The sequence below is a fragment of the Maribacter stanieri genome, assembly GCF_900112245.1.
Lineage (GTDB): Bacteria > Bacteroidota > Bacteroidia > Flavobacteriales > Flavobacteriaceae > Maribacter > Maribacter stanieri.
Genome location: NZ_FOYX01000001.1, coordinates 1570957 through 1628627 on the forward strand (window position 1 = coordinate 1570957; position 57671 = coordinate 1628627).

The 57671-nt window shown below is 34.1% G+C and carries 50 protein-coding genes and 2 tRNA genes (2 of these 52 only partly in view); 26 read left to right on the forward strand and 26 right to left on the reverse strand.

Annotated features, from left to right (window positions below; all coding sequences use genetic code 11):
• From BM296_RS06700 to tsaB, 3 genes are all read left to right on the forward strand, one after another.
• Positions 1–391 carry the 3' end of an efflux RND transporter periplasmic adaptor subunit gene (locus tag BM296_RS06700; RefSeq protein ID WP_027064943.1) on the forward strand. Its footprint begins 734 nt before the window's first position, so only the last 391 of its 1125 coding nucleotides appear in the window; the start codon falls outside the window, past its left edge; the stop codon is at positions 389–391.
• Between the two features lie 66 nt (positions 392–457).
• Positions 458–1798 carry a TolC family protein gene (locus BM296_RS06705; RefSeq protein WP_091902331.1) on the forward strand — a complete coding sequence of 447 codons (1341 nt, stop codon included), beginning with the start codon at positions 458–460 and terminating at the stop codon, positions 1796–1798.
• Positions 1799–1879: 81 nt separating this feature from the next.
• Positions 1880–2557, forward strand: coding sequence for a tRNA (adenosine(37)-N6)-threonylcarbamoyltransferase complex dimerization subunit type 1 TsaB (gene tsaB, locus BM296_RS06710; RefSeq protein WP_091902332.1), 678 nt, complete (start codon positions 1880–1882; stop codon positions 2555–2557).
• 56 nt (positions 2558–2613) lie between these two features.
• Here tsaB and BM296_RS06715 read toward each other — a convergent pair whose 3' ends face one another.
• The 4 genes from BM296_RS06715 to BM296_RS06730 form a co-directional block, all read right to left on the reverse strand.
• Positions 2614–3444, reverse strand: a complete 831-nt coding sequence (locus BM296_RS06715; RefSeq protein ID WP_027064940.1) for a mechanosensitive ion channel family protein — start codon at positions 3442–3444, stop codon at positions 2614–2616.
• Between the two features lie 65 nt (positions 3445–3509).
• Positions 3510–5561, reverse strand: coding sequence for a thioredoxin domain-containing protein (locus BM296_RS06720; RefSeq protein WP_091902334.1), 2052 nt, complete (start codon positions 5559–5561; stop codon positions 3510–3512).
• 67 nt (positions 5562–5628) lie between these two features.
• On the reverse strand, positions 5629–5829 hold the full coding sequence (locus tag BM296_RS06725; protein ID WP_027064938.1) for a dodecin family protein: 201 nt from the start codon (positions 5827–5829) through the stop codon (positions 5629–5631).
• 71 nt (positions 5830–5900) lie between these two features.
• Positions 5901–6812 carry a NifU family protein gene (locus BM296_RS06730; RefSeq protein WP_091902336.1) on the reverse strand — a complete coding sequence of 304 codons (912 nt, stop codon included), beginning with the start codon at positions 6810–6812 and terminating at the stop codon, positions 5901–5903.
• 123 nt (positions 6813–6935) lie between these two features.
• Here BM296_RS06730 and BM296_RS06735 point away from each other — a divergent pair, with 123 nt between their 5' ends.
• On the forward strand, positions 6936–7958 hold the full coding sequence (locus BM296_RS06735) for a PorP/SprF family type IX secretion system membrane protein (protein WP_091902337.1): 1023 nt from the start codon (positions 6936–6938) through the stop codon (positions 7956–7958).
• 40 nt (positions 7959–7998) lie between these two features.
• On the opposite strand, the gene BM296_RS06740 is transcribed toward BM296_RS06735, so the two are convergent.
• The gene (locus tag BM296_RS06740) at positions 7999–9174 is read right to left on the reverse strand and encodes a vWA domain-containing protein (RefSeq protein ID WP_091902339.1); all 1176 of its coding nucleotides are present in this window, start codon (positions 9172–9174) and stop codon (positions 7999–8001) included.
• Positions 9175–9376: 202 nt separating this feature from the next.
• Here BM296_RS06740 and BM296_RS06745 point away from each other — a divergent pair, with 202 nt between their 5' ends.
• From BM296_RS06745 to BM296_RS06775, 7 genes are all read left to right on the forward strand, one after another.
• A complete protein-coding gene (locus BM296_RS06745) occupies positions 9377–11581 on the forward strand; it encodes a histidine kinase (protein WP_091902341.1) in 2205 nt (734 codons plus the stop codon).
• Complete coding sequence (locus BM296_RS06750; RefSeq protein ID WP_091902343.1) at positions 11578–12309, forward strand: LytR/AlgR family response regulator transcription factor; 732 nt, start codon at positions 11578–11580, stop codon at positions 12307–12309. Before BM296_RS06745 ends, BM296_RS06750 begins: the two co-directional genes overlap by 4 nt.
• A 9-nt stretch (positions 12310–12318) precedes the next feature.
• Complete coding sequence (locus BM296_RS06755) at positions 12319–12834, forward strand: gamma carbonic anhydrase family protein (RefSeq protein WP_027064932.1); 516 nt, start codon at positions 12319–12321, stop codon at positions 12832–12834.
• Positions 12835–12904: 70 nt separating this feature from the next.
• The gene (gene fabD, locus BM296_RS06760; RefSeq protein WP_091902345.1) at positions 12905–13792 is read left to right on the forward strand and encodes an ACP S-malonyltransferase; all 888 of its coding nucleotides are present in this window, start codon (positions 12905–12907) and stop codon (positions 13790–13792) included.
• A 157-nt stretch (positions 13793–13949) separates the two neighbouring features.
• Positions 13950–18038 (forward strand): Calx-beta domain-containing protein, encoded by a 4089-nt coding sequence (locus BM296_RS06765; protein WP_177214927.1) that lies wholly within the window; start codon positions 13950–13952, stop codon positions 18036–18038.
• A gap of 8 nt (positions 18039–18046) precedes the next feature.
• Complete coding sequence (locus tag BM296_RS06770; protein ID WP_027064930.1) at positions 18047–19027, forward strand: PorP/SprF family type IX secretion system membrane protein; 981 nt, start codon at positions 18047–18049, stop codon at positions 19025–19027.
• A gap of 11 nt (positions 19028–19038) precedes the next feature.
• On the forward strand, positions 19039–20949 hold the full coding sequence (locus tag BM296_RS06775) for an OmpA family protein (RefSeq protein ID WP_091902349.1): 1911 nt from the start codon (positions 19039–19041) through the stop codon (positions 20947–20949).
• 18 nt (positions 20950–20967) lie between these two features.
• On the opposite strand, the gene BM296_RS06780 is transcribed toward BM296_RS06775, so the two are convergent.
• From BM296_RS06780 to mutS, 5 genes are all read right to left on the reverse strand, one after another.
• Positions 20968–22218: an NRAMP family divalent metal transporter gene (locus tag BM296_RS06780; protein ID WP_091902351.1), complete on the reverse strand. Its 1251-nt coding sequence runs from the start codon at positions 22216–22218 to the stop codon at positions 20968–20970.
• Between the two features lie 48 nt (positions 22219–22266).
• Positions 22267–22902, reverse strand: a complete 636-nt coding sequence (locus tag BM296_RS06785) for a SanA/YdcF family protein (protein WP_091902353.1) — start codon at positions 22900–22902, stop codon at positions 22267–22269.
• A 101-nt stretch (positions 22903–23003) separates the two neighbouring features.
• Positions 23004–23090: transfer RNA gene (locus BM296_RS06790), tRNA-Leu, on the reverse strand.
• Between the two features lie 43 nt (positions 23091–23133).
• Positions 23134–23206: transfer RNA gene (locus BM296_RS06795), tRNA-Gly, on the reverse strand.
• Positions 23207–23301: 95 nt separating this feature from the next.
• Positions 23302–25884, reverse strand: coding sequence for a DNA mismatch repair protein MutS (gene mutS / locus BM296_RS06800; RefSeq protein ID WP_091902966.1), 2583 nt, complete (start codon positions 25882–25884; stop codon positions 23302–23304).
• Between the two features lie 166 nt (positions 25885–26050).
• On the opposite strand from mutS, the gene BM296_RS06805 reads away from it, so the two are divergent.
• Positions 26051–26581, forward strand: a complete 531-nt coding sequence (locus tag BM296_RS06805; RefSeq protein ID WP_091902355.1) for an RNA methyltransferase — start codon at positions 26051–26053, stop codon at positions 26579–26581.
• A gap of 117 nt (positions 26582–26698) precedes the next feature.
• Here the strand turns inward: BM296_RS06805 and folK are convergent, their stop codons facing one another.
• Positions 26699–27841 (reverse strand): 2-amino-4-hydroxy-6-hydroxymethyldihydropteridine diphosphokinase, encoded by a 1143-nt coding sequence (gene folK / locus BM296_RS06810; protein WP_091902357.1) that lies wholly within the window; start codon positions 27839–27841, stop codon positions 26699–26701.
• 73 nt (positions 27842–27914) lie between these two features.
• On the opposite strand from folK, the gene sppA reads away from it, so the two are divergent.
• The 3 genes from sppA to BM296_RS06825 are packed head-to-tail and all read left to right on the forward strand — an operon-like array spanning position 27915 to position 33170.
• Entirely contained in the window at positions 27915–29675 is a 1761-nt protein-coding gene (sppA, locus tag BM296_RS06815) for a signal peptide peptidase SppA (RefSeq protein WP_091902359.1), read from the forward strand.
• 4 nt (positions 29676–29679) lie between these two features.
• Positions 29680–30393 (forward strand): queuosine precursor transporter, encoded by a 714-nt coding sequence (locus BM296_RS06820; protein ID WP_027064922.1) that lies wholly within the window; start codon positions 29680–29682, stop codon positions 30391–30393.
• A gap of 35 nt (positions 30394–30428) precedes the next feature.
• Positions 30429–33170, forward strand: a complete 2742-nt coding sequence (locus BM296_RS06825) for an AsmA family protein (protein WP_091902361.1) — start codon at positions 30429–30431, stop codon at positions 33168–33170.
• On the opposite strand, the gene BM296_RS06830 is transcribed toward BM296_RS06825, so the two are convergent.
• A complete protein-coding gene (locus BM296_RS06830; protein WP_091902363.1) occupies positions 33163–33957 on the reverse strand; it encodes a DUF2797 domain-containing protein in 795 nt (264 codons plus the stop codon). The two genes, BM296_RS06825 and BM296_RS06830, sit on opposite strands and share 8 nt — an antisense overlap.
• Positions 33958–34037: 80 nt before the next feature.
• Between BM296_RS06830 and BM296_RS06835 the strand changes: the two genes are divergently transcribed.
• Both BM296_RS06835 and BM296_RS06840 read left to right on the forward strand, forming a co-directional pair.
• Positions 34038–35552, forward strand: a complete 1515-nt coding sequence (locus tag BM296_RS06835) for a GH3 auxin-responsive promoter family protein (protein WP_091902365.1) — start codon at positions 34038–34040, stop codon at positions 35550–35552.
• A gap of 252 nt (positions 35553–35804) precedes the next feature.
• Positions 35805–36362, forward strand: coding sequence for a dienelactone hydrolase family protein (locus BM296_RS06840; protein ID WP_091902967.1), 558 nt, complete (start codon positions 35805–35807; stop codon positions 36360–36362).
• An 81-nt stretch (positions 36363–36443) separates the two neighbouring features.
• Here BM296_RS06840 and clpX read toward each other — a convergent pair whose 3' ends face one another.
• The 6 genes from clpX to BM296_RS06870 all read right to left on the reverse strand — a co-directional run bounded on the left by clpX (position 36444) and on the right by BM296_RS06870 (position 41821).
• Complete coding sequence (clpX, locus tag BM296_RS06845; RefSeq protein WP_027064917.1) at positions 36444–37679, reverse strand: ATP-dependent Clp protease ATP-binding subunit ClpX; 1236 nt, start codon at positions 37677–37679, stop codon at positions 36444–36446.
• A gap of 87 nt (positions 37680–37766) precedes the next feature.
• On the reverse strand, positions 37767–38447 hold the full coding sequence (gene clpP / locus BM296_RS06850) for an ATP-dependent Clp endopeptidase proteolytic subunit ClpP (RefSeq protein WP_027064916.1): 681 nt from the start codon (positions 38445–38447) through the stop codon (positions 37767–37769).
• A gap of 88 nt (positions 38448–38535) precedes the next feature.
• Entirely contained in the window at positions 38536–39858 is a 1323-nt protein-coding gene (tig, locus tag BM296_RS06855; protein ID WP_027064915.1) for a trigger factor, read from the reverse strand.
• Between the two features lie 100 nt (positions 39859–39958).
• A complete protein-coding gene (locus BM296_RS06860; RefSeq protein WP_091902367.1) occupies positions 39959–40306 on the reverse strand; it encodes a phage holin family protein in 348 nt (115 codons plus the stop codon).
• Between the two features lie 28 nt (positions 40307–40334).
• Positions 40335–41111, reverse strand: a complete 777-nt coding sequence (locus BM296_RS06865) for an alpha/beta fold hydrolase (protein WP_091902369.1) — start codon at positions 41109–41111, stop codon at positions 40335–40337.
• Positions 41108–41821 (reverse strand): pyridoxine 5'-phosphate synthase, encoded by a 714-nt coding sequence (locus tag BM296_RS06870; protein WP_091902371.1) that lies wholly within the window; start codon positions 41819–41821, stop codon positions 41108–41110. Before BM296_RS06870 ends, BM296_RS06865 begins: the two co-directional genes overlap by 4 nt.
• Before the next feature lie 92 nt (positions 41822–41913).
• On the opposite strand from BM296_RS06870, the gene BM296_RS06875 reads away from it, so the two are divergent.
• From BM296_RS06875 to BM296_RS06905, 7 genes are all read left to right on the forward strand, one after another.
• Positions 41914–42570 (forward strand): CBS domain-containing protein, encoded by a 657-nt coding sequence (locus tag BM296_RS06875; protein ID WP_027064911.1) that lies wholly within the window; start codon positions 41914–41916, stop codon positions 42568–42570.
• Position 42571: 1 nt separating this feature from the next.
• Complete coding sequence (locus BM296_RS06880; RefSeq protein WP_091902968.1) at positions 42572–43453, forward strand: NAD kinase; 882 nt, start codon at positions 42572–42574, stop codon at positions 43451–43453.
• 113 nt (positions 43454–43566) lie between these two features.
• Positions 43567–44253, forward strand: a complete 687-nt coding sequence (porG, locus tag BM296_RS06885) for a type IX secretion system protein PorG (RefSeq protein ID WP_091902373.1) — start codon at positions 43567–43569, stop codon at positions 44251–44253.
• An 8-nt stretch (positions 44254–44261) separates the two neighbouring features.
• On the forward strand, positions 44262–45002 hold the full coding sequence (locus BM296_RS06890) for an undecaprenyl pyrophosphate synthase (RefSeq protein WP_091902375.1): 741 nt from the start codon (positions 44262–44264) through the stop codon (positions 45000–45002).
• 4 nt (positions 45003–45006) lie between these two features.
• On the forward strand, positions 45007–47610 hold the full coding sequence (locus BM296_RS06895; protein WP_091902377.1) for a BamA/OMP85 family outer membrane protein: 2604 nt from the start codon (positions 45007–45009) through the stop codon (positions 47608–47610).
• A 103-nt stretch (positions 47611–47713) separates the two neighbouring features.
• Positions 47714–48547: an OmpH/Skp family outer membrane protein gene (locus tag BM296_RS06900; protein WP_091902379.1), complete on the forward strand. Its 834-nt coding sequence runs from the start codon at positions 47714–47716 to the stop codon at positions 48545–48547.
• Between the two features lie 52 nt (positions 48548–48599).
• A complete protein-coding gene (locus tag BM296_RS06905) occupies positions 48600–49109 on the forward strand; it encodes an OmpH/Skp family outer membrane protein (protein WP_027064905.1) in 510 nt (169 codons plus the stop codon).
• Positions 49110–49162: 53 nt separating this feature from the next.
• Here the strand turns inward: BM296_RS06905 and BM296_RS06910 are convergent, their stop codons facing one another.
• The 4 genes from BM296_RS06910 to gcvP form a co-directional block, all read right to left on the reverse strand.
• A complete protein-coding gene (locus BM296_RS06910) occupies positions 49163–50017 on the reverse strand; it encodes a glycosyltransferase family 2 protein (RefSeq protein WP_091902381.1) in 855 nt (284 codons plus the stop codon).
• A 14-nt stretch (positions 50018–50031) separates the two neighbouring features.
• Positions 50032–50553 (reverse strand): class I SAM-dependent methyltransferase, encoded by a 522-nt coding sequence (locus BM296_RS06915; RefSeq protein WP_091902383.1) that lies wholly within the window; start codon positions 50551–50553, stop codon positions 50032–50034.
• A gap of 2 nt (positions 50554–50555) precedes the next feature.
• Entirely contained in the window at positions 50556–51614 is a 1059-nt protein-coding gene (locus BM296_RS06920) for a 3-oxoacyl-ACP synthase III family protein (protein ID WP_091902385.1), read from the reverse strand.
• 163 nt (positions 51615–51777) lie between these two features.
• The gene (gcvP, locus tag BM296_RS06925; protein WP_091902387.1) at positions 51778–54630 is read right to left on the reverse strand and encodes an aminomethyl-transferring glycine dehydrogenase; all 2853 of its coding nucleotides are present in this window, start codon (positions 54628–54630) and stop codon (positions 51778–51780) included.
• 129 nt (positions 54631–54759) lie between these two features.
• On the opposite strand from gcvP, the gene BM296_RS06930 reads away from it, so the two are divergent.
• Positions 54760–55593 carry a UbiA prenyltransferase family protein gene (locus tag BM296_RS06930; protein ID WP_091902389.1) on the forward strand — a complete coding sequence of 278 codons (834 nt, stop codon included), beginning with the start codon at positions 54760–54762 and terminating at the stop codon, positions 55591–55593.
• On the opposite strand, the gene BM296_RS06935 is transcribed toward BM296_RS06930, so the two are convergent.
• Positions 55580–55810 (reverse strand): hypothetical protein, encoded by a 231-nt coding sequence (locus tag BM296_RS06935; RefSeq protein WP_317041481.1) that lies wholly within the window; start codon positions 55808–55810, stop codon positions 55580–55582. The two genes, BM296_RS06930 and BM296_RS06935, sit on opposite strands and share 14 nt — an antisense overlap.
• 2 nt (positions 55811–55812) lie before the next feature.
• Positions 55813–56367: a sigma-70 family RNA polymerase sigma factor gene (locus BM296_RS06940; RefSeq protein ID WP_027064898.1), complete on the reverse strand. Its 555-nt coding sequence runs from the start codon at positions 56365–56367 to the stop codon at positions 55813–55815.
• A gap of 75 nt (positions 56368–56442) precedes the next feature.
• Between BM296_RS06940 and BM296_RS06945 the strand changes: the two genes are divergently transcribed.
• Entirely contained in the window at positions 56443–56796 is a 354-nt protein-coding gene (locus tag BM296_RS06945; protein ID WP_143099054.1) for a rhodanese-like domain-containing protein, read from the forward strand.
• A gap of 28 nt (positions 56797–56824) precedes the next feature.
• Here the strand turns inward: BM296_RS06945 and BM296_RS06950 are convergent, their stop codons facing one another.
• Positions 56825–57229 (reverse strand): response regulator, encoded by a 405-nt coding sequence (locus BM296_RS06950; RefSeq protein WP_091902391.1) that lies wholly within the window; start codon positions 57227–57229, stop codon positions 56825–56827.
• An 8-nt stretch (positions 57230–57237) separates the two neighbouring features.
• On the reverse strand, positions 57238–57671 hold the end of the coding sequence (locus tag BM296_RS06955; RefSeq protein ID WP_177214928.1) for a PAS domain-containing sensor histidine kinase. It continues 2590 nt past the right edge of the window; only the last 434 of its 3024 coding nucleotides appear in the window; its start codon lies beyond the right edge, outside the window; the stop codon is at positions 57238–57240.

Genomic DNA, 57671 nt, shown 5'->3' on the forward strand with positions numbered 1-57671 from the left:
AGATGAAAAATTCAATGCTAAATTAAAATTCATTGCTCCTAAAGGTGTTGAAGAAGAAGGCGCTGTACAATTCAAAATTGAAGGTGATATGGTAGTTTCTGATAGTACTAATATTAGAGCTGGTTATAGTGCGAATGCATCTATTGTATTAGAAGAAAAGAAAGATGTGCTTTCAATTAAAGAAGCCTTATTGCAGTTTGATAAAGAAACCAATAAACCTTACGTTGAAGTAGAAACTGGTGAAAACGAGTTTGAAAAGAGAGAGCTTGTTCTTGGTGTAAGTGATGGTATAGATGTTGAAATTGTTTCAGGAATTGATGAGAATTCCAAAATAAAAATATGGAACAAGTTAGAGGCCAAAAGTGAAGATAACGGTCCAAACGAAGATTAAGAAAATCAATCAAATCAAAAAACGAATCGATCAACCTTTAGTTGGGTTGGTTTAAAAAAGAATAAAATGAAAGTAAAAATCACAGGATTACTACTGATATTTTCTGTTGTAGTAGGTATGGCACAACAAAAGAAATGGACACTAGAAGAGTGTGTATATTATGCTGTAGAGAACAACCTTACCGTTAAGCAGTTTGAGTTGGATTTAGAAAATGCTGCATTAGATAAATCTGATGCAATAGGAGCATTGTTGCCAAGTTTAAATAGTTCATTAAGTGCATCTGCAAATACGGGACTTGCATTGGATCCTACCACCAACAATTTGGTTTCGGCAACTATTTTTTCTGCATCAGGAAGTATGACGTCATCTGTTACTCTTTTTGATGGTCTTCAAAATTATAATAGAATTGAAAGGGCTAAATTAACTGCAATTAGTAGTCAGTATAGATTAGATGATAGTAAAGATGATATTAAGTTAAGTGTAGCAAATGCATACTTAAACGTATTAGCAAATAAAGAATCTTTAAAAGTTTTTAAAGCGCAATTAGCTATTACAGAACAAGATTTAAAGCGTACTCAAGACTTGGTAGATTCTGGTGTTTTACCTAGCGGAGATTTATTACAGATAGAAGCTACAGCTGCAACTCAAGAACAGCAAATGATAAATGCCCAGAATTTAATCTTGATTTCAAAAATTAGTTTAGCACAATTACTGAGTATAACGGACTATGAAAATTTTGATATCGCAGAAGAAGAGTTCGATATTCCTCCATCGGATATATTGAATAATTCTGCCAAGGTTATTTTTGATAAAGCGTTGACTTTTAGAAATGATATACAATTTGCCTTGACAGGGGTAGAATTGGCTCAAAAGGACTTAGAAATTGCAAAAGGTGCCAAGTACCCATCTGTAGGTGCGTTTATTAATTATAATACTCGATATTCTGATCAAAACAATGATCCATTTACAGGAGAAGCAATTCCATTTAAAGATCAATTATATATCAATGATGGTATATCTTACGGGGCACAAATGAGTATTCCGATTTTTAACGGATGGAGTGTTAGAAATAATATAAAACGGTCGCAAATTAGTATTGACATAGCGCAGATCGAGTATGAAAGAACAAAGTTGCAGTTAGAGACGGATGTTAACCAAGCCTATGTGAATGTGACCAATTTTTTCAAGGCATTTCAGGCCGCGGAAAAAACATTGGAAGCCAGAACGCTTGCTTATCAGTATTCAAAAGAACGTTACGATGTAGGATTAATGAATGCATTTGAATTCAGCCAATCACAATCACTTGTAGATAATGCTGAAGCAGATTTAATTCGTGCTAAGTATGATTATATCTTTAGACTAAAAATATTGGAATTTTATTTTGGGATTCCTATTTCATTAGAATAGATTAAATATAGAAATATAAAAGCCTGTAACATTTTATCGTTACAGGCTTTTTCATTTTGTAGTAAGTAATACCTTTGCACTATGGGCTTAATATTGAATTTAGAAACATCATCTACAAATTGTTCGGTTTGCGTCGCTAAGGACGGAGAAATTCTTGCGATTAGGGAATTAAATTCAGCGAACTATTCGCATGCAGAAAAACTTCATATTTTTATAGAAGAAGTAATGCAGGAGGCATCTGTTCAAATGCAAGATTTAGAAGCCGTAGCGGTTAGTAAAGGTCCGGGTTCTTATACTGGGTTAAGAATTGGAGTTTCAGCGGCTAAGGGCTTATGTTACGCTTTAGGCATTCCATTGATTTCTGTTGCTACATTAAAAAGCATGGCATCTCAAATTCAGATTAAAGAAAATGAAGTTTTGATTCCGGTGTTGGATGCTAGACGTATGGAGGTGTATTCTGCAGTGTTCGATGCTGAATTAAGTGAGATTAGAGAAACAAAGGCAGAGATAATAGAAGAGAGCTCTTTTCAAGAATATATAAATGCTAAGCACGTTCATTTTTTAGGAAGTGGAGCGGAGAAGATAAAAGAGCTTTTTCCGGATGATACAATAACATATCATTGCGAGATTGTACCTTCTGCAAAAGAAATGGCTTTCATTTCTTCAAATAAGTATCAACTAAATGATTTTGAAGATGTAGCTTATTTTGAGCCTTATTATTTGAAAGACTTTGTGCTTCAAACTAAGAAATCTAAATAATAAATATTAAAAAAGCCCTTGAGTAATCAAGGGCTTTTTTAATTCAGTAAGATGATTTAATTGACTTTCATTTGTGTAATTACTCGTTGTGGGAATGGTATTTCAATTCCTGCAGCATCAAATCTGTACTTAATTTCTTCCATCACATAGAAATGTGCAGCCCAAAAATCGGGATTGTTCGCCCAAAAACGAAGGGTTAGATTTACTGAACTATCTCCTAATTCACCTACATATACTTCTGGTTCAGGAGCCTTTAAAATTGTTTCGCGTTCAGCGCAAATAGCTAATAATATTTCTTTGGCTTGTTTTATGTTAGAACCGTAACCTATACCAACATCAATTTTATCTCTTCTTGTATCTAATGCGTTATAATTAGTTATAGTGTTATTGGATAGTTGACCATTTGGTATAATAGCTATTTGATTTCCAAAGGTGCTTACTTTAGTAGTGAAAATAGATATTTCCCTTACCGTTCCATCTACACCCTGTGCAGATATAAAATCCCCTATTTTAAAAGGCTTAAATAAAAGGATAAGTACACCACCGGCAAAATTAGCCAATGAACCTTGTAGTGCTAAACCTATAGCTAAACCTGCAGATGCAAGTATAGCGACTAAAGAAGTTGTTTGAACTCCCAATTGGGTAATAACCAATACAAATAATATAATTTTTAAAGCAATACTAATAAAGCTTTGTAAAAATGTCTCTAGTGCTAAATCATAGTCTTTTTTAGCAAAAAACTTGCGAATCATTTTATTGATGAATCGTATTAAATACGTTCCGGCAATTAAAAGAAATATTGCCCATAACACACTGGGTAAAACAGCCCATAACCAGGCAATTGCATTATCTGCATGTTCTTGCAGATTTGTTATTTTATCTAACATATAATTTTTTCTTTCGGCTTAACCTCTAACTACTTACTTGATAATAATAGGATTTTAAACAATGATTAAATCACTGTTTCAACAAGGTTTAATACTTTGCTTGGTTCTTCCACGGGCATTTGACAGCTACCGTGATTACAAACGTAAATTAGTGTCTTGTTCATTACATACCTATTCATTAAAAGAGGTAGGTTGCTGGTTTTAGCATTTGAAGCAGCAAATATAACGTTTGGAAGATAGTTCTTCATAAGGGTTTTGCATATGGGTTCATAATTTTCACCGATAGAGACCACTTCAAAGAATTTTTGATTCATAAGTAACGCAAGGTGAAGCCAATTAGCATGATTTTGAGGATTTTCAATGACTGAAGGTTTCATTGTTTTCATCATTTTGTCCAACCTAATATCAAGATTATCTTCGGGGAAATATTTAGAAAGTTTATGAAGATTGTGAGCCATCATTGAATTGGAAGAAGGAATTACATTATCGGCTACCTCTAAAGTTCTTCTAATAAGATCGTCTTCCTTATTTGACGTGAAATAGAAGAGTCCCGTTGTATCATCAGAAAAATTATCAATAGCATACTTAGTCAATTGTAAACTCTGCTCAAGCCATTGTTCATCGAAAGATATTTCATAGAGCCCTAAAAAAGCATCAATGGTAGAGGAGTAATCTTCTAAGAATCCGTTTATAGTACTTTTTCCATTTTTAAAATTTCTGTAAAGACCACCATCTTCGGTCATCATATTTTTGATAATGAAGTGTGCGTTTTTTAACGCTAATTCTAAATAAGTTTCATTTTCTAAATATTTGTAGGCATCTGTAAGTCCCTTTAATGCTAATCCGTTCCAAGAGGTTAAAATCTTATCATCTAATCTAGGTTTATTTCTTTTCTCTCTTTCACTCTTCAATAAACTTAGACAATTAGCTATAGTTTGCTGTAATTCTATTTTAGTAATAGAGTGGTTCATTGCAATGTCTAAAGCTTCTGAATCTCTAATAAGAACATAGTTTTCTTCTTCCCAATACCCATAAGAATTTATGCTGAAGTATTCACTAAAGACAGGGTAATCTTCTTTTAATAATTCTTTAAGTTCATTTTCTTTCCAAACATAAAAAGCCCCTTCTACTAATTTATTATGCTCGTTAAGACTGTCTGCATCTAAAGAAGAATAGAACCCGTTACTTTTATCTAAAAGTTCCTCTTTTAAGAAATCAATACTTTTTTCTACAACACCTTTATAAAGTTCATTTTTAGTATCGGCAAATGCTTTGGAATACAGACTTATAAGCAATCCGTTGTCATATAACATTTTTTCAAAGTGGGGAACATGCCACTTTGTATCTACGGAATACCTTGAAAAACCCCCACCGACATGATCAAATATACCTCCCCATGCCATTCGTTTTAAAGTTGTATTCACATATTCTGCAACACCTTCATCTTGTTTTGAATGCGAATAGTGTAATAAGAAATTAAGGTTTGTTGGCATCATAAACTTAGGAGCTCGCTTGTAGCCTCCTAAAAAAGTATCAAAATAGTTAGACCAGTCTTTCACCAATTCATCTATTTCCGATGTTATGATTAAATCATGACTATCATCAAAAGTAATTGCGTTTATTTCTTTAAGCCCATTGGCCATATTCTCGGCGTAGCCAATAATTTTGTTTGGGTCTTCTATATAAAGCTGCTGAAGTTGATTTAATACCTGTATCCATTCTTGTTTTTTTACAAATGTGGCACCCCAAAAAGGCCTACCGTCAGGTAGAGCTAATATATTTAATGGCCATCCTCCACTACCAGTCATCATTTGCAAAGCGTCCATGTAGATATGGTCAATATCTGGTCTCTCTTCTCTATCTACCTTAATATTTATGAAATGAGAATTCATAGTCTCTGCAACTTCCTCATCTTCAAAACATTCGTGTTCCATAACATGGCACCAATGGCAGGCAGCATATCCTATACTAATTAATATTAGCTTTTGCTCCTCTTTGGCTTGTTGAAGTGCTTCTGTGTTCCAAGCTTCCCAATTAACTGGGTTGTGAGCATGTTGTAATAAATACGGACTACTTTCTTTAATTAAACTGTTGGTATGTTTATGTGGGGTTGACATAGAATAGTTATTAGTATTAGGACAAAAAAAAGCGCCCAAAGGCGCTTTTAATATTTGTGAATAATTGTTATTTCACTTCAAAAGTGATTTTAACATTTACTCTGTAATTTTTGATTTTTCCATCTTCAACGGTAGCACTTTGCTCGTTGATGTAAACCGATTTAATATTTTTTACTGATTTAGATGCTTCTGAAACTGCTTTTTTAGCTGCGTCTTCCCATCCATTATCAGAATTTGCTAATATTTCGATTACTTTTAAAACTGCCATAATTAATGATTTTTAGATTTACTACAAGTTACAAAAATTGAAGGCAATGTTTAATTCATTTCAATTTTTAATTAGCCGTTAATAGCAACAACCTCATTTACTTTGTCTCCCATCATATTTTTAAGCATGGTTTCTATACCATTCTTTAAGGTAAATGTGGAAGATGGACAACCGCTACATGCACCTTGTAAAATTACATTTACAGTTTTGCTTTCGGCATCATATGATTTAAACATAATGTTACCACCATCACTTGCAACCGCTGGTTTTACATATTCTTCTAATATATCAACAATTTCTTGTGAAGTTTCGTCAAGCTCAACAGTACTTTCTGCGGTAACGGTTTCAGATACTTGTGCTTCGGCACCAATAGATTTTGCGTTATCTGCAACAATCTCTTTACCGGCAGCAATGAAGTTTCTGATTACTTCACGTATTTCAATATTAATATCATCCCACTCTGCTACTTCATATTTAGATACTGAAACATAATTTTCATCTATAAACACTTGCTTTACAAATGGAAACTGAAACAACTCCATAGCTAATTTAGAATCTCTTGCTTCATCAATATTCTTAAACTCGAACGCAGATCCAACAATTTTTTTACTGGCAACAAATTTCATTGTAGAAGGGTTAGGTGTAACCTCGGCATATACTGTTACTGGAATTGGTTTATCCATATCTTGTTCAATAACAATGGTTTCTCCAGAATTTAGATATTCTACCAATTGTTGTGCAACCTCGTCTTTTACATCTTCCCATTGAACGATATCGTAACGTTCTAAACCAATAAAATCACCAGAAATGTATACTGTTTTAATAAATGGCAAATAGAATAATTGCTGTGCTAAAGGAGAGTTATGGGCTTCATCAATATTCTTGAATTCGTAATTCTTACGTTGAACTAATAGATGATTAGTTTCGAACTTTAATATATTGGGGTTATTGGTCTTAACGACCGTAATTGAATACTCTTTCATTTCTCAAAAATTTTGTGTAAAAATACAAAGGAAATCTTAGTTTGCACCTACATAATAATGTTGAGGTTAACTCGTTATACACTTTATATTAGTGAAACTAAACCTTAGTTTTAAAGTCCCAAGATGAAATACCATATACTTCTATTGTTTACAGTGCTTATGATTGGTTTAAAATCTAATGCGCAAGAGGGTATTCCTGTTTATTTTGATTATTTGTCAGATAACTACTATTTAGTTTTTCCATCTATGGCCGGTATTGGCGAAGGAGGAAAAGTTAGGGCTACGGCTAGAAAGCAATGGTTTGGTGTTGATGATGCCCCAAGTTTGCAAACTATTAATGCTCATTTTAGATTAGGTGATTCTCCAAGTGGTATTGGTGCAATTCTTTTTAATGATGCAAATGGTTACCATTCACAAACCGGATTAAAGCTTACTTATGCCCATCATTTAAGAATGGGAGGCGATGATATTAGACAATTGAATCAGCTGTCATTTGGTTTAAGTGGAACAATACTACAAAGTAGTTTAGATGAAACTGAATTTAGGTCTGTAACACCTGACCCTGCAGTTTCCGGTATTAAATTAAGTTCATCTTATACTAATGTCGATATAGGTGTATCTTATAATTATCAAGAGTTTTATACTCATTTTGCTGTTACTAATGCGTTAACAGGTAGTAAGAGAAACTTATATTATAGAGATAGACAAGATAATCCAGATGAGTTGGTTATAGATAATATTAGAAGATTTTTGGTTTCCGCAGGTTATGTTTTTGGAAGGAGTGAATGGCAATTTGAGCCTTCTGTACTTTTTCAATTAACAGAATTTACCAAAGAGAAAAGTTTGGACATCAATGCGAAAGTGTATAAAGATGTTGATTTTGGTCGTATTTGGGGTGGATTATCTTACAGAAGAAGTTTTGATGGAGCCCAATTTCAAGACAATGCATCTTTTGGAGAACAACGTTTGCAATTAGTAACACCTATTGTAGGTGCTAATATTAATAATTTTATGGTGTCTTATAATTACTCTTATCAGATGGGAGATATTCGTTTTGATAATGGTGGTTTTCATCAAATTACCCTTGGGTATGATTTTGGACAAAAAGAACGTAAATATGATTGTTATTGCCCAGCGGCAAATTAATAAGGCCTGTTCGAAATTGAACAGACCTTGTTCATGATTATTATTCCCAACTATAATTTTTAGAAGCAGCTTGCTTTTTTATCGCTTTAATCATAGCATTTTCTAATTCGCCAGATTTATCATTGGTTTTGTTTTTAGAAATATAGGCTAATCTCTTTGTATTGTATTCTCGTATCTCTTTTTGAATCTGCTCTCTTTCAATTTTCTTTGTATCTACAAAGGTCTTTATTTCCTTTTCACTTTTGCCTTGTAACTCTGCTGGCAGTTCTTCATTTTGTATAGAACTTATTTCGAATTCTTCATCTTCATAGGCATCAACTAAATCCCATTTTTTGTTATTGTAAAGCCTAGAACTTTTACTTACTGCTCTTTTAACTGCAACAGCCTCTTGCATTTCTAATGCATTCTCATCTTGTGTCGCTTGAGCCATATATTTCGCTTTACCCATAGATCCATATGATATGTAGGTTTTATTCAATTTTGAATTTAGTTTTATAATAATATCGTCATAGGGTGTGGTAATATGCACAACCTCTTTGTTATGATCAATAGCCATATACTCACCACCTGTTAGTGCTGCGCCATTTTTCCAATCTGAACTAATTCCTAATTCATAATTTCCGCAGAAAATAGTATTAACAACCACATCTTTTTCATTGGCATTTGCAAGCGCTGTTCTATAATTGTATCTGCCTTGGTCAAAAGGTTCATTACCGGCAATAAAAATCATTCGAAGTAAGTCTGGATCTTTGTTCCACGGTAATTGATGTAGAGAAGTCTGTAGAACCTTTCCACAATATTCTTCACCACCATTGGTTGTCAAAGAGAATAATTTTTCGGAAATCTCATCTAAATCACTGCTGAAACCTAACACTTGCTGAATATAACCCTCACCGGCAGAAAGATAGTCATTACCATATTGGTATAACGCAATTTGTAATTTTGGTCTTGTATCATTTCCACACTTGGCTAAACTAAATTCGTTTACAATTTCCCATAATTGAGTTTTTGCTTGGTTAAGTAGCCCGTCCATACTATTACTAGTGTCTAACAACAGCGCTATTTGAACAATATTTTCCTTAATCGGTACTGTTGTTTCCGTAGCGTGTGCAATTAGTTCAATAGGCTTTTTTTTATCACTTATATTGCATGCAGATATTGTAGATAAGGTTAGCATCGCTAAGCCTAATGATCCAAATTGTTTAATAGTTTTCATACTTTTCGTTTTAAATTCAATGCTAAACTAAATGCAAAGAATTTCTAGAAATAACTAAAATGAGTGAAGAGGTCTTTTCACTTAGTAAAGTAATACGGAGAGTTTGTGAAGCAATGAAATTCCCAATTAAAAGTGCAATTTTCGGTTATTCTGTATTTTTTTGTACCATTATAATCAGCTAAGTTTACAGTAATCATAACTGATGAAAACTTATTTAAACTACATATTGTTTTTTTTGCTTCTGGGTACGTTAACCGTAAAATCCCAATCGCAAAATGATGCCCTAAAGTTTAATTTAAAGGGCAGAGTAGAGGTTAGAAATAGCGGGAGACCTATATCTGGTGTATCTATATCTAATGATATGGGGAATTTCGTAATAACCAACGGGCTTGGGGAATTTGAAATTAAAACTAGAATTGGAGATCAACTTATTATAGAACATGATGACATTGAGACGTTAAGGTATGATGTAGAGAAAAATGATGATGTTTTAATTCTAGTTGAAGATTTTGAATCATCTGCTATAAGTAGCAGGTCTAAATCATTGCCAGATATATCTATTAAACATCAACAATTGCTCGATTCGGCAGAAGAATATAAAGCAGATGATATTGAAAGAAGTATTGATTTAGTAGCTCAGTCCATATCTATTTTAGGTAAAAGAGGAAGGAAAAAAGAACTGGCACGTTCTCTCTCTAAATTAGGGGAGATATACCAATACCATAAGCAGCTAGATTTAGCGATTGATAATTATGAGGATGCTTTAGAAAATAATAAGACCATTGCTACTTCTTTACTATTGGCCAGGGCGTATAATCTAACCTCAAGGTATAGTGAGACTATATACTTATTGAATCCGTTATTGGAAATCAAATCTATGCCACCATACCAAAGTGCATTACTTTATGAATTATTGGGAGATGCCAATAAAGGGGAAGGTAAAGATCTTGTTGCTATAGAATTGTATAATAGAGGTTTGTTAATTGCAGATAAGAATCAGTTGACTCCAAAAATGATTGATCTTAATTCGAAAATTGCGGATACGTATTCTTTAGGTAATCAACCAATGGAAGCAGAAGCCTATTATGATAACTCACTTGACCTAGCTACTCAATCAGCACCTAAACGAGCATTACAGGAAAAAGAAAAAGTTGCGGATTTTTATAATACAAAAAGTAGGTTCAATGAAGAGATTACGATGCGTAAAAGTAGTCTTGAAGAGCTGAAGAAATTGAAGTCACCTAATACGGGCGTAAAAAAATTAGAGCTTGGGGATACCATAACATCACAACGTATAAATTATAAAATCGCAAACGCATATATTTCTCAAGATAAGTATAACGAAGCCATTCCTTTTTTAGAAAAAAGTATTGTTGAAGCAGGTTCAGATGATGATTTAGTAGTACAAAAAGATGCTACAAGAAAATTATCTGAAGTATATAAGGTAAAGGGAGATTTTACTAAAGCACTAGATACGTATCAGAACTATGTAGCATTAGTAGATTCCCTATATGTACGTAAAGAACAGGAGATTTCTAGGGCAACTCGTTTTAATAGGGAAATTGCAAATGCACAAAATAGACTTACAGGTTTAGAGAAGGAGAGAGAACTATCGCAGAGTAAGTACGACTTAGCTTTAACTGAGCAAGAATTAGTGCAAGAAAGCAACAAAAGACAGCAGTTGGTCATTTACTCTTTAATATTTGGACTGTTACTTACTTTATTGGCGGCATTTTTCTTTTATCGTAGTAATCAACAACAGAAATTAGCTAATAACTTATTGGCGCTAAAATCGTTGAGGTCACAAATGAATCCGCATTTTATTTTCAATGCTCTAAATTCTGTAAATAATTTTATTTCTAAAAGCGATGAACGAAGTGCTAATAGATACTTAAGTGATTTTTCAACCTTAATGCGTTCGGTGCTCGAGAATTCAGAAGAAGATTTTATTCCGTTAGAAAAAGAATTGCAACAGCTAGAGCTATATATAAAACTAGAACATTCAAGATTTGAAGATAAATTCGATTATCGCATAGATGTTGATGAAAATGTACAGGTTTCTAAATTTCAAATACCACCAATGCTATTGCAACCTTATATTGAAAATGCTATTTGGCACGGACTAAGGTATAGAGATGAAAAGGGAGAATTGTTGGTGACGGTAAAAGAGAACAGTGTAGATTCTATAATTATTAGTATTACAGATAATGGAATAGGGAGAAAGAAATCGGCAGAAATAAAAACTCAAAATCAAAGGAAGCAGAAATCTAAAGGAATGGGTATTATTAAAAAACGTGTCGCTATTTTAAATGATATGTATACAGATAAAGTAGATATTAAAATTTCAGATTTGCAAGCTGATGGTATCGGCACAAAAGTGCTTTTCATATTAAAAAGAGAAAAATGAGTTTAAGAGCAATTTTAGTAGAAGATGAAGCTAATAGTAGAGAGATTTTAAGAAATTATATATCTAAATATTGCCCTAATGTCAATTTATTAGGTGAAGCGGCATCTATTAAAGAAGCTTTGGCGCTTATAGAGAATAATGAATTGGACCTTGTGTTTCTTGATGTTGAAATGCCTTTTGGAAATGCTTTTGATTTACTTGATCAATTACCAGATAGAACTTTTGAAACTGTATTTGTAACAGCATATGATCACTACGCTAAAGATGCTCTAAATAACCATGCGGCTTATTACTTAACAAAGCCAATAAATATAGATGAGCTAATAAATGCAGTGGACTATGTAGAAGGGGTACGTGAAAAAGAAGCTAGTTTAGAAGGTGAGGTGCTTAGTACGAAAGCAAACGGAGTAGAAGGTAAGCTGACATTACCACAGCAAGACGGATTTCAAATATTGAATATAAGTGAAATTCTTTATTGTAAGGCAGATGATAATTATACTGAAATCTATTTATTGAATAAGAAGATTTTGGTGAGTAAAACGTTAAAGTATTTTGAAGATGCTTTAACCGAATATCCTTTTGCACGGGTACACAAATCTTTTCTGGTAAATGTAAATGAAGTTGTAAAATACAGAAAAGGAAAAGGAGGGAGCGTTGTAATGTCCAACGGAAAAGAAGTAATGGTTTCAGCATCAAAAAAGAAAGATTTCCTATCATATTTTAATTAATGACTATAAATGATAAAAGCTGTTAGAGGTAAAGAGCCCATTATTGGGGAAGATTGTTTTATTGCTGAAAATGCTACAATTGTTGGTGAAGTAAGCATGGGAAAACAATGCAGTGTGTGGTTTAATGCTGTATTACGTGGAGATGTTCATTATATTAAAATGGGAGATAAAGTTAACGTGCAAGATGGAGCTGTAATTCACTGTACGTACTTAAAATCACCAACAACGATAGGGAATAATGTTTCTATTGGACATAATGCGCTTGTGCACGGGTGTACTATTCATGATAATGTGCTGGTTGGTATGGGTAGTATTATAATGGATGATTGTATTGTAGAAAGTAACAGCATTATTGCAGCTGGTGCGGTATTGACAAAAGGAACACATGTGCCATCTGGAAGTATATTTGCCGGTATGCCCGCTAAGAAAATAAAAGATATTAGTCCTGAGTTAAGTTCTGGTGAAATCAACAGAATTGCCGAAGCGTATACCATGTATTCTGGCTGGTTTAAAGATTCAGAATAAATTCAAATAGTCAATTACTTATGGCAATCTAGCTAAAATACGTACTTTTGATCCACCAAAACTAAAAGTTATGAACGCGTATGTTTTTCCTGGGCAAGGTGCTCAATTTGTTGGAATGGGGTTAGATTTATATGAGAAATACCCTATTGCTAAGGAGTTATTTTTAAAGGCAAATGATATTTTAGGATTTAATATTACCGAGGTAATGTTCAATGGTACTGCTGAAGGTTTAAAAGAAACTAAAGTAACCCAACCTGCTATATTCCTACATTCTGTTATTTTGAGTAAAGTAATGGGAGATTTATTTAAGCCAGATATGGTTGCAGGTCACTCTTTAGGAGAATTTTCTGCACTGGTAGCAAATAATACTTTAAGTTTTGAAGACGGACTAAAGCTTGTTTCGCAACGAGCATTGGCTATGCAGAAAGCCTGTGAGATTAAACCATCTACAATGGCTGCTGTTTTAGGATTAGAAGATGACATAGTTGAAAAAATATGTGCAGAAACTGAAGGAGTTGTGGTTGCTGCAAATTATAACTGTCCTGGTCAATTAGTGATCTCTGGAAAGGTAGCTTCAGTAGAACAAGCTTGTGAAAAATTAAAAGAAGCGGGAGCAAGACGTGCATTAATGTTGCCTGTAGGTGGCGCTTTTCACTCTCCTTTAATGGAGCCTGCAAGAGAAGAATTAGCTGCAGCCATAGCAAATACAACATTTTCTACGCCTAGCTGCCCTATTTATCAAAATGTACCTACCACTGCGGTAAATAGTGCAGATGAGATTAAAAAGAATTTAATGCTGCAATTAACAGCTCCAGTTAAATGGACCCAAAGTGTACAGCAAATGGTAAAAGATGGTGCTACAATTTTTACGGAAATTGGGCCTGGTAAAGTATTACAAGGTTTGGTAAGAAAAATTGAACCATCAGTTACAACACAATCCCCAGAGCTTACGGACTAGGCGTTGTTTCCTTAATAGTACCATTTAACCCATAAATCCTTTTTTCAACTGTTTCTGAGAGGTTTACCTTGATTTTTTTGTAATATTGAGGCCCTCGTTTTTGGTTGTGGATTTAGAACATCCTGCAGCCTTATTCTTGGGAATGATAAAGAATGCTATGAAAATAAGAGAATATAACAGTTTGTTTAATACTATTTCTAATAGTGCTTTCAAGAAATTTCTACTCGTTTTTGGATTTCTTTTTTTAGGGGTTTTTTCGCAGAGTGCGAATGCTCAAAACGTAACTATTGAGAAAATAGGCGATGCTTTTGAAGAAGATGAGGTATCTGGTAGTTTTAGAATTAATGTTGTTAATCCTGGATTTGGGAATGGTAACGTAACCGTTAAATATAATGTGTTAGTTGGTAGTACGGCTATATCCAATATCGATTATGTAGAGTTAGATGAAGAAATTGATATAAATTATAATTTTGCCGGGGTTGGTAGTGCAACTGTATTTATTGTGGTTGATGATGATAATCTCGTTGAAGGTGAAGAAACTATTACTATTGAGTTAGTTGAAGATGAACCTAATTATTTTATAGGTGTAAATAACGAGATTACAATTAATATAGAAGATAATGATTTTGGTGAAGTTTCAGTTATTGCCAACCGCCCAGAAACAAATGAAGATGGTACAGGTAATAATGGTCGTTTTAGAATAGAGTTAAGTGAGATAAACAATACAGGTGGCGATATAATTGTAGATTATACCTTATCTGGTACGGCAATTCTAGGAGCCGCACAAGATTATACAATCTCAGGTAGTGCGATTATTGAAGACGGTGAAAGCTTTTCAAATATCAATATTATACCTAATGTCGATTTATTGATAGAGGGAGATGAAACAGTAATTATAGAGCTTGTAAATGTAAATAGTAATGCTTTTACAATAGGTACCCTTGATACTGCAACGGTTACCATAATAGATGATAATGTTGCTGAAGTTTCCATTGCATCAACAGATGCAACAGCAAATGAGAGCCCGTTAGGCACAGGTTCTTTTACTGTAGATTTAGGTGCGACTAATAATACAGGGTCTGCAATTATTGTTAATTATATTACGAGTGGAACAGCAACTTCAGATACGGATTTTAATGCATTAAATGGTTCTGTTTCTATTAATAATAATCAGAGTACAGGAATTGTAGTTGTAACACCTATTAATGATACTGATATAGAGAGTAATGAAACAGTAGTTTTAACACTTGCCGCGGGTGCTGGTTACACTGTTGGTACACCAGATAGCGCAACTGTAATTATTGTAAGTGAGGATAGTTATGTTGCACGAATTACGGCATCAGATGCTACTGCTGCAGAAAGTAATGGGTCTGTTTCTCCTGGAGAATTTACTGTTAGTTTAAGTGCTCCAAATAATACTGGTAGTCCAATTATTGTTAATTATGCTATTACCGGTACTGCTGCCAATAGTACAGATTATACTACTATAAATATTAATGCCGTAAGTATTGCTCCCGGAGAGCAAGAGGCTGAAATCGATATCTTGCCAATAGATGATCAAATTCAAGAAGGAACTGAAACCGTAATTCTGACACTTTCCGCTGGCACCGGTTATGAACTGGGTGCGACAAGTACACGTACCGCTACAGTTCAAATTAATGATAATGATCAGGCAACATTAACAATTTCTAATGAGTCTATAAATGAAGATGATGCTTCTGGTGAGCTTGTTTTTGATGTAGTTTTAGACCTGGCGGTTGTTGGAGGTACTACGGTACCTTATTCATTTTTCGATGATACGGCTATAGGAGGTGGTATAGATTATACAGGAACAAATGGTTCGTTAACTTTTACTGGTACAGCCAACGAAACAAGAACTATAACTGTGCCTGTTATTAACGATGCTATTTTAGAAAATACAGAAACATTTACCATTCAATTAGGCTTACCTACAAATAATGTACAACGTGTAAATGGCGGAACGGCAACAGGTACTATCCAAGATGATGACAACTGTGTTGCGGCGCCAATTTTAGATGTGTCAGTTTCAAATATTTATTGTGTAGAAGCTGCGGGTGATGATTTTTCAGCCAACTTATTTGATTTTACGAGTAGTGCGGCTCCTGCAGGAACGGTTTTAACTTGGAGTAGAGTTTCTAATCCATTGAATACTAATTCACATTTAACTGTAGCGGAAGCCCAAGATGTAAGTTTGCCAGCCTCTTATTATGGCTTTTTCTACGATGCAGCTAATGATTGTGCAAGTGGTACTATTGAGGTTCAAATTGTGCGTAACGTACTTCCACAATTGGTTACCATTAATGATAATGAACGTTGTGGACCAGGAACGTTATTGTTAAGTGTAGAACCAAGCGATGGTGCTTCTGTTAATTGGTACGATTCAATTGAAGCAGTTACACCAATAGCCACTGGCGAAACATATACAACTCCTTCTTTAAATGCAACTGCTACTTATTACGTGGAGGCAACGGAAAATGAATGTACTACTGATCGACAACCTGTAATTGCTAGAATAGGCTCTCAAGCTTCCACTGGAACTGCACAGAATGGTTCTATCTGTAATGTTGCGGTAAACGGACTTACGTCTATTGATTTAGATACTAGACTCAACGGGGCTGATCCTGGGGTTTGGGTATTTGTATCTGGTCCTGAGACTAGTGTGGATTTAAGTTCTACCAATGTTGTAGATTTTGAAGGACTTACTTCTGGTGCCTATATTTTCAGATTTACAACCACAAATTCTACAGCACCTTGTTTGAACCCTACAGTTGATGTTACAATTAATGTAAGTGATTGCGAGACTGATGATGATAATGATGGACTTTTAGGAGGTCAAGAAGTGGTTCTGGGAACTGATTCTAATGACCCAGATACAGACGGTGATGGTATTGAAGATGGTGTAGAAGTTGGTGATGATATTGATAATCCGTTAGATGAAGATGGTGACGGAATCATTGATGCTTTAGATTCTAATACTGCAGATGCTGATAATGATGGTGTAAATGACCAACAAGACCCTGCAAATAATAATCCATGTATTCCTAACCGCTTTAACGGTAGTTGTGATACTGATGGTGATGGTATTTCAGATTTGGACGAACAAACAAATGGATCTGATCCAGATGATCCTTGTGATCCTGTGGCAACTCCAAATTGTGATGATCCAATAGATTTGGAAGTATTGAAATCGGTTGACAATGTAGATGCATTAGTTGGTGATACAATAATATTTAAAATTTTGGTTACCAACTTGTCAGATAGAACGGCAAGAGCAATTGTAGTAGGGGATCTTTTAGAACTAGGTTTTGATTTTGTTTCTGCAGATTCTGCAGATTACGATGAGATTTCTGGAAATTGGAATATAGCCGAACTTAATCCAGGTCTGTCTCTAGAACTATCAATTACTGTAATTGTAGCCGAACAAGGACCGTATACAAACACTGCTACTTTGCTGGAGTCTATTCCTACTGATAATAACCCTGCAAACGACGAAGCTACTGTGTCGCTAAATACGGAGGCGCCAGAAGGCGTTGATCTTAGAATAGAAAAAGAAGCTAGACCAGATAAAGTGTTGATTGGAGATGAAGTTGAGTTTGTAATTAGAGTAACCAATATTTCTGAATCGGATGTGGTTACGGATATTGTTGTGAATGATTTGATACTTATTGAAAACGGATTTGAATTCGTCTCAGCCGAATCTGATTTTAATGGAACTTATGATGAAGCTACAGGAGAATGGAACATTCCTACTTTAAGCAAGGATGAGACTGCAACTTTGAGAATTAGGGCTAGAGTACCTGGGGTAGGTACTTATACCAATACAGCAAATATTGTAAGGTCAACCCCAAGAGATAGTAATGCACTTAACAATGAGGCAACTGTTGAAGTTGAGGTAATTCCAAAGAGTATTGCTGATCCTGGATTCCTTTTCAATCAATTCTCACCGAATGGAAATAATCAAAATGAGGTACTTCGCATTAATCGAACGTTAACAGATTCAGAAACAGGCGCGCAAGTAGAAGTTAACTTGCAGTATAAGATAAAAATATACGATCGCTACGGTAATCTTGTTTATGAAACCGAAAAAGTAAACGATAGCGATGTTTGGGACGGAACTTATAAAGGAAAAGAAGTGCCTAAGGGAACTTATTTTTATATTATGAATTATAGTGTTAATAATCAGCCCGCAATTCTTGACAAAGGGTGGATACAGCTTATTAGATAAAATAAATTATGGATTATAACTTTAATAAATCGAGTTATACTATTGCTCTTGTACTATTTTCTCTGGTAAGCTTTAATGCATTTGCACAGAAAGAACCGCAGTACACGCAATACATGTATAATATTGGTAGTTTTAACCCAGCTTACGTAGGTACTGTAGAAACGCCTGAGTTATCTGGATTGTATAGAGCTCAGTGGATAGATATTCCTGGTGCGCCAAGAACTTTTCGTTTTGGAGCCAACTTACCTTTTAAAAATGAAAAAGTAGGTTTAGGACTAAATATAGTCAATGATGAATTGGGTCCGGCAACCCAAACCTATGCAGATATATCTTATTCTTATCAAATAATGGTAACTGATGAGACAAAATTGTCTTTTGGTATTGATGCCGGTGGTTCTTTTCTTAATGTAGATTTTTCGAAAGGAACTTTTGAAAACCCTGGTGAAAATCTTAATGAAGAAATGTTAAGTAAATTCTATCCGACTGTTGGTGCCGGTGCTTTTTTATATTCAGAAGATTGGTATTTAGGAGCTTCTGTACCTAATTTTTTAACCGAAGGTGTATATAATGATGAAGTTGCATCTATAATAGAAGATAAACTTCAGTTTAACTTCATTGGGGGTTATGTTTTTGAGCTTTCGGAAAATCTTAAATTTAAACCTGCATTTTTGGTGAATACCATATCGGGTTCACCGGTCAATGTAAACTTATCGGGTAATTTTTTAATTTCTGATGTAGTTACTGCGGGTGTTTCCTATCGTTTAGAAAATGCGTTTAGTGGGTTAGCGGGCTTTCAAATATCCAATCAATTGTTTGCAGGGTATTCTTATGATTATAATACAAATTTGCTTGGTGAATTTAATAATGGATCACATGAAATTATTCTTAAATTCTATCTAGGAAGAAAAGGACCATCAAAATCTAAAGGAAATAGTGATAAGAATGCAAAAGGTAAACCAAAGCAAATTGATTCGCCTCGATTCTTTTAAAGTGAACTAAAATGAGATTTAAAATAATCATAGTATTTCTAGTTTTTATACCATTTCTAAGTACGGCTCAAGACAAAAAATCGAAAGCCGATAATCTTTTTTATGGTTATCAATATGAAAAGGCAATAGCAGCTTATAAAAGTGAAATGCAAAAAGATTCATTAACTAATAATCAGTTATTAAATCTTGCAGATTCTTATTTCAGCACCGGTAACTATGACAGTGCATCTGAGCTTTATTTAAAGGTAAATAAGAATGATACGATCATGTCTGTCAATAGATTTAATAAAATGTTGCAAAGTCTTTCTAAGAACTCAGAGAAAGATCGGGTAAAAACTTTTCTTAGGTCAAAAGCTGACAAGTTATCTCCTGAACTTCTAGAGAATGCAGAGTTTAACTATAGTCTTTTAGAAATTCCTTCTAACAATGACAATAGTACTATACGAGATTTGGCTGTTAATAGTCCGCAAGGAGATTTTTCACCTGCATTTTACAAGAATGGAGTATTGTTTAGCAGTAGTAGAGGTAGAAATACAAAAAATGTATATGAACCTACTGGAGAATCATATTTAGATATTTATTTTGCTAGATTAAGTTCTAATAATCAGTTGGTAGATGTTGAAACTTTCAGTGAAATACCTGCTACTGATTTTCATAAATCTACGCCATACTATTCAGATAAACTTTCTACCTTTTTTTACATCCTTTCAAATACTGAGGAAGGGGAACTTCGTTATGATGAAAATGGAAAAAATTCATTGGCAATAGGTACATTATCTGATACTGGAAGATTTAGATTTATACTAAAGGACTTAAGTACATCATTTTATTATCCTTACTATGATGATAATACGGACCGCCTATTTTTTGCAGCAAACTTTGATGATAGCTATGGTGGTACAGATTTATATTATGTATACACCAATAATGGACAAATAATGTCTGCTCCAATTAATTTGGGTCCAAGAATAAATTCACCGGGTAACGAAATTGCTCCTTATATTTTCAATGGAAGCTTATATTTTTCGTCTGATATTTTCTACGGTTTTGGTGGTATGGATGTTTATAAGGCTAATATGTTGCTTAATGATTCTTTTACAATTCCTGTCAATTTAGGAGAGGGGATTAATTCTACGTCAGATGACTTTGGTTTTATTATTAAAAATGATGAAATATCAGGATTGTCTGGGTTCTTTGCGTCCAACAGAAAAGGTGGTAAAGGTGGAGATGATTTATATGCTTTTAACTTTAAGAATGATCCTGGACTAAAAACTTTTGCTCTTGGAGGAAAGGTAGTTAACTTAAAAAATAAAGCAGGAATAAAAGGTGCTCAGGTAAGGTTATTGAATCAACAAGGTGATGTTATAAAAGAAGTAGCGTCTACTGCAGATGGTAGTTTTAGGGTTGAAGTACCTTGGATGTCACAAATTACTATTCAAGCTATGAGTGACGGTTATTCCATTTTTTCAACTACATATTCTGAGGAGGGTATGGAAGAGATTCAAAATGCTTCTTATAATATGGGACTCTCGAAAATGGAAGATTTAGTTACTGAGATTGAAGAGAAAACTGTGTTAAAATTAAACAAGTTTTATTTTGATAAAGGTAAATCGACATTAAACCCACAAGTTGAAGCTGAATTAAATAAGGTAGTAGATGCAGTGGTTCGTTTTCCACAAATGAGATTGAGAATACAATCTCATACAGATAGTAGAGGTAGTAATTCTTACAATAAAAAACTATCTCAGCAACGTGCAGATACTATAAAAGATTTTCTATTGAAAAACGGTCTTAATTCAAGCAATATTATCGAAGCAACAGGATACGGTGAAGAAATGATTGTAAACAATTGTAAAAATGGGGCCTATTGTTTAGATTTTCTTCATAAACAAAATGAACGCACATTGTTTGTCGTAGAATAATAGATTTAAATATCTTGCTTAAAAGATTATTATATAGAAATAATACAGCGCAAAACAAGTTAAGAATAGAATACCTGCATAGGTCAATAACTTTAACTTTTTACCGGGCCAAAATTTAGGGGCAAGGTCATTACTGGTAACATTCTTTAAATTCATGTAGCCCACAATTGGTGCTACTATGAATGATACAAAAGTTGCTAAAGCAACTAGATTTCCCATATTAGCACTGAATGAAGCAATAACTATAAAATTAATAATAGTTAATATAAGCACAGCTATTGCAAATGCAGCCTTGGTAGTGAACCATTTTTGTTGTGGCTTTAATAGACCTATTATATCTAAACTAACCCTGGCTAAGGCATCATGTGCAGTCATACACGTACTGAACATTGTAGCAAAGGCAGATACGGCGATAAGAATATACGCCCATGAGCCTATATGCTCTGTGAATAAGCGAACTACTTGGTCGGCAAAACTGACTGCATTATTACTTAGTTGAATATTCGTGCCGTATAAGGTGTACCAACCTATTACCATGAAAAATATGGCTAAAACTGCTGTTATAGTGTAACCTATATTAAACTCTTGTAACGAATCTTTTAAACTTGGCTTTTCTTGACTTTTCCATTTCTCAATACTCCATAGGCTAATCCAGCTAGATGCCTCAACACTTGTTGGCATCCAACCTATTAATCCTATTAAGAAAAGTATGCCTACTTCATTGAATATTGGTGAAGGCTTAAAATTTGCTACATGGTCAACTGGACCTTTTAGCAAGACTAGTACAGTAGTAGCCAATAAAGCAATGAAAAGAACACTGACTACAAATTTCAAGCTTATTTCTAAAAATTTATATTTTCCAAAAATCAGAAGAACACTGATGATTAAAAATAAAGTCAAAGCTACAGTGGCTATAGAACTGTGTCCGATGCTAAAAAGATTAATAAATAAACCAGCGGTTACCGTGTATAGTGCGGCAAGTATTGTAAAAGTTGTAATAAAGGTAATTATAGCGTAAAAATATAGATATCCCTTACCTCGGTTAAGATAGCCTTCTATCAATGTTTTATTAGTTACGTTGGTATAGCGAACGCCAAATTCAAAAAAAGGGTATTTTAGAATATTTGCTAAAATTATAGGAATGACCATTAACCAGCCATATTGGGCACCGGCTTTGGTAGATAACACAAGATGAGAAGTGCCTATGGCCATACTTGCAAACAAAAGACCAGGACCTAAGTTTTTAAGTATCTTCTTAATATTCGGCATTATAGTTTGGTTTGGTTGGTGCCTTTAAATGTAATCTATTTAATTCTATTACTTTATTTCAATGGTTGCGCCATAAAATTTGGGTTGCGTATTTAGTACCATATCAATAAAGACCTTAACTCTAGCTAGATACTCTCTTATTTGCACCTTAAGTCCTTGACTGGTAGAAATATCTTGGGCGTTAAAACCAATAGCTTTTAGGCCTTTTTGTTTAGCAATATAAATTGCTCTTTCATTATGAAATTTTTGGGATATCACAGTAACTTTATCTAATCCAAAAACAAATTTGGCTCTAAACATTGAATCCAAAGTTCTAAAGCCGGCATAGTCTAAGAAAATTACATGCTCTGGAATTCCACCTTTGATTAAATCTTTTTTTATGGTATTAGGTTCATTGTAATAAATACTTCCATTATCACCACTTACAAGAACAAATTCAATTTTCCTTGCTTTATAAAGAGCTATTGTAGCATTTATTCTGTAAGTGTAATATGGATTTGGAGAACCGTTGGTTAAACGATTAGAAGTGCCTAAAACAAGTCCAACTCGGTTGGCGGGTACAGTATCTGTATTAGTGTAAGTTTGTCCTTCAGCAGTGCTTGAAATAATTATGTTACAAACAAATATGACGAGAATTAATGCTATTAATAGTAAGCCGGATATTTTGAGTAAAGTTTTCAGCATGCATTTGTAATGATAACTAAAGTTAATGAATAACTAAGAACTTCAATTTGAAAATAAATAAAATAAAAAACCCTTGAAAATCTTACGATTAACAAGGGTTTTGGTACTCGAGGCGGGACTTGAACCCGCACGCCCCAAAGAGCACAGGATTTTAAGTCCGGCGTGTCTACCAATTCCACCACTCGAGCATACTTGGCTTTAAATAAAAAATGCTGATGAACAACATTTCAGAGCGAAAAACGGGATTCGAACCCGCGACCTCCACCTTGGCAAGGTGGCGCTCTACCAGCTGAGCTATTTTCGCAAATCTATGAACGTGCATCTCTTAAAAGATGCGGGTGCAAATTTAATACAATTCTGTAAAGAGCAAAGTAAAAATGAACAAAAAAAATAAAAATTTTATGATGTTGCCTTTTTGTCCTTGGTTAACAGTCTTTTAATCTCATTTAATTTCATCAATGCCTCTACCGGAGTTAGGGTGTCAATGTCCATATTTGTGATTTCTTCCTTAATTTCTTCTAATAAAGGGTCGTCTAAATTGAAAAAACTTAGTTGCATTTCGTCAGAATCATCTTTGAGTTTGTCTCCGACTTCTTCGCTTACATGCTTATTTTCTAATTTTTTTAAAATTTTGTTGGCTTTTTGAATTACCTGTTGTGGCATACCGGCCATTTTAGCTACATGTATTCCAAAACTATGTTCACTTCCTCCTGGAACTAACTTTCTTAGAAATAGAACGGTGTCTTTCAATTCTTTAATGGCAACATTGAAATTCTTAATACGGTTAAAAGTATTTGTCATTTCATTTAGCTCATGGTAATGTGTAGCGAACATTGTTTTTGCTCTTGCTGGGTGCTCATGTAAATACTCTGAAATTGCCCATGCAATAGAAATACCGTCATATGTACTTGTACCTCTTCCTATTTCGTCCAACAAAACCAAACTACGCTCAGATAGGTTGTTTAGGATAGATGCGGTCTCATTCATTTCAACCATGAATGTTGATTCGCCCATCGAAATATTGTCACTTGCGCCAACACGGGTAAATATTTTGTCTATTACACCAATTTTTGTAGTTTCAGCAGGTACAAAGCTTCCCATTTGAGCAAGAAGCACAATTAAAGCTGTTTGCCTTAATAAGGCCGACTTACCACTCATGTTTGGACCTGTGATCATTATAAATTGTTGATTGGACCTATCTAGTTGTAAATCGTTCGCAATATATTGTTCACCTAAAGGCAATTGTTTTTCAATAACCGGATGTCTACCATTGGTTATTTCCAGATCTGTAGTTTCGTTTAAAGTAGGACAGTTGTAGTTATTTTCTTTTGCCAATTGAGCAAATCCACACAAACAGTCTAACTGAGCAATCAAGTATGCGTTATTTTGAACAGGAGCAATATATTCTTGCATCCAAACGACTAATTGAGAGAACAACTGTTGCTCTAAAGTTGATATGCGGTCTTCTGCACCTAGAATTTTAGCTTCATATTCCTTAAGTTCTTCAGTAATATAGCGTTCTGCGTTTACAAGCGTTTGTTTACGTGTCCAGCTATCAGGAACTTTATCTTTATGTGTATTTCTAACTTCTATATAATATCCAAATACATTGTTAGAGGCTATTTTAAGGGATGTAATACCAGTTGCAGCAGTTTCCCGCTCTAACATGCTATTCAAATAATTTTTACCCGAAGTAGCTAATCCTCTAAGTTCATCTAATTCTTCAGAAAAACCTTTTGCAATGGTGCTACCTTTTAAAATATTAACGGGAGCTTCCTCGCTTAGCATTTCCTTTATTTTAGCCCTCAATAAATCGCAAGATTGAATTTGGTCGCCAGTTAACGCTAAAGATTCGTTTTTAGAAGAGGTTGCCAGCTGTTTAATAGGAATTAAAGCTTCTAAAGAATTCTTTAATTGTACAACTTCTTTAGGATTTACCTTGCCGGTAGCAACTTTAGATATTAGGCGCTCTAAATCTCCCATCTGCTTAATATGATGCTGAAATTTTTCTAGAACAACTTCTTCTTTATATAGAAAAGATACAATTTGCTGTCTCCTTTTTATTTTCTCTAGATTTTTAAGGGGTAATGCCAACCATCTTTTTATCATTCTACCGCCCATAGGAGAGATAGTCTTGTCGATAACATCTAAAAGTGTAACGGCATTTACGTTTGTAGAATGATATAGTTCAAGGTTTTTTATAGTAAACCTATCCATCCATATATAATCATCTTCTGCAATACGTTGCAGTTTTGATATATGCTGTAATTGACGGTGCTGTGTTTCGCCTAAATAGTGTAAAACGACACCAGAGGCAATGACGCCACAAGTTAAATGGTCTACACCAAATCCTTTTAAAGTGTTGGTGTTAAAATGAGAGGTAAGGTTTTCTAGCGCGTAATCCTCTTGAAATACCCAGTCTTCTAAATAGAAAAGGTGATGGTTCTTGCCGAAAACGTCTGTAAATTCTTTTTTATGTGCTTTAGAAATTAGTACTTCATTTGGAGAAAAATTCTGTAATAATTTGTCAATTTGTTCTTCGTTACCTTCTGAAGTTAAAAACTCACCGGTAGAAATATCTACAAATGCAATTCCTATTTTCTTTCTTCCAAAATGAACTGCGCAAAGAAAATTATTCGTTTTAGAATTTAATATATCATCGTTCATTGCCACCCCAGGCGTTACCAATTCGGTAACACCTCTTTTGACAATGGTTTTAGTTTGTTTAGGGTCTTCTAGCTGATCACATATGGCTACACGCTGGCCAGCTTTTACCAATTTAGGTAAATAGGTATTTAATGAGTGATGAGGGAAACCGGCTAATTCGGTTCTTTCGCCACCATTATTTCTATTGGTTAATATAATGCCTAATATGCGCGATGCTTTTACTGCATCTTCACCAAAAGTTTCGTAGAAATCACCTACTCTAAAAAGAAGTAACGCATCAGGATACTTGTTCTTGATGGTGTTATACTGCTTCATTAAAGGGGTTACCTTTTTTGTCTTGCTTTTATCCGCCACTTTATCTTTATCTCATTAATTTTGCACCTTCACGAAAGTATGGTTTTATCCCTAAAATTTACATTATTGTTGATATTTGAGGATAAGTTTATCACCATTAATTACTAATGAAATTGAATAGTAAAGTATGCGAAAGTTAAGAAATGAGGAGCTGGACAGGAAAGATGTAGAAGGTTATAAACTTGCTGATAAATCTCCGATAATAATTGTTCTTGATAATATAAGAAGTTTGAACAATATTGGATCGGTTTTTAGAACGGCCGATGCTTTTTTAATAGAAAAAATATACTTGTGCGGTATTACTGCTACACCGCCCCATAAAGATATTCATAAAACGGCCTTAGGTTCTACTGATAGTGTAGCGTGGGAACATGTTCAAGATACATTAACGCTGGTTGAACGATTAAAAAACGAAGGCAATCACGTTATTTCCGTAGAGCAGGCGGAAAACGCAACAATGTTAAATGAGTATTTGCCATCTAAAACTAAGAAGCAGGTTTTGATTTTTGGAAATGAAGTTAAGGGTGTTTCACAGAATGTAGTTTCTGCAAGTGATGAAGTGCTTGAAATTCCACAATTTGGAACAAAGCATTCTTTGAATATTTCTGTGAGTGTAGGTGTTGTCGTTTGGGATTGCTGGAGTAAATTAAATGCATAAAAAAACCTGGTCGTAGACCAGGTTTTTTAGTATAGTTTGAGTTAGTTAGTTGCACATATGCCCGTACAATAAAAGAAATCCTTTTCATTTACGCAAGAAATTGCGTGTTTTATATTACTATAGGTTAGATAAGGCAAAATCTTCAATTGTTGCTAAAATGGTTTCATAATCACGTTCGTGACTAACAAAATCTAATTCGCTAACATCTATAATGAGTTGATTTTCTTTAGGATAAGTCCTTAAAAAGTCAAAATAACCCCTGTTAATCTTTTCAAGATAAGAGAGTTCAATATTCTGCTCATAATCTCTACCACGTTGCTTAATTTGCTGTAACAACCTTTCTGTTGTTTGGTACAGATAAACGTAAACTTTAGGCTTTTTAACCTCTTTGTACATGAAGTTGAAAACTTTTCTATACAAATCAAATTCGTTTTGTTGAAGTGTAATTTTGGCGAAAATTAAAGATTTGTAGATGTCGTAATCACTTACCATAAAACTTTTAAATAAATCTAGCTGATTAGTATCTTCTGTGAATTGCTGGTATCGGTCAGCTAAAAACGACATTTCTAAAGGGAAAGCATATCTGTCTTGATCTTTGTAAAAATTTGGCAAAAACGGATTTTCGGCAAATCTCTCCAATATTAATTTAGCATTAAAGTCTTCAGAAATTTTAGTAGCCAAAGTGGTTTTTCCTGCTCCAATGTTTCCTTCAATAGCAAGGTATTCTAAGCTAGCAAAGAAATTATGCCTGTTCTTGAACAGCCTTCTTATTTGCTTGGTAATTGTACTTTTATCTTTGCATTCTTGTAATAAGTTTCTGGTGTCTTTATTGAATATGGGGTGGTAAAATTGTGGTGTAATGTCTGCAAGTGGTTTTAAAATAAACTTCCTTTCTTGCATTTTTGGATGTGGTACGGTTAAATTTTCCGTATCAATTATTTCTTTCTCATAATAAATGATATCAATATCCAATGTTCTGCTTTGGTACCCATCGCCATCTTTTCTTTCTCTTCCGAAATTAGTTTCAATTGTAAGAAGCTGGCTTAGTAGATCTTCAGGAGAGAGCAGGGTTTGCAATTCCAGGCAAGCATTAAAGAAATCTTCACCTTCAAATCCCCATGATGGTGTTTCATAAATAGCAGAAACCTGTCTAATTTCGCCGGCTACCTTGCCAATTTCGAAAATAGCTTTTTGTAAAAGAAGTAGGCGGTCACCTAAATTACTGCCAATGGATAAAAATGCTGTTTTGTATACTCCCATAATATTAGGACAAAATAACTAAAACATATTCACATTAGTTATCTTTGTTCACTATTTAAAAATAAAGATTTAAATGAATTTTTTAAGAAATTTTCTTGCTTCTATTTTGGGTTCCTTGTTTGCTTTTGGAATCTTATTTGTAATGTTTTTAATTTTTGTTAGCCTAGTAAGTAGTAGTGAGGATACTGTTGCTGTAAAAGATAATTCAATACTGGAACTGCAATTGCAAAGACCAATTTCAGATTACACAGGTAGTAATGAGTTGGACCCGTTTGCAGGTATTTTTGAAGAGTCTCAAGGGTTAGATGAAATAATACAAGCTATTGAAGTAGCTAAGAATGATGATCGTATTAAGGGGATAAGTATAAATAATAATTTCATAATTGCTGGTTTGGCTCAAACTCAAGCTATTAGAAAATCTTTAGGAGATTTTAAAGCTGAAGGTAAATTTATATATGCATACGCAGATTTCTTTATGCAACGGGATTATTACCTGGCAAGTGTAGCAGATTCAATTTTTATTAATCCGGTAGGAGTTTTGGATTTTAAAGGGTTATCTACAGAAGTGCTTTATTATAAAGAGCTTCAAGAAAAATCTGGAATAAAGATGGAAGTTATACGTCATGGAAAATATAAGAGTGCTGTAGAACCTTATTTGGAAAATAACATGAGTGATGCAAACAGAACTCAGCTTACTTTGTTATTACAATCTCTTTGGAATTCTATGATTTTTGATATATCAAAGACAAGATCAATTTCTGAATCTGATTTAAATATCATTGCCGACACCTTAGGGGGGAGGACACCAAAGTTTGCTAAACTATCTGGATTGATAGATGACGTTGTTTTTTACGATGAGTATGAAAATAAATTGGCAAGCGCCCTGCAATTAAAGAAAGATGAGGATATTAACTATAGCACCCTAAATGACTATGTTAAATATTCGAACAAGAAAATATTGAAATCTGGGGATGATAAAATTGCTGTTGTATTTGCGCAAGGAGAAATATTTTACGGTGAGGGCGGTCCAAATATTATAGGTCAAGGAATCATCAATGAAGCGTTAATAAAAGCTCGCGAAGATGAAAATGTTAAAGCTATAGTTTTACGCGTAAATTCACCTGGTGGTAGCGCTTTAACCTCAGATATTATATGGAGAGAAGTAGCTCTTGCTAAAAAAGTGAAGCCTGTTATAGTATCTATGGGTAACGTTGCTGCATCTGGTGGTTATTATATTGCTGCTGGTGCAGATAAGATTTTTGCTGAGCCAACCACCATAACTGGCTCTATAGGAGTTTTTGGGACCGTACCTAATATGACCGAATTAGCAGATAATATTGGTATAAATGCGGAGCAGGTAGGTACCAATAAAAATGCTGTAGAGTATTCATTGTTTGAGCCTATGCAAGATAGTTTTAAGAATCAAATACAGGAGAGTATAGAAGAAACATATCAAACATTTCTTCAACGTGTGTCCGAGGGTAGAAATATGACTATGGCACAAGTAGATAGTGTTGCACAAGGTAGAGTTTGGAGTGGAACAGAAGCTTTAGAAGTCGGTTTGGTAGATGAATTGGGTAATTTAGATGATGCTATTGCTGCAGCTGCTGAAATTGCGTCATTAGGTTCTTACGGAGTCAAAAAATTTCCAAAGTACAAAAGTGGATTTGAACGAATTATGGAAGATTTGGAAGGAGCAAGTCTTCAGCTTAAAGAGAATTTGTTGAAAGATGAAATAGGTGACGAGGCATACAAAGTGCTTAAAGAATTACAGTCTTTTAAAAAACAACAAGGTATACAGGCTAGAATGCCGTTTGCCTTAGATATTAAATAATTTTATGACCTTAAAGGACAGAAAACTTGCCCAGCGTATTTATCTGTATTTGGGAGCTTTGTTTATCACTTCTTTAGTGGTTTCTAACCTCATATTTCAAAAGTTTTTTTATTGGAATCCCTTCGGGGATTTCACTGTTTTTGGGGTTTCACTTTTTGTGGTTTCCGTAGGTATCTTACCTTACCCAATAACTTTTTTGATCACGGATCTTATTTCAGAAATCTATGGAAGAAAAATGGCAAATCAGATAGTGACTGCTGGTATTTTTGCGTCATTCTTTTCCATGGGTATTATATTATTGGCGGAAACGGTACCCGCAATATCTTCATCACCAATAAATGACGAGACTTTTACTCAGGTTTTTGCGCTTTCACCAATTGCGGTTTTAGCTTCTATGATAGCCTATTTACTTGCGCAATACGTTGATGTTGCCATTTATCATTTTTGGAAAAAATTGACCAATGGAAAATATTTATGGCTACGAAATAATTTTTCGACATTTTTATCACAATTTCTAGATACGTTTACCGTTGTGGGACTGTTATGTGTCTTTAAAGTTCTGCCGTGGGACCTATTTTTTGGTCTCGTAGTAAGCGGATTTATTTTTAAGATTTTTATAGCATTTATCGACACCCCTTTTCTCTATTTCTTCGTATATATTATGAGAAAACGTTTTAATCTAAAGCCAAATGAAGAATTGGACTTAGATACATTATAATTAGAGCATTAAACAAAACAGTATAAAAATATACTATGGGTAAGAAAATTTTGAAAATTGTAGGAGTTCTATTAATACTAATAATAGTAGTGTTAATTGCCGCTCCTTTTTTCTTGGAGGCAAAGATTGGGGATATTATTAAGAACAATGTCAATAAAAATGTAAATGCAACGCTAGACTTTTCTGAAGCTAATCTAAGTTTGGTTAGTAGTTTTCCAAATGCTGAGGTTGCTTTTAAAGATGTTGTGTTGATTAACAAAGCTCCGTTTGAAGGAGATACCTTGTTCAAGGCGACCAATTTAGAATTGACCATGGGTATTATGCAGCTGTTTAAAGGTACGGGAGAATCAATAGCGATTAACAATATTTATCTAGACGATGCCTTGGTAAACGTTGTTGTCGATAAAGAAGAAAATGCAAATTATGATATTGCCATTGCTTCGGAAACGACTACAACAGTGGAGGAGCCAAGTACTACTGACGGATTTTCATTTGACTTACAGTCTTATGAAATTTCTAATTCTAGAATTTACTACACGGATAATTCAACGGGTATAACTTTTAAATTAGATGATTTTCAGCATAAAGGTACAGGAGATTTGTCTTTGGCTACTTCTGAATTAGATACCCACACAGACGCTTTTATTTCTTTAGAAATGGATAGCGTTAATTACCTAAATAAGAATAAGATTAAATTAGATGCTCTTATTGGTATAGATTTAAATGAGAACAAATATTCTTTCTTGAAGAATGAGGCTTTGCTCAATCAGTTACCATTAGTATTTGATGGTTTTATTAAATTAAATGAGACCAGTCAAGAAATTGACTTAACCTTTAAGACGCCATCATCAGATTTTAAAAATTTCTTGGGAGTAATACCAGAAATTTATTCAAAGAATATTGAAGATGTTACAACTACTGGAGATTTTACGGTGAATGGTAATTTTAATGGTATAGTTGATGAAACTCATATTCCTAAATTTCACATCGAAATTAAATCTGATAATGCATCTTTCAAATATCCAGATTTACCTAAAGCGGTGCGTAATGTGAATTTTGATATTCAGTTGAACAATAAAACCGGAATCACCGAAGATACTTATGTAGATATTAATAAGGCCTCTTTTATGATTGATGAAGATAAATTCAACCTTACGTCACATATTACAGAGCTTATGGGTAATACCAAGGTTAAAGCTCATATGGATGGTGCTATGAACTTAGCCAATATTTCAAAAGCATATCCTGTGCCGGCAGAGTATAATCTTAAGGGTATGTTGAAAGCAGATATTACTACCGCCTTCGATATGCAGTCTGTTGAGAAAGAACAGTATGAAAAAACAAGTACTACGGGAGATTTGAGTGTTACCAATTTTGAGTATAATTCAGATGAATTGGCTAATCCTGTTAAATTTAATTCAGCACGGTTAACATTTAACCCTAAGACGGTTACGTTAAATAATCTGAACGGTACGACTGGTACCACAGACTTTGATGCAACAGGTACAATCAATAACCTGTTGGGTTTTATGTTCAACGATGAGAAAGTTGAAGGTAACTTCAATTTAAAATCTAACACTTTTGCTCTTAATGATTTTATGGTGGCAGAAACCGATAATCCTGTAGAGACTGTTAATGGCGAAACGAATAGTGGCTCAACTACTGAGGAAGAGAAAATAAAAATACCATCATTTTTAGATGCAACTATAAATGCCGATGCTAAGAAAGTTATATACGATAACATTACATTAAGCAATGTTACCGGAGTTTTAAGAATTAAAGAAGAAACAGCAACACTAAGCAATATGAATGCGGGTATGTTTGGTGGTAATATAGCTTTTAATGGAGATGTGTCTACAAAAAATGATACGCCTACATTTAATATGAAGTTAGATTTAAATAAGTTGGGTATTCAAGAGACTTTTGCTTCTGTAGATTTATTCAAAACTATTGCACCAATTGCTAAGATGTTAAATGGTAAACTAACTTCAGATATTTCGCTCTCAGGTAATTTGACAGATGATTTGTTGCCAAATTTATTGTCCTTAAGTGGAGATTTGTTTGCGGATATAATGACAGAAGAAGTAAATACCGAATCTTCACCTGTATTAAATTCATTAGTTTCTAATTTGAATTTTATTGACCCAAAGCAACTAGACTTAAAAGACCTTAAAACATCCCTATCATTTAAAGATGGTATTGTAACGGTTAAGCCATTTACGTTGAATTATAAGGATATTCAAATTAACGTGGACGGTAGTCATTCATTTGACCAAAAGCTTAATTATAAGGCAACATTGCAAGTGCCTGCAAAATACTTAGGTTCAGATGTCACAAAATTGATTGCTAAGATTGATGATACCTCGTTAAATGATTTAACTATCCCTGTAGTTGCAAATATTGGAGGTCTTTATAATAGCCCTCAAGTTACTACTGATTTAACTTCAGGTGTAAAACAATTAACCACAAAATTAATTGAGGTTGAAAAACAAAAGCTTATCAATAAAGGAACTGATAAGGCTAAAGATTTAATAGGAGGTTTAATATCGGGTGACAAAACTAAAACAGATTCTGTTAATAAAGATGCATCTTCTACTAAAACTAGTGCTAAAGACATTATAGGTGGAATATTATCCACTAAAAAAGATACGACTTCCACAACAGCAGTTAAAAAAGATTCTACTCCTGTAAATAAAGAGAAAGAAGCTGTTAAAGAAAAAGCGAAAGATATTTTAGGAGGCTTATTTGGTAATAAAAAAAAGGATTCAACTAACTAATAGTTATACCTACATAATAGCCTTCGCTGCCTCTAACATTAAAAACAGTATTATCGTCAAAAATTAGATACTGTCCCTTAATGCCTTTTAAGACTCCTTCAAAAGATGGTGTTTTAGTAAGGTTAAGGCTTTTTACTTTAGTTGGATATTGCAATACCGGAAACTCCATTTCAGTCTCTGATTTAGATTCCAAAAAATAAGGTAAGGCTTCTTCTGGAATATACTGTTTCAACTTGTCTCGCCATTCTTGTAGATTTTCGTCGACAACGTTATTTGTAAGCATGGTACGCCAGTTGGTCTTATCGCCAACATGGTCTTTAAGGGCTACTTCTGTAATACCAGCTAGGTATCTATTTGGTACCTCAACAATTTCAATAGCTTCATGAGCGCCTTGGTCAATCCACCTTGTGGGTACTTGACCTTTTCTGGTTACACCAACTTTTACATTGCTAGAATTTGCCAAATAAACAATATGGGGTTGTAATTGAACTTTTTTTTCATAAGCCAAATCTCTATCTTCTTGGTCTAAATGAGCTTTGCTTAATTCAGGTCTCATAATCCAATCTCCTGCAGATGGTATTTCAAAAAAGCATGATTTACAGAAACCTTGTCTATAAATAGGCCTGTCATTACCACAGTTAAGGCATTGAAATTTAATAAATTCAATTTTAAATGATTTGTTCAGAACTTGATTTACGTTTAAAAAATCAGATTCGAACAACATATAATATTGAATAGGGCTTCCTATTTCTGTCTGCATTTTTCTTAGTACTCCTTCGTATTGCATGTTAATTCAGCTTAATGATTTATCTATTTGAAAATGATAGCTAGATGCGCTATTTTTAGCAATAACAAAGATACCTATAAATGCCAATTACTCTATTTAATTCGATTGCCTCTTGGTTGCTGAAAAAACGATTTCATCAGATAGAACTTTTTTTAAAATATCCGGAAGAAGTTCAGGAAGAGGTGCTATTGCAATTGCTGGAGTTTGCAGAAGATACCGAGGTAGGTAGAACATATGATTTTGAGTCGATTGAGTCTTATAAGGACTTTAAAGAACGTGTGCCTATTGTTTCTTATGAAGAGATTCAGCCAATAATAGAAAGGACAAGAAAAGGTGAACAAAATTTATTTTGGCCTACTAAGGTGAAATTGTTTGCAAAAAGTAGTGGCACAACAAATGCAAAAAGTAAGTTTATTCCCGTAAGCGGAGAGGCGTTAGAGGATTGTCATTATAAATCAAGTAAAGATTTATTGTGCCTCTATTTAAATAATAATGAAAATTCTCAATTATTTACTGGCAAGAGCCTTCGCTTGGGCGGTAGCAAAGAACTTTATGAAGATAACGGTTCTTTGTTTGGAGACTTGTCTGCAATTTTAATAGATAATATGCCTTTGTGGGCAGAGTATAGTAGCACGCCTAGTAATAAGGTTTCCTTAATGAGCGAGTGGGAAAGTAAGCTAATGGCTATCATTCATGAAAGTGTTCAGGAAAACGTTACTAGTTTGGCCGGTGTGCCTTCGTGGATGTTGGTGTTATTAAATAAGGTACTTGAGGAAACAGGAAAGGAACATCTTTTTCAAGTTTGGGAAAATTTAGAAGTTTACTTTCATGGTGGCGTAAATTTCAATCCTTATAAAGAACAATATAAAAAAATTCTTCCAAATAGTAATTTTAGGTACTATGAAATCTATAATGCTTCTGAAGGTTTTTTTGCTATTCAGGATAGAAACGGTGCCGATGATCTTTTGTTAATGTTGGACTATGGAATATTCTATGAATTTATTCCGATGGATGTTTATGGAACCTTGGATGAAGAGGCAATACCCTTATGGGATATTCAACTTGGGAAAAACTACGCAATTGTAATTACCACTAATTCTGGATTGTGGAGATATAGAATAGGGGATACTGTTCGTTTTACATCAAAGAGTCCGTATCGTATTAAGGTGACCGGACGTACTAAACATCACATTAATGTTTTTGGTGAAGAATTGATTATAGAAAATGCGGAAGAGGCCTTGAAAATAGCATGTGCCAAAACAGGTGCTGAAATTATTGATTATACCGCAGGACCTGTATTTATGGTGAATAAGGAAAAAGGAGCTCATGAATGGATTATGGAATTTAGAACCATACCTGAGGATTTTAGCGCGTTTGTAGAGATTTTTGATAATGCTCTAAAATCTCTAAACTCAGATTACGAAGCTAAAAGGCTTAACAATATCACCTTAAACTCGCCGGTTGTACATATTGCCCGTGAGAACCTCTTTTATGATTGGTTGAAGAAGAATGATAAACTTGGTGGTCAACATAAGATACCACGACTATCTAACAAAAGAGATTATTTAGAAGAGCTTTTGCCAATGAACAAGTAATTTGCTCTATACACACTAAATATTAGCCTAATCACAACAAAATTTCATATTTAATCGTTAGTTGCCATACATTTACCGTAGTAAAAGTAACTTTTGTCTTACAGCTTAATTGTAGGTTTTATAGTTCTAAATAGGATCAATAAAAGGAACTACATCGATAATTTGAGCGTGTAAACAATTAAATGATAGTAAGTAGGGTAAATGTTTCAACTTGCTGAAACAAAACTTAACCAAACTATAAATACAATTATTATGGCAGAGAAATTAGTGATCGTTTCCGATATGTGGGGCGCTAAGAAAGGTTTATGGATTACATCTTATTTAGGGTACCTTCAACAATATTTCGATATAACATTTTACGATAGCCAACAATTGGCAAATCTGGATATTTTAATTCAGACTGAAGAGAATGTACATAATGCATTTATAGAAGGTGGTACTGAAACGGCTGTATCTCATTTATTAAAAAAAGAAACTGAACCTTGTTATTACCTTGCTTTCAGTACAGGTGCTACAATCGTTTGGGAAGCTGCTAAGAAAGGTTTGCTTGTTAAATCGTTATACGGTGTATCTCCTACCAGAATTCGTAAAAAGAACGATAGACCAAATGTACCGTTCCAATTAGTTTACGGTGCTAATGATGAATTTAAACCAAGTGAAGAATGGGCTAATAAATTAGGTGTAGATATGGAAGTAATACCTAATTATGGTCATACACTTTATACAGATGAGAAAATCATTCAAAAAGTGTGTTTAGAGTTACTTCAAGAAGTAACGCAAATTGCACCACAAATTAAAAAGGTGGTTTGAAAAGAATATAAATAATAAGGCATATAAAAAAAGCGAAGATTTTAATCTTCGCTTTTTTTATATGCAATAATTATGTTGAAGTTATGAAACAGCCTTTAGCTTTTTAATGGTATCATGAGATAGCATTTCTTCAGCGTAAGGTTTAGTAACCTTAAAGTTTGTTTCACCAGAAGTTGGCATTTCAAACATGGCATCTGTAAATATAGCTTCACATAGAGATCTTAGTCCCCTAGCGCCAAGTTTATATTCTATTGCCTTATCTACAATATAATCTAAAGCTTGTTCTGTAATGGTGAAAGTAATGTCATCCATTGCAAACAACTTCTCATATTGTTTTATAATCGCATTCTTAGGTTCTGTTAAAATGGCTCTTAACGTCTTCTTGTCTAACGGATTCATATGTGTAAGAACTGGAAGTCGACCAATAATTTCAGGTATAAGTCCGAAATCTTTTAAATCTCTTGGAATAATGTATTGTAATAAATTACTCTCATCTAAAAAGCTATCAGATTTGGAAGCACTATACCCAACAGCTTGCATGTTTAAGCGTTTGGTAATAGCACGCTCAATACCATCAAAAGCTCCACCGGCAATAAATAAGATATTTTCGGTATTTACTTCTATAAATTTCTGGTCTGGATGCTTTCTTCCTCCTTTTGGTGGAACATTTACTACAGTACCCTCCAATAATTTTAAAAGACCCTGTTGAACACCTTCTCCAGATACATCTCTTGTAATTGACGGGTTGTCACTTTTACGAGCAATCTTATCGATTTCATCAATAAAAACAATACCTCTTTCAGCTTTTTCAAGATTGTAATCTGCCGCTTGTAAAAGACGGGTAAGAATACTTTCTACATCTTCACCAACATAACCGGCTTCTGTCAATACTGTTGCATCAACTATTGCCAATGGTACGTTTAATAGTTTGGCAATGGTTTTAGCCATAAGGGTTTTACCTGTGCCGGTTTGCCCTACCATAATGATGTTACTTTTCTGAATCTCTACATCGTCTTCTTTAGAAGAAGGTTGAAGTAATCTTTTATAGTGGTTGTAAACCGCAACGGACATTACCTTTTTGGTACGCTCTTGTCCTATGATAAAAGTGTCTAAAAATTCCTTTATTTCTTGAGGTTTTTTTAGAACAAGTTCAGAAGAAAGATCGTTGGTCTTTGTCTGTTTTGATTCTTCGGCAACAATGCCATGAGCCTGCTCAATACAGCGATCACATATATGGGCATCTAGCCCAGCAATCAACAGATTGGTTTCTGGCTTTTTTCTGCCGCAAAATGAACACTCTAAATTTTCCTTTGCCATTATCTATCTTCTCTATTCTATTCCTTAACGATCAAAAATCGCTTTTGGTTTAAAAATCATTAATTTATTTGATTCAATTAGTCGGACTTATTTCTTCTCCCTTACCAATATTTCATCAATCATACCGTATTTTAAAGCTTCGTCAGCCTTCATCCAGTAATCACGGTCACTATCATCACGAACTTTTTCAATATCCATACCAGAATGCTCTGCTATAATTTCGTATAGTTCTTCTTTTAGTTTTAATATCTCTCTAGCGGTAATTTCAATATCACTTGCTTGACCTTGAGCACCGCCCATTGGCTGGTGAATCATAACACGAGAGTGTTGTAGTCCACTACGTTTTCCTTTTTCACCTGCACATAATAATACAGCACCCATAGAGGCAGCCATGCCTGTACAAATAGTTGCAACATCTGGTGTAATAAATTGCATGGTATCATATATACCTAAACCAGCATAAACACTACCACCTGGAGAGTTAATGTAAATCTGAATATCTTTTTTGGCATCTACACTGGCTAAGAATAATAATTGAGCCTGTATTATGTTAGCAACTTGGTCATTAATACCTGTGCCCATAAATATGATGCGATCCATCATTAAACGCGAATAAACGTCCATTGCAACAATGTTCATTGATCTTTCTTCTATAATGTTCGGCGTCATGTTCGTTGGGTACATGCTGCTCATTATAGAATCGTAATATGTGCTGCTAATGCCTTGATCGTTTATAGCGAAATTCTTGAATTCTTTTCCGTAATCCATAAATTGTATGTCTATATTTTAGAGTAAAAAAAGGTGCCGAAAATTTAATTTCCCGGCACCGTAAAGATACTTAATTTATTGTTTGGAATTATCCGTAAACTTCTTTCACGAAATTTTCATAGGTAACTTCCTTTGTCTTAAGGTTTGCCTTTTCTTTGTAAAGATTCAATAATTTTTGACTCATCAATTGTTCTGAAAGTCTTTTTACTTCATCTTGATTACCTAGTACACGTGCTGCAATATTATCCAATTCTTCTTCTTTTGGATCTAATTGACCAAATTGTGCCATTTGAGAACGTATGAAACCTTTTGAGAATTCTTTCAATTCATCAAACTGAACTTGTAATTCGTTATCACGAATTATTTTCCCTTCAATTAATTGGTAACGAAGACCTTTTTCAGATTTAGCATATTCTTCAACAGCTTGCTCTTCAGATAATGGCTCTTCGCCTGTTGTCTGAATCCACTTTGTTAAGAAACCTGTAGGTAGCTCAAACTTAGTGTTGTCAATGAAGTATTCAGTTACGTCGTTCAGTAATTTTTGATCAGATTGTTGTTCAAATTGCTTTTCAGAATCTTCTTTAATACGCTCTTTTAATTCCTTTTCAGATTTTACACTGTCAGGTCCAAAAAGTTTATCAAATAATTCTTGATTCAACTCAGCTGCTTCTCTTTCATTAATTTCAGAAATGGTAAAAGTTACCTCCGTATCCAAAGATTCTGCCTTTTGCTTATCTATGCCTAAAGCACTAGATAGCATATGGTCTTCATTGAATAAACCTTTAGTTTTTAATGTTACAACATCACCAACTTTCTTGCCTTTCAACGCATCTAAAGCTTTTTTGCTTTTCAATTTGTCAGTTTCGATCATGGTCTTGCTGTCAATTTCTTCTTCTTCATTGAAGAAAGTACCGCTTACCTCATCATTTTTACTGACCTCGTCTTTACTTACAAGCTTACCGTATTGTTTTTGAATACGCTCAACTTGCTCTTTTATCATTTTATCGTCAGCAACAATTTTGTACTGCGTAATAGGCTTTTTAGTTTTTAATGAAACCTCAAAATTAGGTGCTAGACCCAATTCAAATTCAAAAGCTAATTCATCTTGATCCCAGTCAAAATTATCTTGCTGCTTAGGTAAAGGATTTCCAAGTACATCTAACTTCTCTTCTGTAAGATATTTGTTAAGATTATCTTGTAATAATTTGTTTACTTCATCAACCAATACAGCTTTACCATATTGCTTTTTTATAAGACCCATAGGAACTTGGCCTTTTCTAAAACCAGGAATATTGGCTTGCTTCTTATAATCTCTTAAGATAGTGTCTACCTTATCTTGGTAATCTTCTTTTGTGATAGCAACTTTAACTACTGCATTTAAATCGTCTATCTGCTCTTTCGTAATATTCATTCCTTAATATCTATTTGCATGTATAAAATGGGATGCAAAAATACTACATTTTGCAAAGTCAACCAATTTTTTAAAGTATTGAATTTCAAATCACAAGCAACTATGACTTGTCGTCTTTTAGCAATGAAAAAAAGATTGATTGTAAAAAAGATAGCAAGAGGCTAAAAATCAATGCCCACCATATATTGCCAACTGCAAAACCATCTATTAGTTTATCTGCTAAAAGAATGATTACTGCATTAATTATTAGTAGAAAAAGACCGAATGTAATTACTGTAACAGGTAAGGTGAAAATGACCAAAATTGGTTTTACAAGCAGGTTTAATATGCTTAGTACCACGGCAACGATAACGGCAGTCATAAAATTGTCTACAGATACATTCGGTATTACGTTTGCCAATATAATTACAGCAAGGGCGCTTAACAGTATTCTTAAAATTAATTTCATAGTATTTGTTTTAAATTGTATTTAATAATTAGCCTTTGTTGAAAAAGGCGAGTGATTTTTCAAAAAATTGCTCCGGATTTTCTGCATGTAACCAATGTCCAGCATTATCTATGGTCTCAACAGTTGCCGTTGGAAAATGTCGTTGAATAATTTCAATATCGTTTTTAGTAACATATTCAGACTTGTCGCCTCTTAAAAATAAAGTGGGTCCGTCAAAGCTGTCGGTGCTACTGATATTATCCCCAATTTCTTCCATTTTCTCGCTTAAGACTGCTAAATTGAATTTGAAGCATAATTTTTTATCCTCATCCCTATCTAAGTTTTTTAATAAAAACTGTCGTATACCAGGGTTTGATAAATGCTTTTTTAATTGCTCATCTGCATCTTTTCTGGATTTTAGATTTGATGTGTCAATAGAGTTTAATCCATTGATTATTTCTTGATGATGAGGTGGGTAATATTTTGGTGCAATATCCGCCACTAGCAATTTATGTACACGTTCAGGATATGAGCATGCAAACTGCATAGCTGTTTTACCACCCATTGAATGACCAATTACATCTGTCTTTTCAATATTGTGATTGTCTAGATAGTTTAGAAGGTCGTCCGCTAAAATATCATAATTGAAATCTGGCGAATGAAAACTTTTACCATGATTTCTTTGGTCTATTAAATGAACACAAAATCCATTATCGGCAAATAACGAACCTATTGTTTTCCAATTATCTAACATGCCTAAGAACCCATGTAAAATACACAAAGGTTTGCCTTCTCCTAAAATTACTGAATGTAATGTTTGTTTCATTTTAAACGGTGTAAATACATGTTTACTGCATTGTCCAAGCCTAAATAAAGTGCTTCGCTAATCAATGCATGACCTATAGATACTTCTAATAAGTTAGGGATGTTTTGGGCAAAAAACTGAATGTTGTCCAAACTTAGATCATGGCCTGCATTTATTCCCAATCCTAATTCATTGGCTCTTTTTGCAGCTTCAATAAATGGTTTTATAGCGTTTTCTTTGTTCAGGAAATATCCCGTAGCGTAACTTTCGGTGTATAATTCAATACGGTCGGTGCCAACTGCCTTTGCACCATCAATTATTTTTGTATTGGCATCAACAAAAATAGACGTTCTAATACCAGCATTTTTAAAAGTGTTGATTACATCTGTCAAAAACTCTTTGTGTTTTATGGTGTCCCATCCAGCATTGGAAGTGATAGCATCAACGGAATCTGGTACAAGTGTAACCTGTTCCGGTTTTACTTCAAGAACCAAATCAATAAATTTTTGAACCGGATTTCCTTCTATATTGAACTCTGATTTTACAATTTTTTTTAAGTCTCTGGCATCCTGGTATCTAATATGACGTTCGTCTGGTCTAGGGTGTATGGTAATGCCTTGTGCGCCAAACCCTTCTAAATCGGTAGCAACCTTAAGCAAATCTGGAACATTGCCGCCACGGGCATTTCTAAGAGTTGCAATTTTATTTACATTAACGCTAAGCTTTGTCATTATGTCTTATTTACCTTTTAAGAGCTTCAAAAATACAAATAAGGCACGCCTTTTGATATTATTAATTGTTATTTTGCGTTATAAATAGGCCTATGCATATTCAAGAACATATCATTACGAACTTACCGGTATTCGATATTAAGGATACAACTGAAAAACTTTTAGAGTTTTTTCAAGATACCACCTATTCTCATATTGCTATTTTAGAAGATGGACGATTTTTGGGACTTTTCTCTGAAATAGATGCCGACGGATTGCTTCCTGAGTCTAAAATTGAAGAGTTTAAGTATGAGCTGCAGAGCTTTTTTGCTCGTAGAGATACCAATTGGTTAGATGTTTTGGAGGTATTTGCCCGAAATGAAGCCAATCTTTTGCCTGTACTAAACGAGAAAGAAGAAGTTACTGGTTACTACTGTTTGACCGATATTGTAGCCGAATTTATTGACACTCCGTTTTTCACGGATCCTGGCAGTATTTTAGTAGTGGCAAAGGGTGTTAAAGATTATTCTTTTAGTGAAATTGCCCAGATAGTTGAAAGTAATAATGCAAAACTTTTTGGAGGTTTTATAACTGATACTCAAAATGACGTTATTCAGGTAACCTTAAAGATTACCGCCAATAACTATAATAAAGTTGTGCAAACTTTTAGACGTTATAATTATCATATTATTTTTGGTAATAGCGATGATGAATTTCTTGAAGACTTAAAGAACCGTTCAGATTATTTAGAGAAATACCTTAATGTTTAGAATGAAAGTAGCAATCTACGGTCAAACATATCAAGACAGTGCCATTGAATATCTCATTGAATTATTAGATGAGCTTAATAAGGTGTCCGCAGAAGTTTTTATTGAGAAAGATTTTTACGATTTGTATAAGGCTAAAGATGATACTCAATCATTTCCAGTTTTTACTATAGATAAAGGTTTGAATGCATCTTTTGACATGTTCGTCAGTTTTGGTGGAGATGGTACTATATTAAGGGCTACTACATTTGTAAAAGATTTAGGTATTCCTATAGTGGGTGTAAATACCGGCAGGTTAGGATTTCTTTCTACATTCAAAAAGGAAGACGTTCGTAAAGTAGTTCAAGAATTTAAGCAAGGTGCCTATACGGTTGTAGAGCGTAGTTTGGTTCAATTAGATACAAAGGAGTTGGATGTGGAGTTTGGTGATCTTAATTTTGCATTAAACGAAATAACCGTAAGTAGAAAAGATACTACGTCTATGATTACGGTTGAAACCTATTTAAATAATGAGTATTTAACATCTTATTGGGCAGACGGATTAATTATCTCGACACCTACAGGTTCAACTGGGTATTCTTTAAGCTGTGGAGGTCCTGTTATAGTGCCAACGGCAAAATCTTTAGTTTTAACTCCTATTGCTCCGCATAACTTAAATGCAAGACCACTTGTGATTTCTGATGATACCGTAATTCGTTTAAAGGTTTCGGGGAGAGAAGAAAATCATTTAGTTTCTTTAGATTCTAGAATAGCATCATTAGAAAATGGAGAAGAGATTACAATAAGTAAAGCTCCATTTACTATCAAAATGATCGAGTACACTTCAGAAAGTTTTTTAAAGACCTTAAGGAATAAGCTACTTTGGGGTGAGGACAGGCGAAATTGAGCTTCCTTTTAAACAATAAATGACCTTAATCGCTGTTTATCTTTTGAGAACATAAAAATTATTTCAACATCTACTTTGTGTATGGTGAATGTAATAGTTGTAAAATCTGGTTTATGCGTTACATAACGTTATTAATATTACTTTTTTCATTTTCAGGTTTGCAGGCGCAGACTTATGAGGTAGGTATTTTTGCTGGTGGAGCCAATACCATAAGTGATGTGGGTAGAACAAATTATATTTTACCATCTGATATTGCTTTTGGCGGATTGTTTAAATGGAACATTAGTAAAAGATACGCCTGGAGAGGAAGTTTAATTTATGGCAAGTTTACGGCAGATGATAATAAGTCAAGTTCATCGGCAAGACAACAAAGGGGTTATGTTGTTGATAATTCTATTTTAGAAGGGTCTGTTGGTCTAGAATTTAATTTTGTAGAATATAATTTGCATAAACTTGGTCCGGCATTTACACCTTATTTATATACGGGTCTAACTTATTTTAGGTACGATTATGCCTACTTTAATGGTGGAGTGCTTCAAGATATAAATCAAAAAGAGGGTAGTTTTGCAGTACCAATGACCGTAGGTTTTAAGTATCGTATCAATCAGTTTCTTATTTTTGGGGGCGAAATAAGTGCTAGATATACCTTTACAGATAACTTGGATGCTAGCAATCCTGTAGGTTCTAACTTTGAGGAGTTTCAATTTGGTAATATATTTAGTGATGATTGGTATGTTTTTTCCGGTCTAACCTTAACATATACCTTTGGTAGAAAGCCTTGTATGGATTGTTTTGAGTAAATAGAAAGATGAGCGATATAAACGAAATTGACAAACTTAATGTTCCAAAGCACCTTGCTATTATCATGGATGGTAATGGTAGATGGGCAAAAGAACGAGGTAAACTAAGGGTTTTTGGTCATGAACATGGCGTAAAAACTGTTAGGATAATTGTTGAACAATGCGCTCAATTGAAAATAGATTATCTAACATTATATACGTTTTCAACAGAAAATTGGAATAGACCTAAGATAGAAGTGCAGACACTTATGCGCTTATTAGTGTCTTCATTAAAGAAAGAACTTAAAACTTTTAATAAAAATAATATACGTTTAAATACTATTGGAAATATAGATGCATTACCATCAAAAGCGTACAAGGAGTTGGTAGAGGTTATGGACCAAACAAAGCAAAATACAGGGATGACGTTGACCCTTGCTTTGAGTTATGGTGCTCGTGAAGAGCTGCAATCTATGGTAAAAGAGATAAGTACCAAAGTTAAAAATAATATAATTTCAATTGAAAACATTGACCAAACCATTATTAATAACCATCTTTACACGCATGATTTGCCAGATGTAGACTTGCTTATCCGTACTAGTGGAGAACATCGGATCAGCAATTTTTTATTATGGCAAATAGCTTATGCAGAGTTATATTTTATTGATGTATATTGGCCTGATTTTAGAGAGCATCACTTAGTAGAGGCCATAAAAAATTACCAGAACAGAGAACGAAGATTTGGAAAAACTAGCGAACAACTCACTTAAAGATATGACTAGGTTCATATCTTTGAACCACTTTTTAACCACAATTTTATTTCTAACTACCTTTATTGCTGCCGCACAGGATAATTCCTATGAGGACGGCAAAAGCTATATTTTAGGAGGTTTAGATGTAACTGGGCTGCAAAGCTATAATGAGCAAACGGTAAAAACGTATACCGGGCTTAGGGTAGGGCAACCTATTACTTTGCCAGGAGAGCAAATTAGTGAAGTCATCAAGAAATTATGGGGCCTAGAGCTTTTTAGTGAAATTGAATTCTTCATTACCAATATTGAAGAGAATACCGTTTTCTTAGAATTAAACATTATAGAACGTCCTACGTTAACTAATATTAAGTTTTATGGGGTTAAAAAAGGTAAGATTGAAGGTTTAATTAAAGATACCGATCTTAAGAAAGGTAAGAAAATTACCGAGAGTTTAATTTCAAATTCTAAGAATTACATTGTCAATAAGTATAAAAAACAGGGGTATTTAAATGCTGAGGTTGCTATTGCCACTTCTAAAGATACTCTTGACACCAATACTCAAAGCATGGTGGTCAATGTTAATAAGGGAGACAAAGTAAAGATCCGTGATATTATATTTGAGGGTAATGAGCAATTAGGTGATAAAAAATTGCGCAAAGCTTTAAAAAATACCAAGAAAAAGAAATTTGGTCGTTTTTGGAAAAAATCTAAATATATACAAGAGGACTACGAAGAAGATTTAGGTTTACTGATTGATAAATTTGCCGAAAATGGGTATCGTGATGCTAGGGTCATTTCTGATTCTGTTATTAAAGTCGATGAAAATAATATCGATTTAAAGATAAAAGTTGAAGAAGGTGATAAGTATTACTTTGGTAATATTGATTTTGTTGGTAATACAGTTTATACCGATCGTCAATTAAATCAAGTTTTAGGTATTAAAAAAGGTGATACTTATAACGGTGTATTATTAAGAGAAAGAATTGCCGATAATTCTAAGCCAGATCCATCTGATGTAACAAGTTTATATCAAAACAATGGTTATTTGTTTTCAACTATCAACCCTGTAGAGATTTCTGCAGCGAATGATACTATTGATTTTGAAATTAGAATTATAGAAGGTAAAGAAACCTTTTTAAGTCATGTTACCGTATCTGGTAATGATAAAACTAATGACCACGTAATTTATCGTGAACTACGTACACGACCTGGTCAAAAATATAATAAGGCAGATATTATTAGAAGTATTCGTGAATTAGGTCAACTTGGCTTTTTCGATGCGGAACAGATTACTCCAGATGTTTTAAATGCTAACCCTAATGAGGGTACGGTAGATTTAGCTTGGAACTTGGTAGAGTCTGGGTCTAGCCAAATTGAATTACAAGGTGGTTATGGTGGCGGTGGTTTCATTGGTACTTTAGGTCTATCTTTTAGTAACTTCTCTATTCAAAATTTATTTAAAGGAGAAAAGTACAAGCCAGTACCTATGGGTGATGGTCAAACCTTCGCACTTCGTTTACAAGCGAGTCAGACTTATAGAGTATATAGTTTAAATTTTGCAGAACCTTGGTTAGGTGGTAAAAAGCCGGTACGTTTTAACCTAAGTATGTCAAGAACACAGCAGTTTGCAGCTTCTTATGATACCAGTGGTGATATTGATATTAATAAAGATCAGCAATTTTCTATAACCGGTATTACTGCAGGATTGGCGAAACGAGTGCAATGGCCAGATGATTTCTTTACGATTTCTCACTCTCTAAGCTACCAGTTATATGATTTTAGAAATTACAATATTGGTCTATTCAACTTTGGTGATGGTAAAGCAAATTCTTTAGCATATACTTTTGGTATCTCTAGAAACGCAACACAGGGTGGACGTATTTTTCCAAGAGGAGGTTCTAACTTTGAAGTAAGTGCTAAGTTTACACCACCATGGTCTTTGTTCAGTAATAAAGATTTCAGAGAGTTGAAGAATAGGTCAGAAGAATTGGAAGAAGAAAAGAATTCTGTTGGGTTAAGCGCAGCTGATCAATCAGAATTAGAAGATTTAGATCAAGAGAGATTTAGGTTATTAGAATACTATAAAGTAAAGTTTAAAGGAGATTGGTATACAACCTTGGTAGATAAATTGGTGTTGCGTAGTAATGCTGAATTTGGTTTCTTAGGCAGTTATAATAGTGCTGTAGGTAATGTTCCTTTTGAGCGTTTTTATGTTGGAGGTGACGGTTTAGGTAACTTTACTTTAGATGGTAGAGATGTAGTTCAATTAAGAGGTTATGACGAGCAAGCAGTAACGCCATATTCTGATGGCGCAACTTCACCAGATGGTGCATTAATTTATAATAAGTTCTCATTAGAATTGCGTTATCCATTAACATTGAAGCCTTCTGCATCTATCTACGGATTGGCATTTTTAGAAGGTGGTAATTCTTTCAACAATTTTCAAGACTTTAATCCGTTTGAATTAAAACGATCGGCCGGTGTGGGGCTGCGTATCTTTATGCCAGCATTTGGATTGTTGGGTATTGATTTTGGTTACGGATTTGACGAAGATCTTGTGCCAACTTCTGCAGGGCAAGGGCCAAGCGGATGGCAAACACACTTCATCATTGGTCAACAGTTTTAATTTTCTTTGAATAATAATAATCGTGCTTAGTGCTAATCCTTTAATTTTAAAAGATTTAGTAATTTTGGCACGATATTTTCTATAGGATTAAACGACATTAACAATGAGTACAAAAACAAAAGTTCTTTTATTAGTTTCGGTCATCTTCATGACAATGCAAGGGTTTGCCCAAAGAGGGGTAAGAATGGCTTATGTGGATATGGAGTATATCTTAGAGAATGTTGAGGAGTACAGAGATGCTACTGAACAGTTAGAGACAAAAGTGCAACGTTGGAAGGTAGAAGTAGAGCAGAAGCAAAGTATTGTGGAGCAGATGAAGAAAGATTTAATGGCAGAGAAAGTGCTGTTAACTCCAGAGTTAATTTCTGAGCGTGAAGAGGAAATTCAAATTTTGGAACGCGAAATGATCGAGTATCAACAAGATCGTTTTGGTCCACAAGGAGATTTGGTATTACAGAAAAGAAGGTTGATACAGCCTATACAAGATCAAGTGTTCAATGAAGTACAAAAAATTGGCACGAATAAAAAGTATGATTTTATTTTTGATAAATCTGCGGATGTTGTAATGTTGTATTCCGAAAAAAGACACGATATTAGTGATTTGGTCTTAAGAGGTATTGCTAGAACAAGAAAAATTAGCAAACCTACAAAGAAAGCAAACGACCGTAATAGGTTAGATGATTTTGATGAAGAGGAGCCTGAAGTTATTAGTGAGGCTTTACAAGAGCGTTTAGATAAAGCGTCTGAAGCTGCTGAGACTAGAGAAAAAACTGTAGAGAATGCGAAAGCAGAACAATTAAAATTGCGAGAAGAGCGTAAGAAAGCGTACGAAGAAAGAAGAAAGAAGTTGTTAGAAGAACGCGAAGCTAAGAGGCAAGAAAAATTAAAGGAAAGAAATAGCGATACCGAAAAAGACGATAATAACGGTACTATTTAAATAGGTTTAACAACCGAAAATTAATACTCAAAATTGAATTAAAATTACACTCATGAAACAAGTAAAACAAATTGTGGTAGCCTTATTGTTGTTCGTAGCAACGACAAGTTTTGTAAATGCCCAAAGTAAAGTAGCTCACATTGACGTTACTCAATTATTATCTGCAATGCCAGAAATGAAAGCGGCAGAAGCTGAGCTTAAAAAATTACAAGAAACTTACAATGCCGATATTCAGGCTTCAATGACAGAATTGCGTAACAAGTTTACACAATACCAAAACGAAGCTGCAGCGAAATCTAAAGAAGAAAACGATAAGAGAGCTGTAGAATTACAAGGTTATGAAAAGAATATTGGTGATGCACAACAAGCTGCTCAACAAGAATTCCAAAAGAAACAAGCAGAATTATTTGCTCCTATTTCTGAGAAAGCAAAAGCGGCTATTGAAAAGGTTGCTGCTGCACAAGGTTTTGACTACGTAATCGATGCGCAAGCAGGTGGTGGTTTAATCGTAGCGAAAGGAAAAGACCTTTTGGCAGATGTTAAGAAGCAATTAGGTTTCTAAATAGAAACTAAGATTATAAAGAAAAAGCCATCTAATTATTAGATGGCTTTTTTTTATGTTTTAATTTTTCTTTTAATATTCGTCCATCGAAGGTTTCTAATAAATTCTCCTTCTTCTTTAGTTACTAAGTAGGTAGCGTTGCTCTTTGCAGCATTTAAATACCCTGTCATATTATTCCAGAAAGATGCTACGGACTTATTTTTTAAAGCCATTTTTATTGAGGCAATACAAGTTATTAAAAATCCATAACGCATAGTATACATTGCTTTTCCTTGTAATCTTTTAGCATTGGGGTTATAAGCTTTACCAGTGGGTCTTAGATGCTTTATTTTAAGTGACGAATCCGTTTGTATTTGAAAGCCGTGGTACTTGGCTAAAAGCTCATCTACCGTATCCCATCCCATTGCGCTTTTTAATCCTCCTATGGCTTTAAAACAAGCTTTAGAGTATGCTTTGATAGCACCTCTTACGTGATCTTTGTCCATCGGGTGATTCATAACCCAGTCTCCAGATTCTGTTTGCTCATATATGAAACCTCCACAAATACCTAAATTTGGACTTGCTTTAAAATGTGTGCCAATAACCTCAAAGTAATTATTAGGCAAGATTAAATCGGCGTCTAGTTTTACTATGAAGTCAAAATTATCATCCAATATTTTAAGCCCCTTATTAAAGGCATCAACAACTTTGCTACCAGGCATGTGTTGTGTAGAGGAGACTGAATTAACTTTAGTGAATATAGGGTCCCTAGCAATGTATTCATCTATAATGTACTCAGTGTCATCAGTAGAATTATCATTGACCAGAATTACTCTTTTGGGCAATTTGGTTTGTAAAAGAATAGAATCTAAAGTGCTTTTTAGAAAAGCCTCTTCGTTATGTATAGGAATAACTAAATAGTAATCCATAGTCAAGTGTTCTATTATTTCCTAGTTGCGTAAACAATATAATACCGTGAAGTAAATAAACGTAATAAAGGTCTTAGTCCAATTTTTTTGACAGGATTGGTCCATTTCATTGAATCTTGTATTTCCCATCCAGCTTTTTCTAATAACCAATCAAATTGCCAGTCTTCAAACTCATGATAATGTCTGTCCCATTTATCTGTTTTGCTTCTGTATGCAGGGGAAAACCATAGTTTTAAAGGAATACTTGCAACTAATTTTTTAGATTTAGAATTGGATAATAAATGTAATGGGGCTAAAAGGTGTTCAAATATTTCGAAAGCCGTAAGTACATCAGCATCTGTATCAACAACAGCGCTAAAATCTACATCTAAATCTTCCCCTGATGTATTGGTTACTTGGTAACCTTCCTGTTGCATTATTTTAGTAAACGGGTTATGTACACCTAAATCTAAAATAGATTCATTGGTATCAATGTGCTTACGTAAGAACTCAAGTGTATGTTTGTAACGTTTGTTTGGAAAGCTGTTTTCGTACATGTTTAGATTCTGTATACCATTGCATTGACGTTCATTCCGGCGCCAACACTAGCAAAGATAACAACATCTCCCTTTTTAACTTCCTGATTTTCTAATTTACCGTCTTTTACGAGGTCAAATAATGTAGGTATAGTAGCTACAGAGCTGTTACCTAGTTTAGAAATACTCATGGGCATAATGCCTTCAGGCATTTCTTTGTCGTAAATTTTATAGAAGCGTTTTACTATGGCTTCGTCCATTTTCTCATTTGCCTGATGTATAAAAATCTTTTTTACTTCGTCAATTGAAATACCACTATTATCTAGGCATGTTGCCATTGCAGATGGTACGTTGGTAACAGCAAATTCATAGATTTTTCTACCATGCATTTTAATGTAGAATTTCTTTTTCTCATCTTCCTTGTCATAAGCTTCTCCAAAAAATAGAAAATTAGCTTCATCATTTGCATAAGTAGCAGACTCATGTGATAATATTTCTCCACCATCATTAGATGCTTCAACAATAGCAGCACCGGCACCATCAGAATATATCATAGAATCACGATCATTATCGTCCACTATTCTAGATAGGGTTTCTGCACCAATGACCAAACATCTTTTTGCAATACCACTTTTAATGAATGCATTGGCTTGTATCATACCTTCTAGCCAACCTGGGCAACCAAAAATTAGATCGTAAGCAACACATTTCGGATTTTGTATCTGCAATTGATGTTTAACTCTAGTGGCTAAACTTGGTAAAGTGTCTCCTTGAATATATCCATCTTTTAAATCCCCAAAGTTATGGGCAACGATAATGTAGTCTATGGTTTCTTTATCTACCTGTGCGTTTTCTATAGCTTTCTCAGCTGCAAAAAAGGCTAAGTTAGATGTAGTATATTTTTTAGGTGCATATCTTCTTTCTTCAATGCCGGTTATAGCCTTGAATTTTTCAATGATTACCTCATTATTATGTTTAAAAGAGGAACCATCTAAATTTAAAAAATGATGATTATTAAAATCTTTATTTGAAATTTTTAGGTCTGGGATATAGCTTCCTGTCCCTGTAATTGATACGCTCATTTTAAAATATTGAATTGTAACCGAAATTTATGAAAAACGGGAAGATTATTTTATGCATGCATAGTAAATTTTACGATGGTCAATGTGCATTTCTTTAAATTGTCTTCATTAAAAAAGCCTTTTCGAATTGTCGAAAAGGCTTGTTATTATAGGGTTGTGACGTTTATTCAGCTTCCATGTAAGCCTCAATTGGCGCGCATGTACAGATTAAATTACGGTCTCCATATGCGTCGTCTACTCTGCGTACCGATGGCCAAAATTTATTTTCAGCAATATAGGGTAGTGGGTAGGATGCTTTCTGTCTAGAGTATGGAAACTGCCAATCATCTGTAGTAGCCATTTCTAAAGTATGTGGAGCATTTTTAAGTACGTTGTTAGGTTCGTCTATATTAGATTCATCAATTTCTTCTCGTATAGCTGTCATTGCTTCACAGAATCTATCTAATTCTGCTAGACTTTCGCTTTCTGTTGGTTCTATCATTACAGTTCCTGCAACTGGAAAGGAAACCGTTGGTGCGTGAAAACCATAATCCATAAGACGTTTTGCAATGTCCGTAACCTCAATACCATTCTTTTTAAAAGGTCTGCAGTCTAAAATCATTTCATGCGCAGCTCTTCCCTTTTCACCAGTATATAAAACCTCGAATTTACCTTCAAGTTTATGCTTTATGTAATTAGCATTTAGAATAGCAATTTTTGTTGATTGTGTTAAGCCATATTCACCTAGCATTTTAATATAGCCATAGGATATTAGACAAACCAATGAGCTTCCCCATGGTGCTGCTGATATCGCAGTAATGGCATCTTTGCCACCGGTTGAAATTACCGGGTTGCTTGGTAGAAAAGGAACGAGCTGGGGAGCAACACATATTGGACCAACACCTGGGCCGCCACCTCCATGAGGAATAGCGAATGTTTTGTGCAAGTTTAGGTGACATACATCTGCGCCAATGGTTGCAGGGTTGGTTAAACCAACTTGTGCGTTCATATTGGCGCCATCCATATAAACTTGACCACCATGGTCGTGAATTAATTTTGTAATCTGCTTAATTGATGATTCAAATACACCATGCGTAGATGGGTATGTAACCATTAACGCCGCTAATTTATCTGAATGTAATTTTGCTTTTTCTTCAAGATCAGCAACATCAATATTTCCTTTTTCATCGGTTTTGGTAACTACAACTTTCATTCCTGCCATAACAGCAGAAGCAGGGTTTGTACCGTGTGCAGATGAAGGAATTAAACAAATGTTTCTTTCTGATTCTCCTCTAGATTCATGGTAAGCTCTAATTACCATTAAACCTGCGTACTCTCCTTGTGCTCCAGAATTTGGCTGTAAAGAAGTATCTGCAAATCCTGTGATTATAGAAAGGTCTTTTGCAAGCTCACGCAATATAGTTTGATATCCTTCTGCTTGGTCTACTGGTACAAATGGGTGAATATTACCCCAGTTAGACGAGCTTAATGGTAGCATTTCACTAGCGGCATTTAATTTCATTGTACAACTTCCTAAAGAAATCATACTATGGTTTAATGCTAAATCTTTGCGTTCTAGTTTTTTAATGTAACGCATTAATTCCGTCTCAGAATGATAAGAATTAAAAACCTTATTCTCCATAAAGGCGCTAGTGCGCTCTATATTTCCAGATATAGTAGTTTTATTCAGTAGACTGGAAACTTCTTTGGAAGTTTTTCCAAGCGCTTCAGAAAATATGCTAATAATCTGATTAAGATCTTTCAATGAAGTGGCTTCATTTACAGCAATTGAAATAGTGTCATTGTCTACATAATAGAAATTGACTTCGTTTGCTTCTGCAATTGGGCGTACTTTGTTCGAATCTGCCTTAACGGTAATTGTATCAAAATAGGCGGAGTTAATTTGATATAACCCTAAGTTTTCAAGCGCATCTACTAATGTTACTGCCGTAGAATGAATTTTTGAAGCTATATATTTTAATCCTTTCGGACCATGATAAACACCATACATTCCTGCCATTACTGCTAATAAAACCTGTGCAGTACAAATGTTAGAAGTTGCCTTGTCTCTTTTTATATGTTGCTCCCTAGTCTGCAAAGCCATTCTTAATGCAGGCTTTCCATCGGTGTCTTTTGTAACCCCAATAATTCTGCCAGGAATACTTCTTTTGAATTCTTCTTTGGTTGCAAAAAATGCAGCATGAGGACCGCCATAACCTAAAGGAATACCAAAACGTTGAGTAGTACCTACAACTACATCTACCCCAAATTCCCCAGGAGGTGTTAATAAGACCAAACTCATGATGTCTGCAGCTACGGCTACTTTAATATCATTTTCTTTTGCCTTGGCTACGAATGCAGCATAGTCATATACTTGCCCGTATTTGCCAGGGTATTGCAATAAAGCACCGTAAAAATCAGCGCTATATTTAAATTCCTCGTGGTTACCTATTACCAATTCAATTCCTAAAGGAATAGAACGAGTCTTTAAAAGAGATAAGGTTTGAGGTAATATTTCTTCTGACACAAAGAATTTTAAAACATTGTTCTTCTTTTGGTCCCGACTTCTTACATCAAAAAGCATGGTCATAGCTTCCGCTGCTGCCGTACTTTCATCTAATAAGGATGCATTTGCCAATTCCATTCCCGTTAAATCGGAAATTATGGTTTGGAAATTAAGAAGTGCCTCTAACCTTCCTTGAGCTATTTCAGCTTGATATGGAGTGTAAGCCGTGTACCATCCCGGATTTTCAAGAATATTCCTTTTAATCACCGACGGAATTAAACTTTCATGATAGCCTAAACCAATATATGTTCTAAATACCTTGTTCTTTTTAGATAAAGCTTCGGTGTGTGCAAGAAACTTATGCTCACTCATTGGCTCATCTAATTTCAAAGGCTCTTTTAGGCGAATATGTTGTGGAATGGTCTCAAAAATAAGTTGCTCGAGATTTTCAACACCTACCGTGTTAAACATGGTATTTAAATCTTCCTCCCTAATGCCGATATGGCGTAGTGCAAACACGTCAGTCTTCATAGATACTATTGTTATATAATGTGTAAAATTACCACTTTTATGTGTGTAATTTGGTGTAGAAGGGCTGCCATATATTGAAAGTTTTTAACCAAAACAAAGGGTTATAAACACTTTAGCTATTTTTGTTTAATGACCATAGTCAAAAAGATTTTTAATTTTTATTTGGATGCTAGCATTCATGTTGCCTTGGGGGTATTTTGTTTGGTACATGTAACTGCGCTGACCTTAAACATTACAGTTCCTCAAGAGTTGTATTTTTTTATTTTTTTTGGGGCTATTAGTTGCTACAATTTTGTGAAATATGGTGTGGAAGCAGAGAAGTATATCTTGGTAGCTAACACGTATCAAAAGATTATTCAATTTTTTAGTTTTGGTTGTTTGCTTGTTGCTGGTTATCAGTTGTTTTTTCTGACGGAGAGAGTATTTGTAGGATTATTGGTTTTAGCCGCTATAACCGGTCTTTATGCATTACCTGTATTACCTAAAAATAAGAATTTCAGGAGTTTTAGCGGATTGAAAATTTTAATAGTGGCAGCCGTGTGGGCAGGCACAACCGTAATTTTGCCAGTTATTTCTCAACTAGATGTTATTTCTTGGAACGTGAAGATTGAGACGGTTCAACGTTTTCTTTTTGTACTGATACTATTAGTTCCTTTTGAAATACGGGATTTAAAATACGATAGTGCATCTCTTAAAACATTACCTCAAAGGGTGGGGGTAAAAGGGGCAAAAAGAATAGGGTATTGTTGGACAGTGCTTTTTTATGCAATTACATTCTTAAAAACAGATTTAGATATTACTCACATAATGGTGAAAACAATTCTGTTTGTAGTTCTAATGTTGATGATATTTAAAACAGAACTAAATCAAAAGAAATATTTTTCTTCATTTTGGGTAGAAGCTATTCCTTTACTTTGGTGGGTGCTTTTTGTTATAAGTATAAAGTATTCTATTTTGCATTAGAGAAAGTTTCTTTCATTTTTCTCTTTTCCTCATCAGATAATACCGTAAGTTTTGCTTGATTACAAAGCGATGTTAATTTTTCATTTTTTGCACTATGTTTAGCGCATGTCTTACACATGGTAAGATGAAACTTTAACTGTATTTTTTCCCAAACAGTTGCTTCTCTATACTGGTGTCTGTTGCAAATATTTGCAGCTTTTTCACAAGAAATCATCATAATTAAAACCAATTTTGATTTAAACAACCCATTAAGCCGGTTCTGGCCCTATGTATCATTACCCAAAGGTTAGACGCATTAATTCCTAAAGCATTACAAATATCTTCGGTTTCCATACCTTGAATTGTTTTCATGGTAAAAACCTGTGCTTGCTTTTTAGGTAGTTTAGATATGCAATTTTGAATGGCAAGACCTAATTCCTCGTTTTCAAGATTGTCATTTTCAAAATTGCTATTAGGATCTGCAATGCGTTCTTCCATCCAATCGCCTTCTGCATCGGTTTGCGAGCTATAGCTCATACGTACCTCTGCTTTGCCTTTTTTTGAATTAATTTTGCGGTAATGATCAATTACTTTTCGTTTTAGAATTGCAATTAACCATGTGCGTTCCGCTGCATCACCTTTAAAATTTTTGGCAGATTTTAATCCCGCTATAAAAGTGTCTTGTACAAGGTCTTTTGCAATTTCCGAATCACTAACTCTAGTAACCGCATAATTGAACAGGTAATCTGCATAGAGATCTACCCACTTATCTGGATTAAGTTTGTGTGTTTCCATTTATTTTTTCTGCATTTCAAAAGTAACTGAATTTTGTTTATTATGGTTACTTTTGGTAACGTAAACACTATAACTATGAAGAATTTATTGTTTTTTGTTCTACTTATAAGCGCCCAATTTACACATGCGCAAATGGAGTCGCAACCAATTACAGAATTTGCTGGGTTTGATTCATCAACAGAAATATTAATTGATGTAAGAACACCTGAAGAGTTTGCAGAAGGTTCTATTGATGGTGCTTTAAATATTAATTGGCTTTCTGATGAATTCAATAATCAGGTTGCAGTGTTGGATAAAGATAAGAAGTTGTATGTGTACTGTAAAAAGGGAGGAAGAAGTCTAAAGTCTCAGGCTAAATTAAAAGAGCTGGGTTTTACCCATGTTATTGATTTAGAAGGAGGGTATGACGCATATTTTTCAAAAAAATAGCTAAATGCTAAAGGATTAAAGCCTTAGTTCAATTTTTTATTTCTGACAGAATTTTTGTTAACTGATTTTCACGTATTGGTTTAATAATATAATCAGAGACTTCACTTATTTTTTTCGTCTTTTCAAAATCTACCAGGTCAACAGATGATGATAGTACGTAAATGGTAATCTTCTTTTTAATTAGTGATATGGTTTTTAAGTATTCATCCATAAAACGGTAACCATCCATTACTGGCATATTTATGTCAAGAAAAATGACATCTGGTAATTCTTTGGGGTTATCCATATTTGCCTTAATAAAGGTCATTGCTTCTGCCCCATCAGTAAAGGGTGTAATTTTTCCTACTGATGGTTGCGCCTCTAAGGTGTGAAGTATAGTGTATTGAAATACATCATCATCGTCTATAATACAAACACTTATATTATTATCCATATAATCTTTTAATTTAAGGTGATGATAAATGTAGAACCTACATTAACCTCACTTTTCACTGAAATTGAGCCACCCATTGCTACAATTTGCGCTTTTGTTAAAAATAAACCTATTCCCTTTGCATCTGGATGTTTGTGGAATACTTTGTTAAGTCCAAATAATTTGTCGCCGTGACTTTTCATGTCAATACCTATGCCATTGTCCTTGAACTCTAGTACTGTTTTTTTATTTACCAATTTAGAGGTAATGCAAATTTTAGGAGATCTGTCTGGAGATCTATATTTAATCGCATTGCTAACTAAATTAAGAAAAATACTTTCTAAATAAATAGGGTTGTACATTACATTTTTCGCTTCAGAAAATTTATGTTCTATAAAGGCACCTGTTTCTATTAATTCTGCAGCTAATATTTCTTTGGTTTTGTGTAATGTATGCTCAAAGG

What these genes read in the sequence shown, in the direction of transcription:
- BM296_RS06705 (WP_091902331.1), top strand. Translation starts at nt 458, where the DNA reads ATGAAAGTAAAAATCACAGGATTACTACTGATATTTTCTGTTGTAGTA.
- tsaB (WP_091902332.1), top strand. Translation starts at nt 1,880, where the DNA reads ATGGGCTTAATATTGAATTTAGAAACATCATCTACAAATTGTTCGGTT.
- BM296_RS06715 (WP_027064940.1), bottom strand. Translation starts at nt 3,444, where the DNA reads ATGTTAGATAAAATAACAAATCTGCAAGAACATGCAGATAATGCAATT.
- BM296_RS06720 (WP_091902334.1), bottom strand. Translation starts at nt 5,561, where the DNA reads ATGTCAACCCCACATAAACATACCAACAGTTTAATTAAAGAAAGTAGT.
- BM296_RS06725 (WP_027064938.1), bottom strand. Translation starts at nt 5,829, where the DNA reads ATGGCAGTTTTAAAAGTAATCGAAATATTAGCAAATTCTGATAATGGA.
- BM296_RS06730 (WP_091902336.1), bottom strand. Translation starts at nt 6,812, where the DNA reads ATGAAAGAGTATTCAATTACGGTCGTTAAGACCAATAACCCCAATATA.
- BM296_RS06735 (WP_091902337.1), top strand. Translation starts at nt 6,936, where the DNA reads ATGAAATACCATATACTTCTATTGTTTACAGTGCTTATGATTGGTTTA.
- BM296_RS06740 (WP_091902339.1), bottom strand. Translation starts at nt 9,174, where the DNA reads ATGAAAACTATTAAACAATTTGGATCATTAGGCTTAGCGATGCTAACC.
- BM296_RS06745 (WP_091902341.1), top strand. Translation starts at nt 9,377, where the DNA reads ATGAAAACTTATTTAAACTACATATTGTTTTTTTTGCTTCTGGGTACG.
- BM296_RS06750 (WP_091902343.1), top strand. Translation starts at nt 11,578, where the DNA reads ATGAGTTTAAGAGCAATTTTAGTAGAAGATGAAGCTAATAGTAGAGAG.
- BM296_RS06755 (WP_027064932.1), top strand. Translation starts at nt 12,319, where the DNA reads ATGATAAAAGCTGTTAGAGGTAAAGAGCCCATTATTGGGGAAGATTGT.
- fabD (WP_091902345.1), top strand. Translation starts at nt 12,905, where the DNA reads ATGAACGCGTATGTTTTTCCTGGGCAAGGTGCTCAATTTGTTGGAATG.
- BM296_RS06765 (WP_177214927.1), top strand. Translation starts at nt 13,950, where the DNA reads ATGAAAATAAGAGAATATAACAGTTTGTTTAATACTATTTCTAATAGT.
- BM296_RS06770 (WP_027064930.1), top strand. Translation starts at nt 18,047, where the DNA reads ATGGATTATAACTTTAATAAATCGAGTTATACTATTGCTCTTGTACTA.
- BM296_RS06775 (WP_091902349.1), top strand. Translation starts at nt 19,039, where the DNA reads ATGAGATTTAAAATAATCATAGTATTTCTAGTTTTTATACCATTTCTA.
- BM296_RS06780 (WP_091902351.1), bottom strand. Translation starts at nt 22,218, where the DNA reads ATGCCGAATATTAAGAAGATACTTAAAAACTTAGGTCCTGGTCTTTTG.
- BM296_RS06785 (WP_091902353.1), bottom strand. Translation starts at nt 22,902, where the DNA reads ATGCTGAAAACTTTACTCAAAATATCCGGCTTACTATTAATAGCATTA.
- mutS (WP_091902966.1), bottom strand. Translation starts at nt 25,884, where the DNA reads ATGAAGCAGTATAACACCATCAAGAACAAGTATCCTGATGCGTTACTT.
- BM296_RS06805 (WP_091902355.1), top strand. Translation starts at nt 26,051, where the DNA reads ATGCGAAAGTTAAGAAATGAGGAGCTGGACAGGAAAGATGTAGAAGGT.
- folK (WP_091902357.1), bottom strand. Translation starts at nt 27,841, where the DNA reads ATGGGAGTATACAAAACAGCATTTTTATCCATTGGCAGTAATTTAGGT.
- sppA (WP_091902359.1), top strand. Translation starts at nt 27,915, where the DNA reads ATGAATTTTTTAAGAAATTTTCTTGCTTCTATTTTGGGTTCCTTGTTT.
- BM296_RS06820 (WP_027064922.1), top strand. Translation starts at nt 29,680, where the DNA reads ATGACCTTAAAGGACAGAAAACTTGCCCAGCGTATTTATCTGTATTTG.
- BM296_RS06825 (WP_091902361.1), top strand. Translation starts at nt 30,429, where the DNA reads ATGGGTAAGAAAATTTTGAAAATTGTAGGAGTTCTATTAATACTAATA.
- BM296_RS06830 (WP_091902363.1), bottom strand. Translation starts at nt 33,957, where the DNA reads ATGCAATACGAAGGAGTACTAAGAAAAATGCAGACAGAAATAGGAAGC.
- BM296_RS06835 (WP_091902365.1), top strand. Translation starts at nt 34,038, where the DNA reads ATGCCAATTACTCTATTTAATTCGATTGCCTCTTGGTTGCTGAAAAAA.
- BM296_RS06840 (WP_091902967.1), top strand. Translation starts at nt 35,805, where the DNA reads ATGGCAGAGAAATTAGTGATCGTTTCCGATATGTGGGGCGCTAAGAAA.
- clpX (WP_027064917.1), bottom strand. Translation starts at nt 37,679, where the DNA reads ATGGCAAAGGAAAATTTAGAGTGTTCATTTTGCGGCAGAAAAAAGCCA.
- clpP (WP_027064916.1), bottom strand. Translation starts at nt 38,447, where the DNA reads ATGGATTACGGAAAAGAATTCAAGAATTTCGCTATAAACGATCAAGGC.
- tig (WP_027064915.1), bottom strand. Translation starts at nt 39,858, where the DNA reads ATGAATATTACGAAAGAGCAGATAGACGATTTAAATGCAGTAGTTAAA.
- BM296_RS06860 (WP_091902367.1), bottom strand. Translation starts at nt 40,306, where the DNA reads ATGAAATTAATTTTAAGAATACTGTTAAGCGCCCTTGCTGTAATTATA.
- BM296_RS06865 (WP_091902369.1), bottom strand. Translation starts at nt 41,111, where the DNA reads ATGAAACAAACATTACATTCAGTAATTTTAGGAGAAGGCAAACCTTTG.
- BM296_RS06870 (WP_091902371.1), bottom strand. Translation starts at nt 41,821, where the DNA reads ATGACAAAGCTTAGCGTTAATGTAAATAAAATTGCAACTCTTAGAAAT.
- BM296_RS06875 (WP_027064911.1), top strand. Translation starts at nt 41,914, where the DNA reads ATGCATATTCAAGAACATATCATTACGAACTTACCGGTATTCGATATT.
- BM296_RS06880 (WP_091902968.1), top strand. Translation starts at nt 42,572, where the DNA reads ATGAAAGTAGCAATCTACGGTCAAACATATCAAGACAGTGCCATTGAA.
- porG (WP_091902373.1), top strand. Translation starts at nt 43,567, where the DNA reads ATGCGTTACATAACGTTATTAATATTACTTTTTTCATTTTCAGGTTTG.
- BM296_RS06890 (WP_091902375.1), top strand. Translation starts at nt 44,262, where the DNA reads ATGAGCGATATAAACGAAATTGACAAACTTAATGTTCCAAAGCACCTT.
- BM296_RS06895 (WP_091902377.1), top strand. Translation starts at nt 45,007, where the DNA reads ATGACTAGGTTCATATCTTTGAACCACTTTTTAACCACAATTTTATTT.
- BM296_RS06900 (WP_091902379.1), top strand. Translation starts at nt 47,714, where the DNA reads ATGAGTACAAAAACAAAAGTTCTTTTATTAGTTTCGGTCATCTTCATG.
- BM296_RS06905 (WP_027064905.1), top strand. Translation starts at nt 48,600, where the DNA reads ATGAAACAAGTAAAACAAATTGTGGTAGCCTTATTGTTGTTCGTAGCA.
- BM296_RS06910 (WP_091902381.1), bottom strand. Translation starts at nt 50,017, where the DNA reads ATGGATTACTATTTAGTTATTCCTATACATAACGAAGAGGCTTTTCTA.
- BM296_RS06915 (WP_091902383.1), bottom strand. Translation starts at nt 50,553, where the DNA reads ATGTACGAAAACAGCTTTCCAAACAAACGTTACAAACATACACTTGAG.
- BM296_RS06920 (WP_091902385.1), bottom strand. Translation starts at nt 51,614, where the DNA reads ATGAGCGTATCAATTACAGGGACAGGAAGCTATATCCCAGACCTAAAA.
- gcvP (WP_091902387.1), bottom strand. Translation starts at nt 54,630, where the DNA reads ATGAAGACTGACGTGTTTGCACTACGCCATATCGGCATTAGGGAGGAA.
- BM296_RS06930 (WP_091902389.1), top strand. Translation starts at nt 54,760, where the DNA reads ATGACCATAGTCAAAAAGATTTTTAATTTTTATTTGGATGCTAGCATT.
- BM296_RS06935 (WP_317041481.1), bottom strand. Translation starts at nt 55,810, where the DNA reads ATGATGATTTCTTGTGAAAAAGCTGCAAATATTTGCAACAGACACCAG.
- BM296_RS06940 (WP_027064898.1), bottom strand. Translation starts at nt 56,367, where the DNA reads ATGGAAACACACAAACTTAATCCAGATAAGTGGGTAGATCTCTATGCA.
- BM296_RS06945 (WP_143099054.1), top strand. Translation starts at nt 56,443, where the DNA reads ATGAAGAATTTATTGTTTTTTGTTCTACTTATAAGCGCCCAATTTACA.
- BM296_RS06950 (WP_091902391.1), bottom strand. Translation starts at nt 57,229, where the DNA reads ATGGATAATAATATAAGTGTTTGTATTATAGACGATGATGATGTATTT.